General features: G+C 45.4%; 47 protein-coding genes (2 of these 47 cut by a window edge). 32 read left to right on the top strand and 15 right to left on the bottom strand.

What is annotated here, in order from left to right; translation table 11 throughout:
- The 10 genes from AAEY83_RS01770 to AAEY83_RS01725 all read left to right on the top strand — a co-directional run.
- Nucleotides 1-293, top strand: the end of a protein-coding gene (locus AAEY83_RS01770; RefSeq protein ID WP_025644933.1) for a PilN domain-containing protein. Its footprint begins 379 nt before the window's first position; the window shows 293 of its 672 coding nt (coding positions 380-672); its start codon lies beyond the left edge, outside the window; its stop codon occupies nt 291-293.
- Nucleotides 290-1,006, top strand: coding sequence for a type IV pilus inner membrane component PilO (locus tag AAEY83_RS01765; RefSeq protein ID WP_037058819.1), 717 nt, complete (start codon nt 290-292; stop codon nt 1,004-1,006). Before AAEY83_RS01770 ends, AAEY83_RS01765 begins: the two co-directional genes overlap by 4 nt.
- Entirely contained in the window at nt 999-1,529 is a 531-nt protein-coding gene (locus AAEY83_RS01760; protein ID WP_025644931.1) for a pilus assembly protein PilP, read from the top strand. Before AAEY83_RS01765 ends, AAEY83_RS01760 begins: the two co-directional genes overlap by 8 nt.
- A gap of 26 nt (nt 1,530-1,555) precedes the next feature.
- Complete coding sequence (locus tag AAEY83_RS01755; protein ID WP_025644929.1) at nt 1,556-3,943, top strand: type IV pilus secretin PilQ; 2,388 nt, start codon at nt 1,556-1,558, stop codon at nt 3,941-3,943.
- Between the two features lie 214 nt (nt 3,944-4,157).
- On the top strand, nt 4,158-4,709 hold the full coding sequence (gene aroK / locus AAEY83_RS01750; protein WP_025644927.1) for a shikimate kinase AroK: 552 nt from the start codon (nt 4,158-4,160) through the stop codon (nt 4,707-4,709).
- A 349-nt stretch (nt 4,710-5,058) separates the two neighbouring features.
- Complete coding sequence (aroB, locus tag AAEY83_RS01745; RefSeq protein ID WP_025644925.1) at nt 5,059-6,195, top strand: 3-dehydroquinate synthase; 1,137 nt, start codon at nt 5,059-5,061, stop codon at nt 6,193-6,195.
- A gap of 132 nt (nt 6,196-6,327) precedes the next feature.
- Nucleotides 6,328-7,449 (top strand): hypothetical protein, encoded by a 1,122-nt coding sequence (locus AAEY83_RS01740; RefSeq protein ID WP_025644918.1) that lies wholly within the window; start codon nt 6,328-6,330, stop codon nt 7,447-7,449.
- 588 nt (nt 7,450-8,037) lie between these two features.
- Entirely contained in the window at nt 8,038-12,501 is a 4,464-nt protein-coding gene (gene gltB / locus AAEY83_RS01735) for a glutamate synthase large subunit (protein WP_025644916.1), read from the top strand.
- 168 nt (nt 12,502-12,669) lie between these two features.
- Nucleotides 12,670-14,091: a glutamate synthase small subunit GltD family protein gene (locus tag AAEY83_RS01730; RefSeq protein WP_025644914.1), complete on the top strand. Its 1,422-nt coding sequence runs from the start codon at nt 12,670-12,672 to the stop codon at nt 14,089-14,091.
- 223 nt (nt 14,092-14,314) lie between these two features.
- The gene (locus AAEY83_RS01725; RefSeq protein WP_025644908.1) at nt 14,315-15,526 is read left to right on the top strand and encodes an FUSC family protein; all 1,212 of its coding nucleotides are present in this window, start codon (nt 14,315-14,317) and stop codon (nt 15,524-15,526) included.
- A 92-nt stretch (nt 15,527-15,618) separates the two neighbouring features.
- Here the strand turns inward: AAEY83_RS01725 and AAEY83_RS01720 are convergent, their stop codons facing one another.
- A complete protein-coding gene (locus AAEY83_RS01720) occupies nt 15,619-16,764 on the bottom strand; it encodes an ABC transporter substrate-binding protein (protein ID WP_025644906.1) in 1,146 nt (381 codons plus the stop codon).
- Between the two features lie 241 nt (nt 16,765-17,005).
- On the opposite strand from AAEY83_RS01720, the gene AAEY83_RS01715 reads away from it, so the two are divergent.
- From AAEY83_RS01715 to AAEY83_RS01705, 3 genes are all read left to right on the top strand, one after another.
- Nucleotides 17,006-17,797, top strand: a complete 792-nt coding sequence (locus AAEY83_RS01715; protein ID WP_025644904.1) for a 3-oxoacyl-ACP reductase — start codon at nt 17,006-17,008, stop codon at nt 17,795-17,797.
- Between the two features lie 52 nt (nt 17,798-17,849).
- Nucleotides 17,850-18,113, top strand: a complete 264-nt coding sequence (locus tag AAEY83_RS01710) for a hypothetical protein (RefSeq protein WP_025644901.1) — start codon at nt 17,850-17,852, stop codon at nt 18,111-18,113.
- A gap of 291 nt (nt 18,114-18,404) precedes the next feature.
- On the top strand, nt 18,405-20,024 hold the full coding sequence (locus tag AAEY83_RS01705; RefSeq protein ID WP_025644899.1) for an AbgT family transporter: 1,620 nt from the start codon (nt 18,405-18,407) through the stop codon (nt 20,022-20,024).
- Nucleotides 20,025-20,134: 110 nt separating this feature from the next.
- Here the strand turns inward: AAEY83_RS01705 and AAEY83_RS01700 are convergent, their stop codons facing one another.
- Nucleotides 20,135-20,971, bottom strand: coding sequence for a Cof-type HAD-IIB family hydrolase (locus AAEY83_RS01700; RefSeq protein WP_025644897.1), 837 nt, complete (start codon nt 20,969-20,971; stop codon nt 20,135-20,137).
- A 173-nt stretch (nt 20,972-21,144) separates the two neighbouring features.
- Nucleotides 21,145-22,668, bottom strand: coding sequence for a cryptochrome/photolyase family protein (locus AAEY83_RS01695; protein WP_025644896.1), 1,524 nt, complete (start codon nt 22,666-22,668; stop codon nt 21,145-21,147).
- A gap of 214 nt (nt 22,669-22,882) precedes the next feature.
- Between AAEY83_RS01695 and AAEY83_RS01690 the strand changes: the two genes are divergently transcribed.
- Nucleotides 22,883-23,482: a hemerythrin domain-containing protein gene (locus AAEY83_RS01690; RefSeq protein WP_025644894.1), complete on the top strand. Its 600-nt coding sequence runs from the start codon at nt 22,883-22,885 to the stop codon at nt 23,480-23,482.
- Nucleotides 23,483-23,800: 318 nt separating this feature from the next.
- Here AAEY83_RS01690 and AAEY83_RS01685 read toward each other — a convergent pair whose 3' ends face one another.
- Together AAEY83_RS01685 and parC are read right to left on the bottom strand one after the other, a co-directional pair.
- On the bottom strand, nt 23,801-24,160 hold the full coding sequence (locus tag AAEY83_RS01685) for a hypothetical protein (protein WP_025644892.1): 360 nt from the start codon (nt 24,158-24,160) through the stop codon (nt 23,801-23,803).
- Nucleotides 24,161-24,231: 71 nt separating this feature from the next.
- Nucleotides 24,232-26,520, bottom strand: a complete 2,289-nt coding sequence (parC, locus tag AAEY83_RS01680) for a DNA topoisomerase IV subunit A (RefSeq protein ID WP_025644890.1) — start codon at nt 26,518-26,520, stop codon at nt 24,232-24,234.
- A 336-nt stretch (nt 26,521-26,856) separates the two neighbouring features.
- Between parC and AAEY83_RS01675 the strand changes: the two genes are divergently transcribed.
- The 6 genes from AAEY83_RS01675 (at nt 26,857) to AAEY83_RS01650 (ending at nt 35,089) form a co-directional block, all read left to right on the top strand.
- The gene (locus AAEY83_RS01675) at nt 26,857-28,650 is read left to right on the top strand and encodes a vWA domain-containing protein (RefSeq protein ID WP_025644888.1); all 1,794 of its coding nucleotides are present in this window, start codon (nt 26,857-26,859) and stop codon (nt 28,648-28,650) included.
- A 302-nt stretch (nt 28,651-28,952) separates the two neighbouring features.
- Nucleotides 28,953-30,680 (top strand): AMP-binding protein, encoded by a 1,728-nt coding sequence (locus tag AAEY83_RS01670; RefSeq protein ID WP_025644886.1) that lies wholly within the window; start codon nt 28,953-28,955, stop codon nt 30,678-30,680.
- A 284-nt stretch (nt 30,681-30,964) separates the two neighbouring features.
- A complete protein-coding gene (locus AAEY83_RS01665; RefSeq protein WP_025644885.1) occupies nt 30,965-32,716 on the top strand; it encodes an AMP-binding protein in 1,752 nt (583 codons plus the stop codon).
- 160 nt (nt 32,717-32,876) lie between these two features.
- Nucleotides 32,877-33,593 (top strand): ribonuclease PH, encoded by a 717-nt coding sequence (rph, locus tag AAEY83_RS01660; RefSeq protein WP_025644883.1) that lies wholly within the window; start codon nt 32,877-32,879, stop codon nt 33,591-33,593.
- 103 nt (nt 33,594-33,696) lie between these two features.
- The gene (locus AAEY83_RS01655) at nt 33,697-34,194 is read left to right on the top strand and encodes a hypothetical protein (protein ID WP_025644881.1); all 498 of its coding nucleotides are present in this window, start codon (nt 33,697-33,699) and stop codon (nt 34,192-34,194) included.
- Nucleotides 34,195-34,351: 157 nt separating this feature from the next.
- Entirely contained in the window at nt 34,352-35,089 is a 738-nt protein-coding gene (locus AAEY83_RS01650) for a hypothetical protein (RefSeq protein WP_025644879.1), read from the top strand.
- A gap of 100 nt (nt 35,090-35,189) precedes the next feature.
- Here AAEY83_RS01650 and hemJ read toward each other — a convergent pair whose 3' ends face one another.
- The 4 genes from hemJ to aciT all read right to left on the bottom strand — a co-directional run bounded on the left by hemJ (nt 35,190) and on the right by aciT (nt 38,180).
- Nucleotides 35,190-35,624 (bottom strand): protoporphyrinogen oxidase HemJ, encoded by a 435-nt coding sequence (gene hemJ, locus AAEY83_RS01645; RefSeq protein ID WP_025644877.1) that lies wholly within the window; start codon nt 35,622-35,624, stop codon nt 35,190-35,192.
- A gap of 77 nt (nt 35,625-35,701) precedes the next feature.
- Nucleotides 35,702-36,883 (bottom strand): biotin synthase BioB, encoded by a 1,182-nt coding sequence (gene bioB, locus AAEY83_RS01640; RefSeq protein WP_025644875.1) that lies wholly within the window; start codon nt 36,881-36,883, stop codon nt 35,702-35,704.
- Between the two features lie 138 nt (nt 36,884-37,021).
- Nucleotides 37,022-37,528, bottom strand: a complete 507-nt coding sequence (locus tag AAEY83_RS01635; protein WP_025644873.1) for an SCP2 sterol-binding domain-containing protein — start codon at nt 37,526-37,528, stop codon at nt 37,022-37,024.
- A 250-nt stretch (nt 37,529-37,778) separates the two neighbouring features.
- Nucleotides 37,779-38,180: an AciT family ciprofloxacin tolerance protein gene (gene aciT / locus AAEY83_RS01630; protein ID WP_227501898.1), complete on the bottom strand. Its 402-nt coding sequence runs from the start codon at nt 38,178-38,180 to the stop codon at nt 37,779-37,781.
- A gap of 29 nt (nt 38,181-38,209) precedes the next feature.
- Between aciT and AAEY83_RS01625 the strand changes: the two genes are divergently transcribed.
- Nucleotides 38,210-38,350: a hypothetical protein gene (locus AAEY83_RS01625; RefSeq protein WP_156923944.1), complete on the top strand. Its 141-nt coding sequence runs from the start codon at nt 38,210-38,212 to the stop codon at nt 38,348-38,350.
- A 253-nt stretch (nt 38,351-38,603) separates the two neighbouring features.
- Here the strand turns inward: AAEY83_RS01625 and AAEY83_RS01620 are convergent, their stop codons facing one another.
- Both AAEY83_RS01620 and serB read right to left on the bottom strand, forming a co-directional pair.
- Entirely contained in the window at nt 38,604-39,602 is a 999-nt protein-coding gene (locus AAEY83_RS01620; RefSeq protein WP_084212610.1) for a DUF368 domain-containing protein, read from the bottom strand.
- A 199-nt stretch (nt 39,603-39,801) separates the two neighbouring features.
- Entirely contained in the window at nt 39,802-41,055 is a 1,254-nt protein-coding gene (serB, locus tag AAEY83_RS01615; RefSeq protein ID WP_025644867.1) for a phosphoserine phosphatase SerB, read from the bottom strand.
- A gap of 415 nt (nt 41,056-41,470) precedes the next feature.
- Between serB and AAEY83_RS01610 the strand changes: the two genes are divergently transcribed.
- The 6 genes from AAEY83_RS01610 to AAEY83_RS01585 all read left to right on the top strand — a co-directional run bounded on the left by AAEY83_RS01610 (nt 41,471) and on the right by AAEY83_RS01585 (nt 46,221).
- Nucleotides 41,471-42,985: a hypothetical protein gene (locus tag AAEY83_RS01610; RefSeq protein ID WP_025644865.1), complete on the top strand. Its 1,515-nt coding sequence runs from the start codon at nt 41,471-41,473 to the stop codon at nt 42,983-42,985.
- Between the two features lie 151 nt (nt 42,986-43,136).
- Entirely contained in the window at nt 43,137-43,379 is a 243-nt protein-coding gene (locus tag AAEY83_RS01605) for a PA3496 family putative envelope integrity protein (RefSeq protein WP_025644863.1), read from the top strand.
- Between the two features lie 144 nt (nt 43,380-43,523).
- Nucleotides 43,524-44,084 (top strand): YecA/YgfB family protein, encoded by a 561-nt coding sequence (locus AAEY83_RS01600; protein ID WP_084212609.1) that lies wholly within the window; start codon nt 43,524-43,526, stop codon nt 44,082-44,084.
- Nucleotides 44,085-44,096: 12 nt separating this feature from the next.
- Nucleotides 44,097-44,555 carry a YbjQ family protein gene (locus AAEY83_RS01595; protein ID WP_025644859.1) on the top strand — a complete coding sequence of 153 codons (459 nt, stop codon included), beginning with the start codon at nt 44,097-44,099 and terminating at the stop codon, nt 44,553-44,555.
- 63 nt (nt 44,556-44,618) lie between these two features.
- A complete protein-coding gene (locus tag AAEY83_RS01590; protein ID WP_037058815.1) occupies nt 44,619-45,092 on the top strand; it encodes a YbjQ family protein in 474 nt (157 codons plus the stop codon).
- Nucleotides 45,093-45,327: 235 nt separating this feature from the next.
- On the top strand, nt 45,328-46,221 hold the full coding sequence (locus AAEY83_RS01585; protein ID WP_025644856.1) for a bile acid:sodium symporter family protein: 894 nt from the start codon (nt 45,328-45,330) through the stop codon (nt 46,219-46,221).
- Nucleotides 46,222-46,341: 120 nt separating this feature from the next.
- On the opposite strand, the gene AAEY83_RS01580 is transcribed toward AAEY83_RS01585, so the two are convergent.
- Complete coding sequence (locus tag AAEY83_RS01580) at nt 46,342-47,514, bottom strand: formate/nitrite transporter family protein (protein ID WP_025644855.1); 1,173 nt, start codon at nt 47,512-47,514, stop codon at nt 46,342-46,344.
- Between the two features lie 642 nt (nt 47,515-48,156).
- Here AAEY83_RS01580 and AAEY83_RS01575 point away from each other — a divergent pair.
- From AAEY83_RS01575 to AAEY83_RS01560, 4 genes are all read left to right on the top strand, one after another.
- On the top strand, nt 48,157-51,117 hold the full coding sequence (locus AAEY83_RS01575) for a valine--tRNA ligase (protein WP_025644854.1): 2,961 nt from the start codon (nt 48,157-48,159) through the stop codon (nt 51,115-51,117).
- Between the two features lie 514 nt (nt 51,118-51,631).
- The gene (locus AAEY83_RS01570) at nt 51,632-52,633 is read left to right on the top strand and encodes a hypothetical protein (RefSeq protein ID WP_025644853.1); all 1,002 of its coding nucleotides are present in this window, start codon (nt 51,632-51,634) and stop codon (nt 52,631-52,633) included.
- 24 nt (nt 52,634-52,657) lie between these two features.
- Complete coding sequence (locus AAEY83_RS01565) at nt 52,658-53,641, top strand: PDDEXK family nuclease (RefSeq protein WP_025644852.1); 984 nt, start codon at nt 52,658-52,660, stop codon at nt 53,639-53,641.
- A gap of 33 nt (nt 53,642-53,674) precedes the next feature.
- A complete protein-coding gene (locus tag AAEY83_RS01560; protein ID WP_025644851.1) occupies nt 53,675-54,970 on the top strand; it encodes a VWA domain-containing protein in 1,296 nt (431 codons plus the stop codon).
- A gap of 59 nt (nt 54,971-55,029) precedes the next feature.
- Here the strand turns inward: AAEY83_RS01560 and AAEY83_RS01555 are convergent, their stop codons facing one another.
- The 3 genes from AAEY83_RS01555 to AAEY83_RS01545 form a co-directional block, all read right to left on the bottom strand.
- The gene (locus AAEY83_RS01555; protein ID WP_025644849.1) at nt 55,030-55,554 is read right to left on the bottom strand and encodes a hypothetical protein; all 525 of its coding nucleotides are present in this window, start codon (nt 55,552-55,554) and stop codon (nt 55,030-55,032) included.
- A 130-nt stretch (nt 55,555-55,684) separates the two neighbouring features.
- Nucleotides 55,685-56,581, bottom strand: a complete 897-nt coding sequence (locus AAEY83_RS01550; RefSeq protein WP_051397399.1) for an ABC transporter substrate-binding protein — start codon at nt 56,579-56,581, stop codon at nt 55,685-55,687.
- A gap of 280 nt (nt 56,582-56,861) precedes the next feature.
- A complete protein-coding gene (locus AAEY83_RS01545) occupies nt 56,862-56,993 on the bottom strand; it encodes a hypothetical protein (protein ID WP_351058324.1) in 132 nt (43 codons plus the stop codon).
- 424 nt (nt 56,994-57,417) lie between these two features.
- On the opposite strand from AAEY83_RS01545, the gene AAEY83_RS01540 reads away from it, so the two are divergent.
- On the top strand, nt 57,418-57,671 hold the 5' portion of the coding sequence (locus AAEY83_RS01540; protein WP_025644845.1) for a hypothetical protein. Its footprint extends 235 nt past the window's final position; the window shows 254 of its 489 coding nt (coding positions 1-254); it begins with the start codon at nt 57,418-57,420; its stop codon lies beyond the right edge, outside the window.

Here is a 57,671-nt window from a genome sequence, read left to right as displayed (position 1 = left end):
TTACCGGCCTAGCGGACAACCCAAACGTAGTCTCAAGCTTAATTCGTAATTTGGACGACAGCCTGTGGATGGAAAACTCCGCCGTACGTAATATTCAGCAAAATATTAGTGCCTACGAGGCAGAAGCGACCTTAAATCGAGCACCTACTAACGGTGAGCGGCCTCGACCTATATACCCTGAGGACAGTTACGTGCAGTTTGTAGTAACCACTCAAGTGCAGTCCTCATTAACTGAGCCTACCCAGTCAGCAGAGATCGCCGCTAGTGCTAATGGCTCTGGAGGTACTTTATGAGTCCTATCCGCAAAAAAAGCCTCATAAAAACCAAAAAAAGCGCAATCAAAGCGCAAGGCCCATTGACCCCGCCAAAAAAATCATTCGACTTCAATGATTTTCGTCGTAGCTTTGAATCGCTAGATACCCAAAACTCTGGCAGTTGGCCGCTACCAGTTAAAGTGACCGTGTTATTGTTAATTGTCGTCTTCATTGCTGCTATGGCTTGGGCGTTACCGATTAGTAGTAAAATCGATGAGATTAAGGCCAGCGAAAGTGAGCAGCAAACCTTACTTGAGACCTATCGCCAAAAAGAGTCACGAGCACGGCATTTAAACACTTATAAAGCGCAAGTGGCGCAAATGGATATAGAATTTAATACTTTGCTCGATCAGCTCCCTAAAGAGACTCGGGTTTCTGAATTGGTAGAAGGTATCAATATGACGGGAGTGGGCAGTAATATCCGCTTCCAAGATATCTCTGTTGAGCCTGAGATTGAGAATGAGTTTTTTATCGAGCAGCCTATTCGTATTGCTGCTTTGGGCGAGTATCATCAGTTTGGCAGTTTTATCAGTGGTCTTGCTGCCCTGCCGCGTATCATTACTATGCATGACTTTGAGGTGAGTAATCCACAGCCCACTTTAGAAGCCATTCCGGAGCTGAATTTGATCTTACAGACCAAGACCTATCGCTCAAAAGAAGTGACGCCTGATGAGGAGGCTGCTGATGATTAAGCCGCTACCCAGCCTTATGCTTTTAACGATGACGACGCTTTTGCTCAGTGGCTGTGCCGATAGAATCGGTCTAGCTGAGCAAGCCATGCAAGACATACGAGCGTCACAGGCACAAGAGGTTGAACCGACGCCTAAAGTGTCACTAGTAGAAGACTTTGTCTATAGCGCAAGCAGTCTACGCAGTCCTTTTTTACCACCAAGTTTGGTAAATATGCAAGGACCGACCACGGCTATCGACGGCATACGCCCTGATATTAACCGTATCAAACAACCTTTAGAGCAATATGAAATCGCTCAGCTGACTTTTCGCGGTGTTGTGGTTTCTCCTGAAGGACAAGAGTACGCTTTAGTTCAGCGTCCAGATGGGTCAGTCGCTAGTGTAAAGGTAGGTGATTATCTTGGACTCAATGATGGCCGTATTGTTGAGATTACGCCCACGCAGATTAATCTAATTGAAATTGTACCAGACAGCCGCGCCGGGTTTATTGAAAGACCACAGTCGCTGGTCTCTCCTATAAATTAAGATGGTAGATTTTTGAGGAATAAGTAATGACCGTACGTAACAATAAGGCAAGGACGATAAGTAGTCGTGTTTCCTCTACTTTCGCCGCTCCTGTGTTCGCTTTGGGCATGACCGCTATTATGAGCAACGCTTATGCGGTGCAACGCATCAATGAGGTGTCTGTTGTGCAGACGGCGCCAGCAGTAACGCAGCTGCGTTTGGGGTTCAATGAGACGCCAAACGTACCGGCAGCTTATCAGCTCGATAACCCTAGCCGTTTAGTCTTAGACTTTGAACAAGTCCAAAACGGTTTGGCGAGCCGCTTCAACGATTATAATGTGGGTATAGTCAACGATATTACGACTTTGAGTAATGACAGTACGACGCGCCTTATTGTTGGGCTGAAAAAAAGCGGTGATTATACTACCGCAATAGAAGGTAACGATCTGCTATTGACGATCAATGATCCTGCACGCCAAGTCATTACCAATGATCCGGTCGCTGATGTGCTCAATAACCAATCAGCAATCATCACCACCACGCCTATCGACAGCCCAGTAGTAGCGACCAATGTCGTAGCGACTGATAACGTCGTAGCCGCGCCAGTGGTAGTGCGGCAAGCACCGACAAAACCGCAAGTACCGGCTGATACTATGGTGGTCAGAGTCAATCCTTTATTAGACCCCAATCTTGCTGCCTCGCAAGTGAGTCGTCAATACAGCTATGATGGTTTGACGGCCTTGAACTTTGCAGCCGGCAGCGGTGGCGGCGGTAATGTCAGTATCACTTTAGCCAATGAAGCTATTCCGGTTGATGTACAGCGCCAAGGCAATAAGCTTGTCGTACGCTTGACGGGCAGTACCGTACCTAGAAACCTGCTGCGCCGTCTCAATATCAATAGCGGCTTAGTCGCGAGTGTCGATACCAAAAACCAAGGTCAGACCGGTATTATCACTATCAATATGAATGGTGACTACGAATATCAAGCGTATCAATCAGGCGCGCAGTTAAATATCAGCATCTCTGAGCCTGAGCTACTACGTGAGCCGACGCTAGAAGAAAAAGTCTATACTGGTGAAGCGCTGTCTATGGAGTTCCAAGACGTTGAGATTCGTAGTGTGCTTGATATCTTAGCGCAGTTCACTAATATGAACATTGTTGCTAGTGATTCAGTCGCTGGTAATATCACCTTGCGCCTTATCAATGTGCCTTGGGATCAAGCGCTCGATATTATTCTAAAAAGCAAAAACCTAGGTAAGCGCGAAAACGGTAATGTCATCTTAGTAGCACCGGCGACGGAGCTGGCTCAGCAAGAGGCAGATGAGCTACAAGCGCAGCTCGCGGTTGACTCTTTTTCACCGCTACGCACGGAGTATATTCGTCTAAGCTATGCTAGAGCGGAAGATGTATTAAATCTTATCTCTGAGGGCAGTGGGCCGGCCAATAACAATAGTGGTCTTCTTGGTACTGGTAATGCGGCTAACATCGAAGATAACAATACTCTATTGTCTAATCGCGGCACCGTCACTATCGATGAGCGTACCAATACTTTGATTGTCAAAGACGTCGCTGATAGCATTGAGAATATTCGCGAGCTGATTACCAAAATCGATATTCCGGTACGCCAAGTGATGATCGAGGCGCGTATCGTTAGTGCAACTGATACTTTTAGTAAAGAGATTGGCGTGCGTTGGGGTATCTTATCTAGCGGCGCGGCAACCAATCGCAGTTTACTGGTGGGCGGTAGCAATCAGACGTTAGCGGACTTAAAAGATTTTGACATCGAGACCACGACGGTCAATGGTCAGACTGTGTCTTATCCGAGCTATGATATTAGTAGCCCTGATAATTTGAGTGTCGACTTGGGAGTGACTAATCCGGCGGCTGGCAGTATCGCTTTTGGTCTGCTTAGCTTATCCGATGTGATGCTAGATCTTGAGCTCTCTGCCTTGCAAGCCGACAATCGCGGGGAGGTCATCTCTACGCCGAAGATTTTGACTGCAGATAAGCAAACTGCCAAAGTCTCCTCAGGTACGCAGATCCCTTATCAAGAAGCGGCGGCAAGTGGCGCAACGTCTACTAGCTTTAGAGAAGCGGCGCTTAGCCTTGAGGCCACGCCGAACATTACCCCTGATGGTAAAATTGGCTTGCAGCTTCTTATTACTAACGGGACGCCAACCATTATCAATGGCGATGTCGCTATCAATGAAGATTCGATTTCAACCAATGTCATCGTCGAAGATGGACAGACCATTGTCTTAGGCGGCGTGTTTAGAAACCGTACTAACAACGGTGTGGATAAAGTACCGTTCTTAGGCGATCTACCTTATATCGGCCGTGCTTTCCGCCGCGATGTGCGGAGTAATAATAAAGAAGAGCTGCTGATATTTGTGACACCAAAACTTATCAACGATGGCATCAGTCGTTTGGACTAACCCGGTTAATCCTGTAACCATGAAAGTTAAGCGGTTTTTATTTTACACATCGTCCAATTTTAAAGCGAAGAAAAGCAAGCCTAAGTGCTTGCTTTTTTGTGTCTTAATGATGCTCAAAAAGGCTTAATAAAATTTTTGCTGTTAATATCAAGGTTGATTACTAGCCAGATTATCGATGACGTTGTATGATAGTTAATTTAGCTGAGTAAGTGTTATGTTGGAGGAATTACCGTCGGTATTTATAGTCGGGCCGATGGGTGCAGGAAAGACCACAATTGGCCGTCTGCTTGCCAAACAGCTAGGGCGTGAGTTTGTTGATAGCGACTGGTATATTGAGTCCCAAACCGGCGCGGATATTGCTTGGATATTTGCCAAAGAGGGCGAAGCCGGCTTTCGTGAGCGTGAAACTCGCGCTATTAATGAGCTGACCCAAAAGCCCCAAATCGTATTAGCCACTGGTGGCGGTGCGGTCATGAGTCATGATAACCGAGAGTTTTTGCATCAGCGCGGTATCGTGGTTTATCTGAATGCCCCAGTTGAGGTGCAAATGGCGCGCACGGCCAAAGATAAGTCGCGCCCGCTATTACAACAGCCGAATCCCAAACAAATCCTACAAAGTTTATATCAAGTCCGTGATCCATTATATCGACAAGTGGCTCATATTATTTTGCCGACTGGGCACACTTATCCGCGGCATATGGTCAATCAGCTATTGCAGCAGCTAGAACGGTTTATTGCTACAACGCAGGGCGACAACACGCCTTAATACTCGCGATATTGCGTTTATAAGCCGTAACTACCGTTGTATAGTCGATACACTCTAAAAATGTCATAGCGCTACTGGGATGAATTTTGCGCAGCCTCTGGGAACGCAGCACGCAAGTAAAATTTATACCAGTAGCGCGTTTAAATCCATAACAGTTTTACATTCAGCTAACTATAACTCACACCAAGTGTGCCGAAGGTGTGTTGAAAGGGTGTTGCAAAGAGTGGTACAGAAAATGTGTTGCAAAAGCTGTGTTGCAAAAAATAAGCCTCAGTCTAGATATGCCGCCACTTAACAACGTCGATATTCAATAAAAAACAGCGTCTAGATTTTTACATAGGAAGCCGGTATGGCAAAGCCCCTGTTCGATGATAGTTTGACAGTACAAACCCAAAGCCATGATTATCCTATTATTATTACCGCAAGTTGTAGCGATAGCGAAGATGCCGCGAGTGACAGTAACAAGGTAAGCACTATGGCGCAGCGCGTCGCACCGTATATTACGGGCAAGCAAGTGTTAATCGTCACCAATGAGACTGTCGCGCCTTTGTACTTGCAGCCTTTACAGCAGCAATTATCTACTGATTTTCAGGTAGCCGTCTGCGTCTTACCCGATGGTGAGCAGTATAAAAATCAAGATCATATCAATAAAATATACGATGCACTCATGGCGCAGCATTTTAACCGTGACGTGACTTTACTTGCGCTTGGCGGCGGCGTGATTGGCGATATGACAGGTTTTGCTGCAGCAAGCTTTATGCGCGGCGTCAATTTTATTCAGATCCCGACGACTTTGTTGGCACAAGTGGATTCGAGCGTGGGCGGTAAGACCGGTATCAATCATCCGCAAGGCAAGAACATGATTGGCGCGTTTTGGCAGCCGCAGATGGTACTGGCTGATATGAATACTTTGCAGACTTTGCCCGCGCGCGAGCTGTCAGCAGGTATCGCCGAGGTGATTAAGTACGCGCTGATTATGGATGAAGCGTTTTTGACTTGGCTTGAGCATAATCTGCCGGCCATGATGGCGCTTGATCTAGAAGTGCTTGCTGTAGCGGTTAAGCGCTGCTGTGCCTATAAAGCGCAAGTGGTCGCGCAAGATGAGAGAGAGTCAGGCGTCAGAGCATTATTGAACTTTGGTCATACCTTTGGTCATGTGATCGAGACGCATGAGGGCTATGGCGAATGGTTGCACGGAGAGGCAGTGGCTGCTGGTATGGTACAAGCGGCAATGATGTCACAAAAGCTTGGCTGGCTGACTCAGAATGATACCGATCGGATAAAACATATCTTAACGCTTGCCAACCTCCCTATTACTCCGCCTGCTATCTCAGCGGCAACCGCTCTTGACCTAATGGGTCATGATAAAAAAGTCAAAGGCGGCAAGATTCGACTGATTTTACTCAAATCACTAGGCGAGGGGATATTGACCGATGATTTCGATGAGAAGCTATTGATAGAGGTTTTATCCCAATCTAATCCATAAAGCGGTATACTGTTATTATAGATGACTGATATTTATGACTTTTTAGAGAGTTCTAGTCTATTGTCTTTTGTATTTATTCATTGTTAGTGTCGATACTTATATTGGCAACCTACATTACCAAGGAAATTTTTCATGGCACAATCGCGCGCATCGACATCTCCTGCGAGCCGATCCTATCGTCGCCAAGCGCTTTTATGGCTGATGATGGCGTTGTTACTCGGAGTAGTGACTGCATTGGTTTGGATGTTTAGTCAGACATCTGCCATCGGTGCTCAAATTGAGAATGCGCCGCTGTCAACGCCGCAAGTCACCGTCGATGAGCTCAAACAGCCATTATCCATCGAGTCCTTACATGAGCTTGATACCGATGTACAGCCTATCGACTTTGAGGCAACGGTCCGTGATTTGCGTAATTATCCTGATGAGTTTAAGGATAAGCGTTACTTATCAGCGAACAAAGGTAAGTGGACGGTACAAGTGATGAATGTGGCCGAAAACGACGTCATCGTCAGCTATTTAGAAAGCCGTAAAGATCGTGACAAGTTTGCCTATTTTCGTTATCGTGATGAAAACAATAAATTACGCTATATGTTGACTTATGGCATTATGAGCAGTCCGCAAGAAGCCGTAGGCGCTGCTAAGCTTATAGACTTTGGGCTACCAGCTGGTGTACGAGTATTGCCAGAGGAGATCAGCCGCTACGTCAGTATTATTGATAACTACGAGCGTCCAGAACCAATAAAAGATCTGAGCAGCAGACGCGCTCGTTCCGTTAAGCTAAAACGTACCCAGCGTGAAGTGCCAGTACGTCAACAGCCAACAACTAATGATAATGATAACGCTGCTACAGAGGATAGTATTTCTGCTGATACTATCAAGCAAAGAGCAGAGCGTAATATGGCAAATGCCCAAAACGATGCAGCTGCAAATAGTCAAAAAGAGAGTATTCGTCAGTCCGAGGATACTTCAGCGACTTTATCTGTCAATGAACAGCGCTCAATTGACTCTGATAATGAAAACATCGCTCAAATACCAAGTAATACCCGTAACACGGACGCTGAAGTCAAAAAACCACCGGTAGTCACCGCGCCGAAACCGCCTACTGATAAGGATACGAGCGCTCCGCCGAAAACGAACAATAACAATAACAATAATGCCACGCCTAAACCGGCTAACACCGCAAATGATGCCGCGAGTAATACAGCAAATAGTAACGACAGTATGAAAGAGCTCATTCAGGAAAGAACGAATTAAGCGGAGCAGCTCACTTTTTTAACGACAAAAACTCATGATAGAGGTAAGCGGAATAGGTCACATAAATAACTAGATTTTTGCTTAAATATTATCTATGATGAGTACCTGCGCTGATTTGTACAATTATCGTAAACTTGCTACTCTTTGTACAAATCAACGCCAGGTATAAACGTTATCTTACTCATGAAAGATAAGATAACGACTCTAGGTATATCGTCAGCTTTATAATAAGTCAGTTATTGTAAGGGCTATATCAGCCTTAGTAGCTGTCACCTCAAATGGTTGTTATAACTCAATCATAGCTCTAACCGTCTGGTTATTTGCTATGGCAAAAAATAATTAATTTACTACTTAAGGATAAGTCGTCGATAAGACGAGCGTTGAATTGACGCTCTTATAAAGTCTTGCTTAAATAATTTTAGGCATCTGGTGCAGTTTTAGCCGTTCATCGCGGGCTCTATTAATCCGCTTAAATAAATATATTAGCATAAAGTTTAGTAAATTTTATTTTAATTGCATTTTACTTGCAATGCTGCGTTTAATGTTCGCATTGGATACCAAGCGCCCGTTCACCCAAAAGGATAAACCATGTCAATGATCTCCTCGCATAGCCATCTAGCGACTCCAGATGATTTCTCTGATAACTGTGGTTTTGGTTTGATTGCTCACATTGAGGGACAAGCCAGTCACGACTTAGTCAAGACCGCTATTCATAGTCTCAGCTGTATGACCCATCGCGGCGGTGTAGCAGCAGATGGCAAGACTGGCGATGGCTGCGGCTTATTGCTAGCGACGCCAAAAGCGTTTTTTCAAACTATCGCTTCTGAGCAGGAGCTGTCTATCACTGACAACTTTGCTGTCGGCATGGTGTTTACTCATTTAGATAGTGAAAAGGCCGCTCATAGCCAGCAGGTGTTAAACGAAGAGATTACTGCACAAGGGTTAGAAGTAGCTGGCTGGCGCGAAGTACCGTTAGATCTGAGTATCGTCGGTGATATTGGCCGTGAGACGCTGCCTGATTTTAAGCAAGTATTTGTCAATGCTGATGATGATCTAGCTGCAGATGACTTTAACCGTAAGCTGTTTGTCGCGCGCAAAAAAGCCGAGCAGCGTCTGATCGATGATGAATTGTTTTACGTGTGCTCGTTGAGCTGCCAGACGATTATTTATAAAGGTCTGGTCATGCCTTCAGATTTACCAGCCTTTTTCTTAGATTTACAAGATGAGCGCTTGGCGTCACATATCGTGGTTTTCCATCAGCGTTTTTCGACCAATACGTTACCGCGCTGGCCGCTTGCGCAGCCGTTTCGCTATCTGGCTCATAATGGTGAGTTAAATACCATTACAGGTAACCGCAATTGGTCTAAAGCTCGCACACCAAAGCTCAAATCAGACAAACTGCCGAACCTAAATAAATTGACGCCGCTTGTAAATACCACAGGCTCTGACTCATCAAGCTTAGATAATATGCTTGAAGTACTGATGTCTGGTGGTATGAACTTATTTCATGCGATGTCAATTTTGGTGCCACCAGCATGGCAGAACGTCGATAGCATGGACATGGATTTGCGAGCGTTTTATGAGTTTTACTCGCAGCACATGGAAGCATGGGATGGTCCTGCAGGCCTTGTCATTCAAGATGGCCGTTATGCCGTCTGTATGCTCGATAGAAACGGTCTGCGTCCATCGCGCTGGGTAACGACTAAGAATGGCTATATCACTGTGGCATCGGAAGTAGGGGTTTGGGACTACTCACCACAAGATGTGTTGGCAAAAGGTCGAGTTGGCCCAGGTCAAATGCTCGTTATCGATACAGTGACAGGTCAGGTTCTAGATACGACTGCCATTGCAACGTTGTTGAAAAATGCACATCCGTACCGCAAATGGCTACGTGAAGAGGCCACCCGTATTCGTGATGACGAGCGCTTAGAAGAAACATTGGCAATGCAAGCTTGCCGCGGTGACAAGCTAAAAGCATTACAAAAAATGTATCACATCACCAATGAAGAGCGTACCGAAATCATTCGACCCAATGCAGAGAATGGCCAAGAGCCAGTAGGCTCGATGGGTGACGATACGCCAATGGCAGTACTGTCACAGCAGATACGTCATGTGGGTGATTTTTTCCGTCAGCAGTTCGCGCAGGTGACCAACCCACCGATTGACCCATTACGTGAATCCATTGTGATGTCACTACAAACTTGCCTAGGCGCTGAAACCAATGTGTTTGCGCCATCAGCAAGAGATGCTCATCGTATTATTTTGTCATCACCAGTCTTGTCAGCCAGCAAGATGCATCAGCTTGAAACGTTGGATGATCCAGCATTCAAGATGGCTCGTATCGATCTGAACTATGACCGTACTCTAGAGCTATCTGATGCTATCGTTGCTATTTGCAAAGAAGTGGCAGATAACATCCGCTCGGGCAATACCTTGATCGTACTGTCTGATAAAGAGATCGATACAGAAAAAGTACCCGCCAATGCCATCATGGTCACAGGAGCCGTGCATCATTATCTGATTGCAGAAGGCATCCGTACTGATGCCAACCTAGTCGTTGAGACAGGTCTTGCTCGTGACTCGCATCAAGTGGCTGTATTGATCGGGTTTGGTGCAACTTGTGTGTATCCATATCTGGCATATGATGTTATCGATGACTTGGTTGCGACTGGTGAGTTGCTTGGTGACCCAATTCAAGCCCGCGTCAATTTCCGTAAAGGCTTGGATAAAGGCTTATTAAAGATTTTGTCAAAAATGGGCATCTCGACCATTGTCTCTTATCGCGGCGCGCAGTTGTTTGAAGCGGTCGGCCTGTCTGAAGAGGTGGTCAATCTTTGCTTTAAAGGCGTACAAAGCCGCATCAAAGGCGCGACTTTTGCTGACTTAGCTGCCGATCAAGCCGTACTTGCTGCCAATGCCTTTAAACGCCGTGCACCGCTCGATCAAGGCGGTTTGCTCAAGTTCGTCTTTAATAAAGAGTACCATGCCTTCAATCCTGACGTGATTAACAGCTTACATACGGCGGTACGTACGGGTGATTACGAAAATTACCAGAATTATGCCAACCTCGTAAATAGCCGCCCAGTTGCGACGTTGCGTGACTTGTTACAACTAAAAACTGACAACAGCATCGATGTTAATGAGGTCGAAGACATCTCTGAGATTTTGACGCGCTTTGACTCTGCGGGTATGTCATTAGGCGCTTTATCGCCTGAGGCGCACGAGTCCATAGCGATGGCAATGAACACGATTGGCGGGCGCTCAAACTCAGGTGAGGGCGGCGAAGATCCGGTGCGTTATGGTACCTTGCGTAACTCGAAGATTAAACAAGTTGCCTCTGGTCGTTTTGGCGTAACTCCTGCGTATTTGCGCTCAGCTGAAGTCATGCAGATTAAAGTTGCGCAGGGTGCTAAGCCGGGTGAGGGTGGTCAGCTGCCAGGCGGCAAGGTCAATGCTTTGATTGCGCGTCTGCGTTACTCAGTACCGGGGGTGACGCTAATTTCACCGCCGCCGCACCATGATATTTATTCTATTGAAGATTTAGCTCAGCTTATCTTTGATCTTAAGCAAGTCAATCCAGATGCTTTGGTCTCGGTAAAGCTCGTTTCTCGTCCAGGCGTTGGTACGATTGCGACGGGCGTTGCCAAAGCTTATGCTGATCTGATTACCATATCAGGCTATGATGGTGGTACCGCGGCATCACCCTTAACGTCTATCCATCATGCCGGCTCGCCGTGGGAGCTGGGCCTGGCTGAGACGCATCAATCTCTACGCGTCAATGGCCTACGTGACAAAGTCCGCATCCAAACCGACGGCGGTCTCAAGACGGGTCTAGATGTGGTCAAAGCCGCTATCTTAGGCGCAGAGAGCTTTGGCTTTGGTACCACGCCGATGATTGCGGTTGGTTGTAAGTACCTACGTATCTGTCATTTAAACAACTGTCCAACAGGCGTTGCTACCCAAAAATCCAAGTTGCGTGATGAGCACTTCATCGGTGAGGCGGAGATGTTAATCAACTTCTTTAAGTTTGTGGCGACTGAAACGCGTGAATGGTTAGCTGTACTGGGTGTTCGCAGTATGGAAGAGCTAGTTGGGCGTACCGATCTGCTTGATATTTTAGAAGGTCATACTGATAAGCAGCGTCATCTTGACTTATCACCGCTCTTATTTAGTCATCCTGCCAGTAGCGGTATGCCGCAGACTTGTCAGGTCGAGCGTAATGAGCCATTCGATAAAGGCTTGCTCGCTGAGCAGATGATAAGTGATATGATGCTTACCATTCGTCAAGGCACAGGCGGTGACTATAGCTATTATGTCGGTAACTGCGATCGCTCTATCGGTGCGCGTATCTCCGGTGAGATTGCCGAGCATTGGGGCAATCTTGGCATGAGTGATATGCCAATCAAGCTTCGTTTGACGGGGACCGCAGGGCAGAGCTTGGGGGTATGGAATGCAGGCGGTCTGCATATCGAGCTTGAGGGCGATGCGAACGACTATGTCGGAAAAGGTATGGCAGGCGGCGAGATTGTCATCTACCCACCAAAAGAATCTAACTTTGCTGCAAAGGACACTGCTATCATTGGTAATACCTGTCTATATGGAGCAACGGGCGGTAAGTTATATGCTGCTGGGACCGCAGGTGAGCGTTTTGGTGTTCGTAACTCTGGCGCGCATGCGGTTATCGAAGGCACAGGCGACCATTGCTGTGAATATATGACGGGCGGTATCGTCACGATTCTTGGACGTACTGGTCTTAACTTTGGGGCTGGTATGACGGGTGGTTTTGCTTATGTACTCGACATGGAAGGCGACTTTTTTGATCGTTGCAACCATGAGCTGATCGATCTGAACCGCATCTCTAGCGAGCAGACCGAAGTACATCGTATCTATTTGCAGCAAGTGATTGAAAACCACGTGGCTAAGACCGGCAGCGCTTGGGGACAGACACTCTTGGCAGATTTCGATTATTACGTGCGCAAGTTTTATTTGGTTAAGCCAAAGGCGGCAAGTATTGCCAACTTACTCAATACTACGATGGCAGATCCGCAGTAGCATGAGTAACTTGAGTAGCATGTCAGTAGCGTATCAGAAACGCTGCGCTGTATAAACGCAGCGGCTTTCAGCAGGTCCGTGATGCTGCGATATTCTAAAGACTTGATTCTGTATTGAGAAACTGGTCTTTATCGCTCATCACTACCCACTATCAAAGAGATTATGATTATGGCAAAACGTTTAGAAAATAGTTTTCAGTTTTTGGATATTCCTAGACTTGAACCACTGAAAAAAGATATCGTCACTCGCGCCACAGAGTTTGTAGAGATTTACACGCCTCAAGATACCGAGCTGGTGGCCAATCAAGCGCATCGCTGTCTGGAATGCGGTAACCCTTATTGTGAGTGGAAGTGCCCAGTACATAACTACATTCCTAATTGGCTAAAGCTTGCGACTGAAGGGCAGATCTTTCAAGCGGCTGAATTATGTCATCGTACCAACACTTTACCTGAGGTCTGCGGCCGCGTCTGCCCACAAGATCGCCTATGTGAAGGCGCTTGTACCTTAAATGACGGTTTTGGCGCAGTCACTATCGGTAACGTCGAAAAATATATTAACGATACCGCTTTTGCCTTAGGCTGGCGTCCTGATATGTCCGATGTGGTTTGGACGGACAAAAAAGTTGCGATCATCGGTGCAGGGCCAGCAGGTCTTGGCTGCGCTGACATCTTAGTTAGAAATGGCGTCAAGCCTATCGTCTTTGACAAACGTCCTGAGATTGGCGGGCTACTGACCTTTGGTATTCCTGAGTTCAAAATGGAAAAAGACGTCATGCGCAATCGCCGTACTATCTTTGAAGATATGGGCATTGAATTTCGCCTAAATACCGAAGTCGGCACTGATATCACCATCGATGAGCTAGTGAGTGATTATGATGCGGTATTTATGGGCATGGGTACCTATACTTATATGCGCGGTGGTTTCGCTGGCGAAGAGTTAGACGGCGTCTACGATGCGTTAGATTACTTAATTGCCAATGTCAATCGCTGTAACGACTGGGAAAAAGACCCATCTGAATACATTGATCTAAAAGGTAAAAAGGTAGTGGTACTTGGTGGCGGCGATACGGCGATGGACTGTAACCGTACGAGCATTCGCCAAGGTGCCGAGCGCGTCGTCTGCGCTTATCGCCGTGACGAAGAGAACATGCCAGGCTCGCGCCGTGAAGTGGTGAATGCGCGTGAGGAAGGCGTTGAATTCTTGTTTAATCGACAGCCCACAGAGATCATTGGATTGAACGGTAAGGTCAATGGTGTCAAAGTGGTAACCACGCAATTAGGTGCTCCGGATAATCGTGGCCGCCGCCGTCCTGAGCCAGTAGAAAACTCAGAAGAGATCATCGAGTGCGATGCAGTGATTATGGCCTTTGGCTTTCGTCCAAGCCCTGCCGATTGGTTTGAAGGTTATGAGGTTGAGATGGATCTGAACGGTCTGGTGTTGGCACTTGAAGATCAGCCTTATAAATTCCAAACCAGTAACCCCAAAATCTTTGCTGGCGGCGATATGGTACGCGGCTCTGATTTAGTCGTCACCGCGATATGGGAAGGCCGAGAAGCGGCGGAAGGTATCTTAGACTTTTTAGAAGTATAATTACCTCGATTTAGATTCCACGATTTATTAGTGGTTTGTGATGTAAACGTCTTTTGTCTTTTATCAGACAAAAGACATTTTTTTTGAGTGATGCTTGGTAAATAAAGGCTCGACTGCTAGCATGTTTGTGCGTACCCTATATGCTTTATCGTTTACCTCATTTATCCACTAAAACTCGTTTATTCACTAAAACTCGTTTATTCACTAAAAAGAGTAGCCTTGCGTGAAATCAACCTTTTACCAGCGTGTTACTGCGCCATTTATTGAGCCTTACATTCGTTATCAACGTGCAGATGTGTTACATGCTTGTCGTCTGGGAGTGGCTGTCATACTGGCGCTATTAGTCAATAAAGTCACAAACCTGCCGCATGGTGAGTGGACCACCATTACGGTTTTTATTATTTTAGGATTGTTACAGTATCAAGGCGCTATCTATACCAAAGCCAAAGAGCGTGTGCTGGGCACGCTACTAGGTATTGGCACAGCATTAGGGGTGTTGTGGTTCAATCAAAATGCAGGGGCATGGCTATGGATCGATTATGCACTTATCGGTATATTAAGCGGCATTATTGGCTATCTGGCCGTTCGTAAGCTTGGCTACACAGGGCTGCTGACGGGTATTACGATGTTAATGATTGTCTCCGATCTAGGCAATAGTAGTATTGGTCAAGACGGCATTTACCGTGCGCTCAATATCTTGCTAGGGACAGGCGTGGCGGTCGCAGTCACACTCATTTTGCCGCTCAAATCAACGCTGATGTGGCGATTTCTATTGAGTAGCAATCTTGATGCTTGTAGCAGCTTGTATGCAAGCGTTGGCCATCATATTGATACAGCGGACGGAGCGGCGGGCAATACGACCCATAAATCAAATCCAGTGGCTTTTTCAGCTGGAGAAGTACCTGTTGATAGAGCGTTGGTCACCACATTACAACAGATCAATAAGCGCCTACTGGCCGTGCGTCCACATATCGCTGCGACCGCAAGTGAGTCGGGGGTCGAAAAAGAGACACTGGAGACCATTCAACGTACCCATCGCAATATCATTGGCACCATTGATTTGTTATTAAGTGCTGCGCCGCGCTTGGCAAATATTGAAATCGATGAGGAAAACCATGTTTTATTGGTTCATTATCAGCATGAGTTGACGCAAGCGATGCAGCATATGGCTGCGGTGCTACGTAGTCCCAGTGATGAAGTGTTTCGCCCCATTACGCGTATTGCCGTCTCAGAGTATCCAAGCGTGCAGCGTTTAGCGTTTGAGTGGCAGGGATATTTTTGGTTGACCCAAACCTTGCAAACCCAGTTGCAACAGTTGAGCGACTTGTTACAAACGACTAAACCGCAGTGGTTTGCGGCGTCTGGTCTTCGCTATCAGCGCCGTGAGCAAAAGCGTATTGAAGTACAAGGTCATGAGACGGACTTGCATTTATAGATACAGTTGTAAGCGCTGTTTGCTGCACACACATAGCCCATAAAAAAACGCTAACTCTCAAAGCTAGCGTTTTTTTTAGACCTATTTGTTTATTAACGACCGGTTTTTAGCATATCCCAATACTGCTGGTATACTTGCAGCGCCTCGTCACCGACATCCTCTTGGAATTCTGCTTTTGCCAGTACTTCTTTTGATGGGTAAATCGTTGGGTTGTTGCGAATGCTTTCATCCATCAGCTCACGCGCGGCTATGTTAGGTGACGCATAGCCAATCTCTTCGCTGACGATTTTGGCGTTTTCAGGCTGCAAGAGATAATCGATAAACTGATGCGCGGCATCGACGTTTTTGGCGTTCTTTGGAATCACAAAATTATCCATCCACAAGATTGCGCCCTCAGTGGGGTACTTATACACCAAACTGGTGAGACCCTCATCATTGGCCATCACCGCCTCACCATTCCATGTCATTCCTAAGTTAGTTTCGCCCTCGATATAAGGGATACGAGTGGCGTCTGAGTTAAAGGTTTTGACATTTGGCATGATAGTCGTGAGCTTGTCATAAGCGGCCTTAATCTCCTCAGGATTACTGCTATTGCCAGAGTAGCCAAGGGTCAATAGCGCCATACCGAAGACTTCACGCATATCATTCATCAGCATCACCTGATTTTTGTACTCAGGACGCCATAAATCATCCCAGCTATTCACCGTCGCTGGATCAATCACGTCGCCGTTGATCGCAAGACCGGTGCTGCCCCACATATAAGGGATAGAGTATTTATTCTCAGGATCGACTTTAGTATTGGTAAAGGAGGTATCTAGATTATCAAAGTTGCTCAATTTTGATTGATCAATCTCTTGTAGTAACCCCTCATTAGCCATTTTTTCGACATAATAAGTAGAAGGCACGGCAAGATCATACTGACTTGAATCATCAAGCAGCTTGAGCTTGGCGTACATAGCCTCATTCGAGTCAAACGTGGTGTAATTAACCGAAATACCAGTCTCATCCTCAAAGCCGTCTAAGATCTCTTGCGGCATATATTCTGACCAGTTATAGAGGTTCAACGTCACATCGCTATCGGCTGCATCTTCGACTGCTGCATTATCAGCGTTGCTACAGCTAGCGAGCACCAAAGCGATTGCCGCGCTCAGTAGTACTTTTGGTGCGGCTGTCATAAAAGTGCGCTTAACTGGATGAGTAGCAGGTTTGGCAAAAAGTCCATATAATGATTGGCTCAAAGTATATCTCCTAAAGTGAATATAAATCAGCGATGTCTATTGCTATCTTTATAGTTGTTATTTAGCCTGATTTAAAGGCCATTGTCAAAATCCGCTCGCTCTAATAAAGGATGATAACCCAAAAGCCGCTAATCTAATGCGCAGTGTAGAGAATGCTAGGTATGCTATCATTGCTAAAATTTATACCAGCAGCAATAAAACGAGCAGTATTAATCTTTATAATATAACAAAGGATAAAATCATGACTCAGACGACTATACCCAAACTTCTTACCGATAAAGTCGTGATCATTACGGGGAGTAGTCGCGGCCTAGGTGCCGAGATTGCTCAGCAAATGGCAGCGGCTGGCGCGAAAGTTTGTGTCAACTATCGACAAAGCAAAGACGCCGCTGAACAAGTCGTTGCCAAGATTAAGGACGCGGGCGGACAAGCCTTCGCGTATCAAGCCGATGTCACTGATTTGACCCAAGTGCAAGCAATGGCGCAAGCAGTAATTGAACGTTTTAGCCGTATTGATGTGCTCGTCAACAATGCTCTGCCGCAGTATCAGTTTGACCCTAGCGCTGACAATACTAGCATCGAAACCGTGCAGTGGGCGCATTTTTCTCAGCAAATCGACGGTATCGTCAAAGGCGCAGTCAATACCGTACAAGCGGTGTTGCCGCAGATGAAAGCGCAGCAAATGGGCAAAATTATCAACATCTCCACCAATCTGATCTATAACCCTGTAGTGACTTATTACGACTATACGACCGCCAAATCGGCGCTGGTGGGGCTCACGCGCAATCTAGCTAGCGAGCTTGGTCCGCACGGCATTCGCGTGAACCTATTAGCAGGCGGCCTGTTAAAGACCACCGATGCTAGTAGCCTCACGACTGAGGAAGTCTTTGACTATATCGCCACCACCACGCCGCTGCGTCAGGCCACCTCAGTTGCTAACTTTGCTAACTCTGTACTGCTGATGGCGTCTGATTTGAGCGCCGCTATCACCGGTCAGTCCATCGCCGTCGATGGCGGCTTGACCATGCCTTAGCGCTTGAGGTGGATAAATATAATAATAAAAGCATTAAGATAAGAGAGATAATATGAACAACCAAAAACGCGCAGGAATCATAACGGCTTTAATTGGCCTAGTCGCTTTAATAGTCTTACTTAACGCGAGTACTTCTGCGCCTATTATTAATTGGCCAATGGAAGCTTACTTAGGGACGGTCTTTACGATTGGATGGATGACGGGCGTACCGGACTTTTTGGCTTACATTTTAGCAATTGTGGTTTTCGTGGTTGTCATTGGCGTTTGTTATAAATTGGGCAGTTGGCTTTATGATTTGGTTGTTGGACGAAGTTAAATCTTCTGAGTAATTTAATATTACTATCATTAATGTAAAGTCACTATTCACTAGATAAAATTCTGTGATGCGCTTATTTTTAAAGGCCTATAGTTATATAGGCCTTTACTTTTGTACCTTAACTCTTTAGCTACTAGTCATTTCAATATTGTTTATTACTAATTGTTTCTATATCCCATGAAAATAGTTTGTTTTCATTTCAAAATTATGATTGAATTCAAAACTTTGTTCAGAACTTAGAGTCTTACTAAGTTCTGATACTGGTCAAACATAGGATAGAAATAGTGTTTTATGCAAGAAAATGGCTCACCAAATGGCAATCCGCCAGATAATAATTTTGAGGCAAGCGCGCACAGTTCGCGTATGCAGCGTTTTTTAAAAGGGGTCGAGTGGCTCGGTAATCTATTACCGCATCCTGTTATTTTATTCGTTTGGATGTCAGTGCTGTTATTGCTGCTCTCAGCCGTCATGTCGTACTTTGGCGTATCAGTCATTGACCCAAGACCAGAGGGCACCAGTGGCCGCAGCGCTGACGGCATGATCGAAGTCGTCAACTTATTAAACGGTGAAGGCTTGGCTCGTATCGTCGAAAATCTGGTGACTAATTTTACAGGTTTTGTGCCGCTAGGTACGGTTCTAGTCGCCTTACTCGGTGTCGGCATCGCTGAACACTCGGGTATGATATCGGCTGCACTGCGAGGTCTGGTCATGAATGCCCCAAAAAAGATGGTGACCTTTACCGTCGTATTCGCCGGTATTATGTCGAACACGGCAGCTGAGCTGGGTTATGTAGTACTGATACCACTAGCAGCAGTGATTTTCCACTCATTAGGCAGGCACCCATCAGCTGGTCTAGCCGCAGCATTTGCTGGGGTGTCAGGTGGTTATAGTGCTAACCTATTATTAGGAACAGTGGATCCTTTATTATCAGGGATTACCCAAGAAGCGGCGCGTATCATTGACCCAGCTTATATCGTTGGGGCAGAAGCCAACTGGTACTTTATGATCGCCAGTACCTTTTTGATCAGTGGTTTAGGTTATTTTGTCACCGAAAAAATCGTTGAGCCAAGCTTAGGAGAATACAACCCTAAAGATGCTGATGATGCCTCAGTACTCGAGACGCAAATCGAAAAAGTCTCCGCACTTGAGAAAAAGGGTCTACTATGGGCCGGTATCAGCATGCTCATATTCTGCTTATTGCTAGCATGGACCATCATCCCTGCAGACGGTATCTTACGTAACCCAGAGACGGGTCTAGTATCAGGATCACCATTTCTAAAAGGCATTGTGGTCTTTATTTTCGTGTTTTTTGCGATACCAGGTTATATCTACGGTAAGATTACCGGCAGTATCAAAAATAACCAAGACGTCGTCGACGCCATGAGTAACTCGATGAGCTCACTGAGCATCTATATCGTTTTGGTGTTCTTTGCTGCACAGTTTACCGCGTTTTTTAAATGGTCAAACTTAGGCTCGGTAATGGCGGTATCTGGCGCGACTTTCTTAAGTGATGTTGGCCTAACTGGACCGCTGCTATTGGTTGGTTTTATCCTGATCTGTGGTCTGGTCAACCTTATGCTCGGCTCAGCGTCAGCACAGTGGGCAGTGACAGCACCTATCTTTGTACCTATGCTGATGCTCACAGGCTACGCGCCAGAGATGATACAGGCGGCGTACCGTATTGGCGACTCAACCACTAATATTATTACGCCGATGATGAGCTACTTTGGTCTTATTTTGGCAGTGGCTATTCGCTATAAAAAGGACACTGGGGTCGGAACCTTAATGGCAATGATGCTACCATACTCGATGGCATTTTTGATGGGTTGGACTATTTTGTTCTCGATTTGGGTATTTGTACTGGGTCTACCTGTTGGGCCTGGTGCAGAGACATTCTATCCTGCTAGATAAGCTGGTTTTATCGCTACGGTAGCAGGATTGGCAATAGCTATCTGTGTAACACTAAAAACCCTTGTCAGGTTATGGCAAGGGTTTTTTTTAGTACTCACTATCTATGGTACTTATGAAGTAACCTTTAGCGCCAAGCGCTCAAGCACCGACTGAATCCCGCGCTCCTCAATAGTGCCTGTGACAAAATCGGCGCGCTCAATTAAGGCAGGTTGTGCATCTCCCATAGCGACGGCAAAGCCCACCAAATCGAACATCTCTAAATCATTAAAACCATCACCAAACGCCATGCAGTCTTGAGCGTCCACACCATAATACGCGCAAACATCGAGGATACCGCGCGCTTTTGATGCATCTATCGGCAAGATATCCGCGCCCGTATTGTGCCAATGCACCAGCTTGAGATCATCCTTAGCAAAGTCCACCTCTTGCATTTTTTCCAGTTGGTTATTAAAGAACACTGAGCATTGATAGACTTCATTGGTTTGATAATAATTAGGGTCGACGATAGAGTTCGGCGTGCGCGCATTAAATTCGCGCAGGCGCTCGTTTTCATCCGACCATGAAATATGCGTCGCCGAATCAAACTTGTGGATGAGATTGCTCGCTTGGCACAGATGAACGATTTTTGCGGTTTGCTGATCGGTCAGCGGATAGTGACTGATTCTGCCACTTTTATCGAAGCTGTATTGACCATTCATACAGATAATCGCGTCTAGTACATCCGCTTCTAGCAGCGCTAAAATGTCAGGCGGCAATATGGCTTTGGAGCGGCCGGTTGAGATGACAAGTTTGATATCGCTATCCGCTAGCGCCTCTAGTGTCGCTTGATTGGTTTTATCGATAATGCCCGCGCGGCTCAAAGTATCATCAATATCGAAGAAGATGATTTTTGGCGTTGGGATTTTACTGGTTGCCTGTGCGCCGCTGGCCTTAAATTCGGTAAACATAGTTATCCTGGTCCCTATTGTTGTAGTAAGGGCTGATGCTAAAATCGCCCTAGTCGTTGCGACTGTTTAAATAAAATCAGCTAGCCAATGCAATAAGCATTATCTGCAATTTTCACTTAGACTAGAACTATTTTAGCGATCAGCAGTGCGCATTTGTGAATGTTCAACACGCCCTAATTACCTTTGTCTAATAGCGCTAAAAACTCATTGGCATTTTTTAAGTGCTGTTTTTGCTGGTCGTTATCCATCTTATCCCACATCGATAGTAGCATGCCGATACGCGGATTTTTCTCAAAAAAGTCGCGATGCACATACATAAAGCGCCAAAACAGGCCGTCCCATATCGCCGCCCACTCAATCAGCTCGCCTTTGCACTTGGTCTGATAATTGCTCATTTTATTAATATAGTTACTACCGCTAATATAAGGTTTCGTCGCCATCAGGCCACCATCAGCAAACTGACTCATGCCATAGATGTTGGGCACCATCACCCAATCATAGCTATCGATAAATAGCTCCATAAACCACTGATAGACTTCATCAGGGTCAAACTCACAGAGCAGCATAAAATTGCCAAACACCATCAAGCGCTCAATATGATGCGCGTATCCCGTCTTCAGCACTTTTTTAATCGTGGTATCAATCGGTACAATTCCGGTATCGCCCGTATAAAAACTCGGCGGTATCTTACGGGTAAAACCCCAAAAGTTACTCGTGCGCTGCTTGCGACCGATAGACTCATAGAGTCCATACATAAACTCGCGCCAACCAATAATCTGACGGATAAAACCCTCTAAAGAGTTCAGCGGAATCTCGTATTCTTCGCTGACCTCCAGCGTGCGCGTTACCACTTGCTCAGGGGTGAGCAGTCCGGTGTTGAGCATCGGCGTCAAGATACTGTGATGCAAAATGTGCTCATCGGCGACAATAGCGTCCTCATACTTGCCAAACTCCTTAAAGCGTATCGCTAAAAAGTCCTCAAGCCATTCTTCTGCCTCATCATGCGTAGTCGGATAACGAAAATCGACATTGGCCTCGCCATAATGCTCGCTAAAGTTATCTTTGACATACCCTAGCGCTTCCTCGTAACGCTCAGTTAACTTAGGAAACTTGATTGCAGGCGGCGTCTGTTTGCGCGGGTATTTTTTGCGATTATCCCTATCGAATGACCACTGTCCACCAATCGGCTCTTCTTCGTCATCAATCAGAATCTTTTCACGTTTGCGCTGCTCCATATAGAAGTCGTGATGAAACAGACGAGTATCGCGAAAAAACTCACAATACACAGGCAAAGGGTTTAAGAACATCGGCGTCGGCGACACATCAAACTCGATATCAGCGTCCAATATCGCCTGTTGCACGTGCATGCGTAACCAGTCATCGACTAAGTCAATACAGTAAATTTTTTTGATGGATTGATCATTATCTGGTTCATCCTTGTGACTTATAAAGCTCGCAATCAGCTTGCGGCAATCGCTATGCTCATGTACTGAATCTACATAGTGCACCGTCTTACCCGCATTTTTTAATGTCTGCTCGTAGGCCTTCATACTCGCGCGGTGCAGCACTAGCTTTTGCTTATGAAACGGATACTGAGTAAAGTATAAATCCTCCTCAATGAGGTAGCACACGTCCTGCCAAAGCGAGGTATCAGCAAACAGTTGATGCGGAAAGATAAGGCTAATACATTTACTCATAAGTTAAGCCTACTTTGATAAATTCCGTTTATTATAAAGGAGCGATTGCAGCTTTGTCAGGGTGGATTATGTTATTTATCAGGCGTCTATACAGCGCTTATCGCTTTATTGTTATCGATATTAGAAAGGTGTTTTGCTCAGCTAACCCTATCAATCAAAGAGTAAAATTACCATATAACTCAGTATCGACCCCATAATAAATTAGGATAACTCAATGACCTTATCTGCCAATAATAAGACAAGTCAGCAGGCTTTAGACGATAATCTATTTAGTCTGGCTCCAAGGCATCCTGATAGCCGCTTGGAGACGGATTGGTTGTTTTTATATAATAAGCTGCCGCCCGATCAGTGGTTTGGCGCGGACTACGCTTATAAGACCTCAGGTTGGCTTAAGGTACATACCAATATACGCAAACGCCAACGTATTCTTGTGCAAATCAGCGAAGCTTATATCAGCGGCGAGTTTGACTGGAGCGAGTACCGCTCACAAATATTGAAACGCATCAATATGCATGTGCTCAAACTGCATCAGCACCACGGGGTGGAGGACGAAGGGTTTTTCCCAGAGTTTGTCAGCATGTACCCCAAGCTCGCACCTGCCTTTGAGATATTAGGCCATGATCATGAGTATCTTAATGAGCTGCTCGATAAGTTACAAATTCAAAATGATCAGCTGGCGAGAAGTGAGATAGAGGATAAAGCGCTGGCTGAAGAGCTACATAAAACGCTAGTCAAAGTGACCGCTTTACTGCAGCAACATCTCACGGATGAAGAGGATTTGGTGATTCCGATTTTGGGGTTACGGCAGGGGTAGGGGTTGATTTTCGGCGGTGAAAATTATCCTTAGTAGCTTCTCCCGCCTTACGCTTGTATCTGCTTACCCGCGCGAGACGAGGGCTACGGTTTGGGGTGTCTCCTGCTCTGCGAGCCACCCCAAAACCTAGCCCTCACAACTCGCCCAGCTCAGCAGGATACCGCTACAGTCGGGGCTAGCGGTGAGCTTATGTTCTTTTTGATATTCGTCGTGGTTGGGGTTTTACTTGTAGGAAAATCATAAGATGAGTTAGTAGTAGGGTGCGCCACGCGCACCATTTTCGAGTGTTATCGGTACGCGTGGCGCACCCTACGCAAACTAATCTCGATGCTCCCAAACAACCGCAATCTTAGTAGCCAATATATCCTCTAATTCTTTTAATATTTCTGAACGAATGGAAATGGTTTCATTAATGTCGCTTTCAAACTCTTCATCTTCATTGTCATCTAATTGCCAAAATTTATTAGTCGCTACAAAGTCCCCAGCGGTCATCATGAACGGGCTAGTAATAATAATGTCTGAATGCGTCAGTTGTAGATTTTCAACTGTATCAAAATAGGGTTCATGTTCACATTCGATAATATTTTCGTCAAAAAGTGAAAATGCTTCTTCTTTTTGTTCGTCAGTTAAAATATGTTCTTGGTCTTTGATATAAATAAAAACATGTTGTTCACTCATAATATTCTCCCAGTAAGCGTAGGCTGGACTTTTAGCCTAGCTTTATAAAACTTAAATAAATAAACCCCAGACTACCCAACCTCAACCGAACTCACATTCTGAAAGCCTCTTGGCAACTGACCACCACGATTACCACGCGTGCCCGTATAATTCGCCAAATCCATCGGCTTTAAAGTCACATGACGCTTACCCGCAGTAATGATTAAGCTGTCTTGCAAGCTTAGCGGCGTGATAGCTAATACCTCTTCATCGCCCTTAAGCGTGATCATTTTATTACCCTTGCCGCGCGCTTGTTCCGGCAAGTCATCGAGTGCAAAGATTAATAAATAGCCAGCATTCGTCACCACCGCGACGTGATCAGGAGTGACTTTTTCTGCGTTATCTTCACTACTCGTTGTATTAGCGTCGATACGAGCTACTGGCAACAGCTGACTGTCGGCGGCCAGATTGATGATCTTTTTACCCGCTTTTTGATTGCTATCAAGATTAGCTAACGTATTGATAAAGCCATAGCCGTTAGAGCTGGCGAGGATGATACGCTGATCGTCGCTACCCGTGAGTAGCTGCTCAAAGCTTGCGCCTGCGGGTGGTTTGAGTACGCTGGTCAGTGGATCACCTTGACCACGCGCCGAGGCGAGGTTGTGCGCGTCAATACTATAGCTACGTCCTGTGCTATCGAGCACGTAGATTTTCTCATTTGATTTACCGCGCACATACGCTTGATAGGCGTCACCTGAGCGATAGCTCATGCCTTGAGGGTCGACCTCGTGACCTTTAGCCGCGCGTATCCAGCCCGCTTTGGAGAGTATCGCGGTAATCGGCTCGCTTGGTATCAGATCCGACTCTTTAAGCGCTTGGGCTTCATCGCGCTCCATCAGTGGCGACATACGCTCGTTACCGTGCTCTTTCATATCCGCTGTCAACTCATCAATCATTAGACGAGTTAAGCTCTCAGGATTATCAAGATACTCTTGTAGTTTGGCGCGTTCTGCTTTGAGTTCGTCTTGTTCACTACGTAGCTCAATCTCCTCTAATTTTGCCAACTGACGCAAGCGAATGTCCAAGATAGCATTGGCTTGGATCTCGCTGAGATTATAATCTTGCATCAAAGTTGCTTTAGGATCGTCCTCTTCACGGATAATGCGAATGACTTCATCAATGTGCAGATATGCGATGAGTAAGCCTGCCAAGATATGCAAGCGCTTATCGATTTTATCTAAGCGAAACTGCACGCGGCGGGTGACTACTGAGCGGCGACTCACTAACCATTCTTCTAGGATTTCTTTTAAGTTTTTGACCTGCGGCTTACCGTTTAGGCCAATCATATTCATATTGACGCGGTAATTACTCTCAAGATCGGTACTAGCGAATAGATGACTCATCACCCGCTCGACATCGACGCGGGTTGATTTGAGCTCAAGCACAATGCGGCAAGGGTTTTCGTGATCGGACTCATCGTGGATATCGACGACCCAAGGCAGTTTTTTATCCGTCATTAAGCGGGCGATTTGCTCTTGTATTTTATTGCCTGAGACTTGATAGGGCAGCGCATCGATAATGACGAGGTTTTTTTCTTTGGGATCGATATGGAAGGTCGCACGCATCTTATAGCTACCGCGCCCGCTTTCATACATCGCCTGCAAGTCTTTTTTACTAGTGATGATTTCAGCATTCGTCGGTAGATCAGGCGCGGGTATGGATTGCGTCAATTGCTTAACCGAGAGACCTGGATTTTTGAGCAAGCGAATAGCCGCGCGCACCACTTCGTTTAAGTTGTGCGGCGGAATATCGGTGGCCATACCGACGGCGATACCTGTCGTGCCATTTAACAAGATATTAGGCAGACGCGCAGGCAAGGTCACAGGCTCTTGCAAGGAGCCATCGAAGTTATCCTGCCAGTCAACCGTACCTTGGCCTAGCTCAGCAAGGAGCGTATTGGCATAAGCGGACATTTTGGCTTCGGTATAGCGCATGGCGGCAAAGGATTTGGGGTCATCAGGGCTACCCCAGTTGCCTTGGCCGGTGATCAGCGGATAGCGATAACTAAATGGCTGCGCCATCAGCACCATCGCTTCATAACAAGCGCTATCACCGTGCGGATGGTATTTACCGAGCACGTCACCGACGGTACGCGCCGACTTTTTGGGTTTTGCGCTCGCTTTGAGTCCCAGCTCGCTCATCGCATAGACGATACGGCGCTGCACAGGTTTGAGACCGTCAGCGATATTGGGCAGGGCGCGATCCATGATGACGTACATGGCGTAGTTGAGATAGGCTTGTTCAGTGAATTCAGCGACAGAGCGGCTGTCCATCGGCTCACTCGCTAATAGGGTAGGATCATTATCTATAATATCAGGCATAAATTAAGGTTCGCTTGTTAACAATACTTTTAATAGGTTTAAAAATAATCGGTTCAAAAAGGGGTGGTATCAATCAATGTTAAAGCTAATACAGGCATAATATAGCTGTCGACTGCGTTTAAAGAATGTCTCAAACAAAGGGTTAGTGTGATAATACTGCTATCGTAAAGCAAATACTGAGAATTAAAAAGGTCTATAAGCAACAAGGCGACAGGCCATGACGCCTTTGTTTTATAGATCGTTAATTCGTAAACCGATTCATTTTATACGTGGATTTTATACTAGCAGTTCAGTAGTATAAATAAAGGCTTATCCCTAATCACAAGGATGTTATTTATGTCACCTTTTTATCACCATCGCTTGCGCTCACACACCGTGACCACGAAGACTTTAGTCGTCAGTATTTTAGCAGCTTTAAGCCTAAGCGCTTGTAGCTCACAGCAAAGCGTCATGACGGCTAGCGACAATAGTAGCCGTGTCATAGAAAGCGAAGCTGGATTAATTGAAGCACCAGTTGTCGTATCAGCGCCAGTGGCCCAAAACAGTAAAAGGTCGCAAGTGCCAAGTCCATCTATAAGCCGCGCCAATACACTTTATGATATCTCCTCAGGGCCAGCGGTTATTAGGCCTGCGCCTATCGTCGTGGTAGAGCCAGCTGGTGATAACTATCAAAAAAACATCGCCAATCCCATCAACCGTACTTTAGACAATCCGGTAGCGACTTTATCCATCGATACGGACACCGGTAGCTATAGTAATGTGCGCCGCTATCTCAACGAAGGTCAGCTGCCGCCTGCCGACGCGGTCAGAGTCGAGGAGATGATCAATTATTTTCCTTATGATTTCTCTAACAGTCAGCGTTTAGGGCAAGCGCCGTTTGTAGTGGAGACTGAGATTGTCGACTCGCCTTGGGATAGGGTCGATCAGGCCAATCAAATCCTCAAAGTCGGTATCAAGGCCATCGATCCGGCCCAGTACACTCGTAGCGCCAGAGCACAGCTACCAGCAGCCAACCTAGTGTTTTTGGTCGATGTCTCAGGCTCTATGAGATCCTCTGATAAATTAACGTTGGCCAAAGCCACGTTAAACTTACTCGCCAAGCAGCTGCGGGCGCAGGATACTATTAGTATTGTCACTTATTCAGGCAGCACCCGAGTGGCACTTGCGCCGACTAGTGGTAGCGAGACGGCGACGATTCAAGCAGCGGTGAATAGCCTAAAGGCGGCAGGCTCGACCAATGGTGAGGACGCGCTAAAACTGGCTTATGAGCAGGCGAGCAAAACTTTAAAAGAGGGTAGTATCAATCGCATCCTTATGCTGACTGATGGCGATTTTAATGTGGGCATCAGCGACGTCGATGAGATGATGGATTTGGTCAAAGCCAATCGCGATCGCGGTATCTCCTTATCGACTTTAGGCTTTGGTCGCGGTAATCTCAATGACTATATGATGGAACAAATCGCTGATAATGGTAATGGCAATTATAGCTATATCGATAGCTTAAGCGAGGCCAAAAAGGTCTTGGATAATGAGCTAAATGCGACTTTTAATACGGTTGCAAGTGATGTCAAAATTCAGCTAGAGTTCAACCCAGCGCACGTCGATGAATGGCGCTTGATTGGCTACGAGAATCGTCTGCTAGCTGAGCAAGACTTCAATAACGATAAGGTTGATGCTGGCGAGTTAGGCGCGGGCAAGGCTGTAGTCGCGCTATTTGAAATCACACCTAGAGGTGAGAAGGGCGCAATTGCTCCGCGCCGTTATGCTAATAATACCCAAGCTTTAGCGAATAACAGTAATAATAAGGATCTGGGCTTCCTCAAGATTCGCTACAAGGCCACCCCGCAAGCCTCCTCAAAGTTGCTTGAGCTGCCAATTACTACAGTCAATAAAAGAGTCTCCTTAATGAGCGCGCACCCTGATACTCAGTTTGCGGTAGCAGTAGCAAGCTTTGGACAGCGTTTGCAACAAAGCCCATATATCAATGATTGGCAATATAGTGATAGTACTCAGCTTGCCAACCAAAGTCTCAGCTATCAGACCGTTGACGATGCTAATGGTTTACGCCGCGGCTTTGTCGAATTAACACAGCTTGCTGAAGCGCTACAACCGGCAATTAATAAACAATAGTGGTTAAAGTAGAGACAATAACTGCTAAAAAATAGCGTCATTGATAGATGAGAGATTTTAAGAACAGTGATTTGAGAAACTTTAGTTGGCTAGATAGTGACGCTTAAACCATTAATGTATCAGACAGGCTTTTGTCGCTCATGAATACTTTTGCTTTAAAATAGTAACCGTCAAGTCATTTTGCACACGCAAGTAACATTCTTTTGTATTGAGTAGTCTATACAAAGTGTGTATGTTAAGGGTTACGCGGGTGCCCGATCAATTATTTTACCCTTTACTATATTATTAGGAGCAAGAAGATTATGGAAAATCAAGTAAACCCAACCCGTAATGACAACCCAGTTTGGCTAAAAACGTATGAAGAGCTTGGGCTCACTTATGATATCAATATGCCGCCCGAAAACAGCTCACTTATCGATATCTTTGAAAACAGTTTTAGCAAATTTAGTAATAGAACCGCTTTTATTTGCATGGGCGCGTCGATTAGCTTCCAAGAAGTAGACGAATATAGCAAGCAAGTCGCTGTTTATCTGCAGTCGTTAGGACTAACAAAAGGCGATAAAGTAGCGGTTATGATGCCGAACATCTTACAGCTACCCGTGACGGTCATTGGCGTGCTGCGCGCAGGTCTCACCTTAGTCAACGTCAACCCTCTATATACCACCTCAGAGCTTGAGCATCAGCTGACAGATTCAGATGCCAAAGCACTGATTATGGTCGAAAACTTTGCCAAAACGTACCAAGATATCGGCCGTGATGTCGTCGACAATGTCGTCATTACTGGTATGGGCGATATGATGGGTACGCTCAAAGGCTTTATGGTCAATACTGTCGTACGTCACGTCAAAAAAATGGTCCCTGACTACAATATCAGTAATAGCGTTAGCTTCAAAAACATGCTGAAAAAGAGTCCAGCCCGTAAGTATAAGCGTCCAGACGATATTACCCTTAACGATATTGCTGTTCTACAATATACCGGCGGTACCACTGGGGTCGCTAAAGGCGCTATGCTCACGCACAAAAACTTAGTCGCAAACTTAGTACAAAGTAATACTTTCTTAGGCAGTGCCTTTGATGAATTCGATAAGCGCGGCGAGCAGCCTGTCATTATGACTGCCCTGCCGCTGTATCATATTTTCTCCTTTACCGTCTGCGGTATGTTCGGGATTTATCGTGGTTGTATTGGTCTATTAGTACCAAACCCGCGCGACTTAGACAGCCTGATGAAAGCTTATGAAGCCAATCCGCCTTCGTTCTTCCCAGCGGTCAATACTTTGTTTAACGCGCTTGCCATCAATGAGAAGTTCAAAGCGATGGATCATAGCAAGCTGCTTGTCTCTATGGGCGGCGGTATGGCAGTACTCAGCTCAACCGCTGAAAAATGGCGTCAAGTGACCGGCAATATTATCTTGCAAGGTTATGGTCTGTCTGAAACTTCTCCGGTATCAACCGCCAATCCGATCAACAGTACCACTTTTACTGGAACTATCGGCGTGCCTATGCCAGGGACTGAGATTGCTATCATTGATGATGAGGGCAATGAGGTCGCGCTAGGCGAGCGCGGTGAGATCGGCGTTCGCGGTCCGCAGGTGATGAAAGGCTACTGGCAGCGTAAAGAAGCTACCGCTGAGGTCATGACTGATGATGGTTATTTCTTAACGGGTGATATCGGTATCATGGATGAGGATGGTTATGTGACTATCGTGGATCGTAAAAAGAACATGATCTTAGTCTCAGGCTTTAACGTTTATCCGACCGAAGTCGAAGAGGTGATGTCCGGTCATCCCAAAATCGTTGAGTGCGGCGTCATCGGTATCAACAATGGCGAGAGCGGTGAGGTGCCGAAGATCTTTGTGGTGCGTCAAGATGAGAGCCTAACCAAAGAAGAGGTACTAAAATACAGTCAAGATAACCTGACGGGCTACAAGCGTCCACGTTATGTTGAGTTCATCGATGAGCTACCAAAATCAAACGTCGGTAAAATCTTGCATAAAGATCTGCGCGATATGGAAGCCAAAAACAACGCTTAAGCTAAGGGTAGCTGGCGAGTGATAAGCGGCTAATGATGGCAGCTTAAAAACCACAGATATTGAATATCTGATACCGAAAAACACAGATAAGGTAGCCATAAGCTGCCTTATCTTTTTTTGTGGCATTTTTCTTTGTGTCACAGGGTCTTGCTTAGCAATAGAGAATTTTTAGCAAAAATGCTATAGTCGCTAGCACTAGAATCCAGTAATTTTACTAAATAAAGAGTGCTTTTTGACAATGACATTCTAAATATCCCCTTAAATTGAATCATTTAGGACCACTTATGACTGAGAATAACAAGACTTCATCGCCTGCCATCCAAAATGAGTTTCCAACGATACCGGACATCCCAAGCGATAGACCTTGGCTCAATGCTTATGAGCGTTATGGCATTGACGCTACTATCGATATGCCAAAAGACGATACGTCGCTGCTTGATGTTTTTGAGCGCAACTTTCGCCGCTATGGCAAAAAAACCGCTTATATCTGTATGGGTGCGTCGATCAGCTACAAGCAGCTTGATCTCTATAGTCGTCAGATTGCCAGTTATTTGCAGTCGCTTGGTCTCCAAAAAGGCGATAAAGTCGGCGTGATGATGCCTAATATTTTGCAGTATCCTATAGTCGCGCTTGGTATCATTCGCGCAGGCATGACCTTAGTCAACGTCAATCCTCTTTATACTAGCCGCGAGCTGTCGCATCAGTTGCATGACAGCGGCACTAAAGCGTTATTTATCGTTGAAAACTTCGCGAAAACTTATCAAGAAGCGGAGGATAAAGGTCAGGTTGAGCACGTTATCGTCTGTAAATTGGGTGATATGTTAGGCACGCTAAAGGGTACAGTGGTCAATCTAGTTGCCCGCCATATCAAAAAAATGATCCCTTCTTACAATCTGCCCAACAGCACCTCATTTAAGCAAGCGCTGAATTCGGTATCAGCCAGCAAATATCAGCGTCCTAAGCTCAATCTCAGCGATGTGGCGCTGCTGCAATATACCGGCGGCACAACAGGCGTGGCCAAAGGCGCAATGCTATCGCACGGCAACTTAGTCGCTAACATGCTACAGATCAGCGTCCTTATGAATAGCGCTTTTGAGGATGATGCCAATAGCGATGATGTGATTTTGACCGCGCTGCCGCTGTATCATGTGTTCTCCTTTATGGTCTGTGGTATGTACGGTATGTATCAAGGTTACACAGGCTTACTGATTCCTAATCCGCGTGATCTCGATGGCTTGATCAAAGAGATGGATAAATATAAGCCTTCGTTTATTCCTGCCGTCAACACTTTATTCAACGGTCTTGTGCATCACGATGATTTTGCAAAATTGGATTTCTCTAATCTAAAAGCGGCTATCGGTGGCGGCATGTCGGTACTACCAAGCGTCGCTAAAGAGTGGCACAAGGTCACAGGTTTACCTATTGTAGAAGGCTATGGTCTGTCCGAAACCTCGCCAGTAGTGGCTTTTAACCCCATGACTATTGCCAAATTCACTGGCAAAATCGGTATTCCGGCTTCAAACACTGATGTCGTGCTTATCGATGAGGATGATAATGAAGTGGCAATCGGTGAGCGCGGGGAGATCTGCGTAAAGGGCCCGCAAGTGATGATAGGCTACCAAAACCGTCCTGATGAAACCGCAGAGACCTTTACTAAAAACGGTTATTTAAAAACTGGCGACATCGGTATTATGGATGAAAAAGGCTTTATCAAAATTGTCGATCGCAAAAAAGATATGATATTGGTCTCAGGATTTAACGTCTATCCGAACGAGATTGAAGAGGCGATGAGCGAGCATGCAGCGGTAAAAGAAGTCGGCGCTATCGGTGTGCCAAATGACGAGCGCGGCGAAGACCCAAAAATCTTTGTAGTCAAAAAAGGCGATGTCACCGAACAAGAGCTTATCGATTTTGGTAAAAAACAACTGACCGGCTACAAGCGTCCTCGTCATGTACAGTTCGTTGATGAGCTACCAAAATCTAACGTCGGTAAAATCTTACGTAAAGAACTGCGTAAAATGGAAGGTTTAGAATAAACAATAGGGGTTAGTGCTGAGTATTTATAACACCCAAAATGCTTATACCAGCGTATGGCGCTGCGTCAATCTTGCTATTGGCGCGCTGCCACGTTAGGATATCTTCTATATTTTACAAGGGCTTTTATAACCTTGTTCCAACTCTACCTTAGGATACTATATGCGTAATGACAACCGCGAGCTTGATCAACTTCGTCCAATCAGCTTTGAGCGTCACTATACCAAACATGCTGAAGGCTCGGTGTTGGTTAGCTTTGGCGATACCAAAGTGCTTTGTACTGCCAGTGTCGAATCCGGCGTACCGCGTTGGCTAAAAGGTAAAGGCAAAGGCTGGGTCACTGCCGAATATGGCATGCTGCCACGCGCGACCAATACCCGTAACCAGCGCGAAGCGGCTCGCGGCAAGCAGTCTGGTCGCACCCAAGAGATTCAGCGTCTAATTGGCCGTAGCCTGCGCGCGATGATCGATCTGAGCAAATTAGGTGAGAATACCATCTATCTTGATTGTGATGTGCTGCAGGCAGATGGCGGCACGCGTACTGCTAGTGTCACAGGCGCTGCAGTTGCGCTGATTGATGCGTTAGAGAGCTTGCAGAAAACCAAAAAGCTCAAAGCCGATCCGCTGATTGGTTTGGTCGCTGCAGTGTCAGTCGGCATGAAGGACGGTCAAGCTTATCTAGATCTTAATTATGAAGAGGACTCTAATTGCGATACCGACTTGAACGTGGTGATGACGCAAAAAGGTGAGTTTATTGAGCTACAAGGCACTGCTGAGGATAAGCCATTTACCCGCGCGCAGGCTGATGATATGTTGGCACTAGCTGAAAAAGGCATCAGCGAGCTAGTCGACTTACAAAAAACAGCGTTAGGCTGGTAAGGTATTTAATTAGCTAGAGGGTTATGCTAGGGCGTGTCCCTAATGATCTTCTAGCTACGGGCCAAATACGAGTTGTTTTATTATTCTGTGACAGGTTGTCTCTATGCTTAAGTTGACTGATGACGGTGCGAAGATTAGCTTGCAAGGACAGCCGCCTAGCGGTGATAATGGGCTATTTTGGTTTGGCTCAGCACTGTTGGTTGGCGCAGTTGGCGTGGCGATGGCGATGAGCCTACTGCCTGAGCGCCTCTCTATCGGCGCGTTGGCTTTGCTTATTATCGGTAGTTTTTTCTTTAACAGGCAACGTCAGCAGCGCAAAAAACAGCTCAGCGGCGTCATCAGCAGTGGCGTGTTATGGGTGCGCGCAGGCGAGTTGGTCCATGATAGCAACGGCAAGCGCGACTCTATTCAGCTCAGCGAAGGGGACAAAGTCACGCTATTTGGTGAGCAAATCCAGATCTTAGATGCTGATGATAACCGCAAATACCATATCAGCGGCTTTGACAGTGTGCAAGAAGCGAAGGCGGCGCAAGCAATATTGCAAGGTCAAGCGCTGAGCAAACGCCATGTCAATATTAAGATGCAGGACAGCGCTGATTAAAGCACTACTCTTCGCTATATATGAGCTACTATCTAATTTTTAATACCTTTTGTCATCTAATTGGTGCTGATAATGCTTGCAGCTTCCTAGCTAAATGGTTTATAACTTATAACTGATATCAAAGTTTGATAGTTACTATTTTGCTAGGGAGTCGGTCATGTCGGGTTTGTCTATGAGCGCAAAGCTGCGTTTGGGTAATCAGTCGCTTTTAACAGCGGGGATGCTTGTCTTTATGGCGCAAGCTCACGCGGACAGTATGAGCGCTCTTATCGCCCAAAAATCAGCACAGGCTAATGTCCGCTATACGCCCTCGTATTCAGCAGCACCCGCTGCTACAGTGAGCACTCGCTCTACTATAAAACGTGCGCGTCCTCACACAGCTACTCGCTCTACTAGTTATTCTTATCCGCAGCCCTTCTATCAGCCGCCACAAGTCTTGCCAGCGTTTTTATCCGGCAGTTATGATAATGTCGATAGCCAATATTTACCGATACTTAGCCAAGCCGAGAGCCAAAGCAGCACGGCCGCGCGCGAGGTCATCAGTACCGCACGCACTATGGCGCTCAATGAGCGCGCTATTATTCAAGGTGGCTGCTGGGACTACTTAGATGCGGTGTTTAAGCGGGCAGGGGTGACTCGCGATACCGTCCATAAAGGCGTCTATCGACAAGGCCCGTATGCTGCGAGTCACGAGATACAAGCAGGAGATTGGCTGTATTACATTAATCATGGCTATAACGGCGTCGAGCACAGCGGCCTGTTTGTCGGCTGGGTCGATGAGTCCGCTAAGCAAGCGCTGATGCTCAGCTATGCCGGTGAAAACCGCCGCGAGCCTGCGCGTTATAAGGTTTATGACCTCAGTAACGTTTATCAAATTATGCGTCCAACCATATAGCTTAGTTAGACTATAATCACATCTAATGATCAGACATAAAAAAGCGTCTGCAGCTTATAAGTTGCGGACGCTTTTTAAATAATAGCCGTGAGCTAGCGTGCTAAAAGGGCTTGACCACTACTAAGATAACAATAATCACTAAGCCAAGGACAGGCACTTCATTGAATCCGCGCCAAAACTTATGGCTTTTGTATTGCGGCTCATCAACAAGTTTTTTACGATAAAAACCGCAAGCGCCGTGATAGGCTGAGAGTAGAATCACTAGTAGTATTTTGACATGCAGCCAGCCTTGGGTTTTGTAGACCTCCCAGCCTAGTCCCACCATCCATAGGCCAAATATCCAAGTGGCGATCATCGAGGGGGTCATAATACCGCGATATAGCTTGCGCTCCATTATCACAAAGCGATCTTGGCTGATTTTGTCCTCACTCATCGCATGATAAACAAACAAGCGCGGTAAGTAGAATATCGCAGCAAACCAGCACACCATAGAGATGATATGCGCCGCTTTAATCCAGTTAAAATAATCTGCCATAACTTACTCTCTAAACCTTTTTGTTAATGCTCTGATGTCTGATGCTTTATGCTGATGTTTACTAATGTCAAAGCGGCTTACTCAGTGAGTAACACCTCGGAGCGCTGACCGCTTGCCGCATCTAAGACTGTAACGACTTTTGGCGCTCTAGGCGCTGCTATCTGCGCAGTTAAACCCAGCTCTTGCATCAATCGGTTGTCATTGGCTTGACTGGCGTTACCTGTGGTTAATAGCTTATCACCATAAAAAAACGAATTGGCGCCCGCCATAAACGCCAATGCTTGCTCGCTATCTGATAAGCTCTCACGTCCCGCTGATAGCCGCACGTAGCTCTTCGGGCAGCAGATACGCGTCACCGCAATCGTACGAATCCACTCCAGTACGGGCAGCTCGCCCTCGCTTAATACCTTGTCACCGAGCGGTGTGCCTTTGATAGGCACTAATAAATTGACCGGGATAGATTCCGGCGCTTTTGGCATCTTGAGCAGCTCATGTACCCAGTCGATCCTATCGTCACGGCTCTCACCCATACCGACGATGTTACCACTACAGACATGAATGCCTGAATTACGCACATGATCGATAGTCTCTAATCTGTCATCATAGCTGCGGGTAGTGACGACTTGATCGTAGTAACTTCTAGAAGTATCGAGGTTATGATTGTAGTAATCAAGCCCCGCATCAGCTAATTGGCTCGCCTGATCTGAATCGAGCATACCCAGAGTCATACAAGTCTCAAGCCCTAACGCTTTGACCTCTTTTATAAGCTCTATCACGTAGGGCATATCTTTATGACTAGGGTGCTTCCAAGCCGCTCCCATACAGAACCTTGATGATCCGCTAGCTTTGGCGCGTTTGGCAGCGGCAAGCACTTTATCTACTGCTAAGCGTTTTTCGGCTTGCAGTTGGGTCTTGTCACGGTGATGACCTGACTGCGAGCAATAGCCACAGTCCTCAGGACAATTGCCGGTCTTAATAGACAGTAGCGTGCTAATTTGCACCTCATTGGCAGTGAAGTTCTCTCTATGGATACTCTGCGCTTGAAGCAGTAAATCTATAAATGGCAAGTCAAATAGCGCTGCTATCTCGGCACGGCTGCGCTTTTGAACAGAAAAACGAGCCTGATTTTGGGTCGCGTCGGTTGCCAGATCAGCAGCGGTTTTAGCCGAGTGTACAGAAGTAGCCGGGACAAAACCGTTGATGTCATCTGCTTTATCATTAACCGCAGTAGGTTCTGAGATACTAAGTAATCCTGCCATCATTAATCCTTTAATTTACATGGAACGTTAGCCTCTAAAATTAGGCCATAAAAAAAGTTACGGCATCTAGTATACCGTAACCTTAATTAAAATACTTAGCGCGAGAAAACAAAGCTGTTTAGGCGCTATTTATTAGAGTTATTTGCCAAGCTTATGCTTCGCGACGCCTACCCAATGCTGTGCAAACTGCTGGGCTTTATAAGCGTAAGGCTTGGCTTTAGTGATATAAGGCTCACATTCTTCTGGGATAGTAGGTACGATATGCTTAGCAAGCTTATTGAACCACATCATCAAGCTATAATCGCCCTCAATGCTAAGCTTACCTTCTTGCACTGCAGTCATAAAGGCCGGCAGGCTACCTTTAGTTAATAGCTTAACACCGGTCATAGAGTCTTTGAATTTGATGGTCAGGTCCGCTTTTTCAGCTGCGCCGCTTTTTTGCTCAAATTGACCATTATCGAAACTAAAATGACGAGCGATGTCTGCTTCTTCGCTAGCAATTTCGATGACTACTTGGCGATCCGCCAGTAGCTGCTGAAACTCTTCGTTATCACTATCAGCAAGCATGGACAAGCGGTAGCCGACAACTGCAAGCAATACATCTAATGGATCGGACTTGATATCTAAAACAGGAACAGTAAACATAATAACACTCCTAAGGGTCAGTAAAATAAAGCGTACTCTATAGTAATTATCACTATAAGCATATATTTAAATGATAACTTATGCGTCCAATGCAATTCATTAGTAGTTGCGTAGAGGCCGTTAAGTATCGTGTAACAATAGCTCGTTGTTATACTGTTAAAAGCAGAGTTTTGAAGCTAAGGGCTACTTTTAAGACCATAAAAAATGCGCCGGAGAGTGGCGCATTTTTAACGAAAAAAACAAAGAGGTATCACTCAAATCGTGGCTGATAGTCATCATAGATAGGCGAGTGCTCGACGTAACGGGCTGCTGCGAGTGCGCGCTCTTGCTCCATCGCTTGACTGACGTCTTCATAGCGCAGAGCGCGGTATAGTACCCATGTAAATAAGGGCAGCCAGCTGATTCCCATCGCCGCTACATAGCCATGCCACTCTGAGAGCGAGGTCCAGAGCATTAGTCCACTATGTATCACCTCAACAGCTAACCAATAGGCGACGCCGCCCAATACATACCATAGTAGCCAGCGCTGCGAAGACAAGCTAATGGCGACAATGAGACTGGCTAATATACCATAACCCAACAAAGCGCTCGTATTGCCAGCCGCACTTAAAGTCTCAATACTCGCCATAGAAAATACAGTCGATAACATCATTCATCTCGCTATTCATAAGGTGAATTCCAATGACTTATTATGAAAGCAAAAAGGCAAAAGCTAAAGCGAGAAAAGTGCGGTTGCGACAACAGTTGACGTCTGTTTTTTTAGGTTTTGTATCCTTATTAGGGCGTGTTGAACATTCACAAATGCGCACTGCTGATAGCTAAAATAGTTCTAGTTTAAGTGAAAATTGCAGGTAATGCTTATTGCATTGGCTAGATTTTCGCAACGACTAGGGCGATTTTAGCATCAGCCTGCAGGGACAGGACTATTTTTTGCCGCTTTATTGATAAAAATAGACGCTTAGAACAACTAAACTTACCATTTTTATCTGCAAATCGCCTAAAAAATAGTCTCTGTCAGTGACAAGGTCGAATGTTCAATACGCCCTATTTATCGCTTATCACTTATTACTAAACATTAAAAGTTGGCGCGGGTTTGTTTGCTTTGATGTCCCCACCAAGACAGCAGTGATACTAGAACTGCGCCTAGAATCATTAGTCCTACAGTCGTTAGCCACTGCGCGCCAGTCGGGTAGTGCCAAGGCATGACATTATGAGTCGTCTCGCTATTGAGCGTACCGAGTGCATCCACTTTCCATGGCCAAACTTTGACTAAAGAGCCGGCGATAAAGCCTGTTAATAAAGCTAGAGTCGCTTGATAATACTTTGATAACAGCCACTTGAGCAGTCGGGTAAAGAGTAGCAATCCCGTCAGCATGCCTGCCATTAAGGTAAAAATAACGGTCAAATTAAAGGTATCTACCGCTTCTAGCACCGCATCATAAGCGCCCATGAGCAGTAAGATAAATGAGCCTGAAATACCAGGCAGAATCATCGCACAAATCGCAATCGCTCCGGCAAAAAACAAGTACGGCAAGCTTGGCGTAGCAGAAGATATCGGTAACTGGCTAATAAAGACTGCAATGAGTAATCCTGCGATAAATAAGCTTGCGCGCGCCGCCGTCCAGCGCTTAATCTCGCTCAATAAGATCACGACAGTAGCGACAACTAAGCCGAAGAAAAACGACCAAATAAGTAAAGGTTGATTGTCTAGTAAGTACTTAATCATGCCGGCTAAAGTGGCAAAGCTAGTCACGATACCTAATAGCAAAACCAATAAAAAAGTCGCATCAACTTGTCGCCAGACGGCAAGCAAGCCTTTGATGCCGCCATCAGCACGAAACACTTGCCAAAGACTCGGCCCAATACTACCCAAAGCGTTGATTAGGCGCTGATAAATACCCGCGATTAAAGCGATAGTACCGCCCGAGACGCCAGGAACGATGTCAGCGGCGCCCATGGCCATGCCCTTTATGTAGACACCAAAGAGCGACTTAGGTTGAGCTGATTTATCAAAGGAAGAGGCGTTAGGCCGATGGGTGGGCGGCGTATTTGGCTGCGGTGAGGGTGATGTCATTATTGACATTCCTTATAACAATGAAACAGCTAAAGAGGATTGATACACTTACGGAGGCGGCATTTAGCGTCCGAGGTACTGCGACTGCGATCTACAAACTACAAAAATGCTCATACGCTAAGCCAAGTGCTGATGTTGGCCGAGCGTGACGAGCTAAATGGACGATAAAGGAACTTGCCCCATTTTATACTTAGTAGACTTAGGACACCGGCGATAGTTCAGGATAGCCAAGCGCGTAGAGTACGCCTTCTAGTCCGGTGACATTGACTGCAGCATCGGCGCGGGCTTGGACGATAGGCTTAGCGTTATAGGCGACGCCTAAATCGGCAAGCGCCATCATCGGTAAATCATTAGCGCCATCACCCACACAGACCACTTGCGTCATCTCAATACCTAAGCGCTCAGCGGTCTGCTGAACGATGGCCGCTTTTTTATCACCATTGACGATAGGCAATTGAATATGACCGGTGACTTCGCCTTCTTCTATATCCAAAAAGTTGGCATGCACCTCATCGATACCGAGGCGCTCAGCGACATAATCAGCGAAGTAGGTAAAGCCGCCTGAGACGAGTATCGTATGATAGCCAAGAGCCTTTAGCGCAGTGATTGTAGTATGAGCGCCGGTAGAGATCTTCAGACGCGCACAAATCTCATCGAGCACTGTCGTTGGAATGCCTTCAAGCAGTGCGACTCGTCTGGCAAAAGACTCATCAAAATCGATCTCACCGCGCATAGCCGCCTCAGTGATGGCCTCAACTTCTGCTCCAATACCTGCAGTTTTGGCCAGCTCAACGATGACTTCTTGCTCAATGAGCGTGGAGTCCATGTCAAAACAAGCCAACTTGTGCGTGCGTAGCATGTGACCGATAGATAAGATATGACAGTCGACTAAATTCTCGCTATCTAAGCTTGGCGTGACTTCGTTGTCCGTACTTTCATTTTCTGAACTTTGATTATCAGTGCTTTGATTATCAGTATAGTGCTGAGCCAAGTCACGACGCAGACGGGTCGTTAACTGATCGTCGATGATATGCGCTGCGGCCACCTTTTTGGCCGGATGCATTAAGGTATCTGTCGCCGGTACTAGCAGATAGCGGAACACTTGTGCAGGGACAAACGCCGATTGAGTGGTGTCTTGTGTTTGAGCATTAGCAGCGGCGTCGCTTGTGGCGACATTGACATCAACCTCAATAAAGTTCGCCTCAGCATCTTCGGCTACCGTGACCAAATGCCAGCTTGGCTGCTCATCCACCCAAGATTGTACATAGTTATGGATATCTAGCGCCGGCACATGGGCGGGTAGCACCACAATCAAAGCAAACACCGGTAGCGACTGCAAGGCATCAAAGTCGCTCAAGCTTGTGCCACTAGGTAGCAGCGCGGCGACAGAATCGACGGCTTGTTGCCATGCTTTGCTGTCTTTTGGTAACGAGTAAGGCGTATTTTTTGGCATGGCTAAATTGTCCCTTGTATGCACAGATAAGATTAGGAATAATAACAGCTTTAGTACGCTAAGCCTATATGTGAGGCACAAACTATCTAGCATGCAAAAAAGCCTCATGGCAGACGCAAAGGTGGCCAATAGCGCTAAATAGCTCGCTAATTTAACGACAGCAAAATGGATGAAAGTTTAGGCTTAAACCTTAGAGCATTAAATTTATTATTGCCATAAACTATGATAGCCGTGATGATGATATAGTAGCTATAAGCGCGTTAGCGTTCGGCGATAAAACTGAGCTTGCCAAGCACCAGTTAGCTTATCTATAGAGCCGTTAGCCGCTACTTGACCTTATGCTTTTCCTAAAACGATCACAAAACGATAGACAGTGTCGTTTTTCATTCTTTCTTATAAAAAAGTTTACTCTACCATGACTTATTTAGCGCCGCGGCAAGGATTGTTTGCCATCATAATCTTGATTAGTTTTTGTTTGCAAACCTTACTGTTAGTCATTAGTACTGATCAGCAGTTGAGCAACAGTCGTCAGCTAAAAGGCGAGCAGATGGTCGCTCAGCTTATCGATGAGGCGCGCTTGTCTTTAGAGAATCAAGACCGGGTCAGCCTGAGCGTTATCGCCAATCGCTATACTAGTGAGCAAGATGTCACGCGATTGGTCATTAAAGATAACAACGATGAGGTGTTAGTGCCCGTAGGTAATGCGCCTATGCAACAAGGCAATACGATTAGCCAAATAGCGACTAATGGCGATGCGGTGATCGGTAGCGTCGCGCTCACCTTAAAGGACATCAGCAAAGGTGAGATTATCACCATGCAGTGGCCGTTTGTGATTGGCTCGATGATTTTGCATTTATTGCTATTATTGGTTTATAGCTATGTTGCGCGGCCGACAAAAGAGCAGATCAGCGCGCTAAGTCAAGATATAGAAGATGTGCATCGTGAGCAGTATGCGCGCCGAGCGCAGGCTCATAGCCGTTATCCTGATGAGATCAGTCAGCAAAGCGAGACTGAGGCTTATGCGCAAGCCGCGCTTGATGACAGCGCTAGTGCGTTAGCAAATACTAAAGCCGCCGCAGTCAATACGGCAACTATACATAGTGAGCTGAATGCTTATCTCAAGTCTCAGCAATCAGCGGACACTCACTCAACCGATACTCACTCAGCCAGCAGCAGTGCCGCTCAAAGTAATGAGAGCGCGGCGCGCGCTTCTAGTCCGGACCAAGCGCAGCATGACGCGGATACCACTCAAAGTCATACAACCGATATGGCAAGCGCCAAAGGGTATGATGCGGCTAAACCTAGCGCGCAGGGCTCTAGTTTATCTTCTTCTCGCACCCTTGAGACGGTAAGTGTACATATTAGCTTTCATGACGAGTACAACATGCTCGAGCTTTTAGCGCCAGAGACGCGTGTGCCTTATCTAGCCTTATGTACTCAGCTCCTGCAGCAAGCTTTGACTGAACTGTTAAAGCAGCCTTTATTATTAGGAATTAGCGCGGTCAATGAGCCGCACTTTGATGAAAATGGCGCTATAGCGGTGCTCAAAGCAGATAATAGCCACGCAAAAGTAGCACTGGCCGGAGTCATGCTAGGCAAGCTGTATTTGATGCTTAATAAAATCATTCATGATAAGCATATTGAGCTGTCTCGCTTTGCGCTACCGGCAAAAGTAGGCGTCAGTGATGAAGCGCGAGCAGAAGCGATGACTCAGCTGCTCGCGAGCGTCGGCAAAAAAGAGCAGATGCTTATATTACTGCCTCAAGTAGGTCTAAAACAGATCGCAAGCTACGTGCAGGTACAAAGCGTCAAGCGCCCAACTACAGTCTATGAGCGTGAATGTGCGATATTTGATGGAGGTAATGATGCTATGATGCAGCGCTTAGCCGATGTGCGCAACTCAGTGCTGATGACAGAAAGTGAAGCTTAAATCGCCTAGAGAATAAAAATCAGTACCGAATCAGTACCGAGATAAAATGCGCTTAATGACGAAAAGCATTGACAAGACACTTTAGAGACTTTATAAGGCATATATAAAGTGAATGATTTTGAATTTTTGGTACAAATAATAGGAGTTTGTCATGAGTGATCCTGATATTGATGATTTTGATGATGAATTTGCCGATGACGACGATGCAAAGATGGTAGAAGAGGCTGAGACCAGTGTCCGTACGCGTCTGAGCAGTTTAGAGAAGCGTCGTCTCATTGATAATTTATTAGAAGAAAAGCGTCTAGCAAAAGCGCTAAAAGACGACTTAGAAGATGATGGCGATGATGATCTCGACGACGACTGGGACGACGACTGGGATAATGACGAGGTCTAGCTCTCGCGCCCTTTGCTAAAAGGGCAACACACTGAGCTAACATAAGACAACGCTAGTCGTGCTAAGCGGATACCGCTTAATATAGAACCTCCTAATCGAGTAATAGCGTTAAAATTCGGCAGCCAAACGACAAGGAAGCGCGCCATGAGTAGCAACCCATTGAGCTTTGATCAATTACTAGATTTTTTGGATAACCAAGAGAGCCTCTACGTGCTCGATAGTATCGCCACCCATGGGTTTTTGACCGCTACGGTGATCGGTCGTCCACTGCCTAACTGGTTGGATGCGCTATTTGATGGTCAAGCGGACAAACTACCAGAGAACGTAGTAGATGGCGTAAAACGCTGGCGTCAAGCTATCCTCGCTGAGCTCAAAAATGAGCAGCCCATTGAGCTGCCATTTAACGAAGATGCGCAGGATGAAGACACGGCGATGGACTTCTCTGAGGAGTCAGATATCGTCGCTTGGTCGATAGGGTTTGTCGATGCGATGTATGCTGATGAAGCTGAGGACTGGTTTGAGAACGAAGAGACAGCTGAAGATGTCGCTGTTTTAACCTTGCCTATGGTCGTATTCAGCGGCATCGACGATGAAGATGAAGAGCTGACACAAATGCGCAGCGATGATAAGAAAATGGCGCAAATGGCCAATAGTATCGAAGGTAATTTGACTGAGCTGTTTTTATTATTTCATACCAATGATTAACAGGGCTATTCCATGACCGTGCAACTCTCCAACCTTGAGCATTTACCAGGCTATCGTATTACTGAGCGCTTAGATGTCGTCTATGGTAGTACCGTGCGCTCAAAGCATGTCGGTAAAGACTTATTTTCTGGTCTAAAAAACATCGTTGGCGGCGAGCTGACCGCTTATACTGAGCTACTAGAAGAGTCGCGCCAAGAAGCGATAGATCGTATGGTGGTCAAAGCTGAAGCGTTGGGCGCTGATGCTATAGTCGGACTACGGTTTTCGACGTCTAGTATCGCCCAAGGCGCTTCTGAGCTATTTGTCTACGGCACTGCCATCAAAGCAGTACCCGAGGAGCAGCCATCATCCAATCCGTATCCTAGCGATACGGGTTATCAGTCTTATCAAGCGCCTAATAACCAAGGCCAGCCAACAGCAACCAACCCTCCTGCAGATGACTTACCACGCTTTAATCCTTTTGGTGAGTAGTGCCTTTTCATACAATTAAGTCATACCGCTAAGCTGTCAGACTTTTATCACTAGAGATGGGTTATGAATAACTCTTTAACGCAAATGCTGATCAACTATGCGCCGCTACTGATTTTGTTTGTCGTCGGCTGGTTCTTTGGTACACGCCATGAGCGCCAGCATTTAGGACGTTTATCAGTAGCAGAAAAAGAGCTGAGTCATATTATCGTCTCAAGTGAGCGTTTTTATCGCCCCAAGTTACAAGCGAATAGTGAAGGCGAGCTTGTGCTTGGCAGCGTGGTCATCGCGCAAGACTACTTCAAAATGGTCATCGCCAAAGTGCTGAGCTTATTTGGCAAAAACTTAACCACTTACGAGACACTACTCGACCGAGCTCGCCGAGAAGCGCTCGTGCGTATGCGTACCCAAGCGCATAGCAAAGGCTATAATCACGTCTATGGTTTGCGCTTAGAGGTCACGAATGTCAATCAGCTCGGCAGTATGGTCGAAGCGATTGCTTACGGTACGGCGGTCATCAGCAGCGACAGTCTCAAATAATCCTCTGCTAGTATCAGTTGTTTCGTCGCTTCATTCATAAATCACGGTTGAACCAAACCTCTTATCTGCGACAACTACTGTCTAATCATATCCTCGTTTTTATTATTAAAAAACAAAAGCCTATTATTGACTGGCAAGTAGTCGAAACTGAGCCATGAGTTTATGCTTGTACCGTTATACTCATTTATAACGTTATTTTTCGGCCTAAATAGGTCTTCACTACATGGAAGTAGTTATGGAAAGTGTTCAGCTAGTCACCTTTGTCAATTCAGTCGTCATTCCTATTTGTCTATTTTTGATTATGATGGGCATGGGTCTGACCTTAGTCGTAAATGACTTCAAACGCGTAGTAAAATTCCCTAAAGCGGTGAGTATAGGTTTAGCCAATCAGCTTATCATGCTACCGCTTATCGGCTTTGCTCTTGCCAATATTATGCCGCTACGTCCTGAATATGCGGTAGGCGTCATGTTACTAGTGCTATGTCCGGGCGGCACCACCTCCAATCTGTTCACTTTTTTGGCCAAAGGCGATGTGGCGTTATCAGTGACTATGACCGCCATTGCTAGCGTTATTACTGTCTTTACCATTCCTATCGTACTGAGCTTTTCGCTGGTTTACTTTATGGGTGCAGGTACTGAATTTCAGCTACCTATTGTCAAAACTATGATTTCACTCTTTGTGATTACTATTCTGCCTATTAGTATTGGTATGATAATTAAACGCTATAAGCCAAAACTCGCCGACAGCTCGCAAGTGCTGGTTTCTAGATTTGGGGTAACATTTTTGGCGATGCTCGTGGTGTTTTTGAGCTATGTGCAACGCGATATCATCGTTGACGCTTTTGTGAATACAGGGCCTGTTTCGTTAATTCTTAATCTAGTTACTATGGCGCTCGGCTACTTCTCCAGTAAGCTATTAGGCTTAAACTTAGCGCAAAGAACCTCTATTACCATGGAAGTGGGACTACAAAACAGTACGCTGTCGATCTTTATGGCGCTAACGCTATTGTCTAACTATGATATGTCGATGACGCCAGCGATCTATACGCTGATTATGTTCTTCACCGCCGGCATCTTGGTCAAGGTATTTAGTGGTAAAGCCAAAAAGCAGCAAGCAGCTTATGCCTAAGCAATAAATGATCGAGACAAGGTAAAATAAAAATCTCATGACCAAGCGATAGTACTGGTCATGAGATTTTTTATAAGTAACGGTTAGCATCAGTCCCTTTAAGCAAGCCTTAGGAGACTTTTAGCGCTTGCGACCGTTAAGCCTTGCTAACTTGTTAGACTTATCCTCAGCGCTTTCTTCGCGAACTTTAGCCACATCAAACAAGAAGGTACGGTTTTTAAGCACCGCCACAAACACCACACCGCCAACAGTATTACCAGCTAATACGACTGCCAAAAATAGTAAATAATCTAATATACCCACAGTAGTGCCGTACATTAAGGCGGCGAATACTTCGATATTGCCAACGATGCTGTGATGCAGACCCAAAAAGCCAATGCTCCCTGTGATCAGTGTCACAAGGACGATGCGACTAATGGTATCGCGCGCGGAGGTCACAAGCCAGGCGGCAATGCCCATCATCCAGCCGGCGAGTACTGCGCTGCCAAAGATGACCCACCACTCAAAGCCTAAAACATGCTCGGCATAAGCATTGATAGCGCTTACGGTAAATAGATCCATATTAAGGCCTAGGCCAATCATCAAAGCGGCAAACAGACAACCGCCGACGACATTACCCGCGATAACGATGCCCCAAAGTCGCAGCAATTTATGCAAAGGCTCGATTTTATTGAGCACAGGCAAGCTCAGTAGGGAGGTTTGCTCAGTAAATAATAACGACTGTCCAATAACGACAATAATAAAGCCAATCGGATACAGTAAGGAGGACAGTACCATAGCGTAGTCATCCGGTACGACACCCTTGAGCAGGGCGAAGGCAGACAAAATCACAAAAAAGCTAATGCCAATCTCTAACCCCGCAGTAAAGGCGCTGGTAAATAACGAGCCTAACGAGCGTCCAAAAGTTTCTTTGGCATCGATGAACTGCTCGACTAAGATACTCGCTGAGCTTTTGGCTTTACTTAAGTTGTCGTCGCTAGCGACTTTTTTGATAGTTTCTTTTTCTTCCTGAGTGAACTCTTCTGGGAAGTCTTCATCGCTGAGATTTTCGGTGATATCATTGCTAGGCGCGCTATCGTCGACATCCTGTGACGAATTTTCTTTGTCAGTATTAGCATCATCTTTGACGCTGCCATCGACGTCATCATTAACTTTATCTTCGCTAGCTTCTAGAGGCTCTTTATCGGTCGCTACCGTATCAGAATCTGTACTGTTTCTCTCTATATCGTGCTGACTTTGAGAATCTAAAGTGTCGTTTGCTAAGTCTTGGGATTTATCATTATTTTGGGGCACGGCAGGCTCGCTATTTTGTATGGCTAGTAACAGTATTGTGAATATACTTAATGTTCAATGTGCTTCATTCTTAATATCTCAGTGTTAATCTTTTAGTGTCATTATTTTAGTATTAAGCCGTTGCGGTAAAAGTGATATGCTCCATTATATTTAGGTTTAGACGGATTGCTGTTGTTGATTGTTTAGGGCGTGTTGAACATTCGACCATGGCACTGACAGAGACTATTTTTTAGGCGATTTGCAGATAAAAATGGTAAGTTTAGTTGTTCTAAGCGTCTATTTTTATCAATAAAGTGGCAAAAAATAGTCCTGTCCCTGTTGTTGTCGTGAGGGCTGATGCTAAAATCGCCCTAGTCGTTGCGACTGTTTAAATAAAATCAGCTAACCAATGCAATAAGCATTACCTGCAATTTTAACGACGACTAGAACACAGCTTTGATAAACTAGTAGCGATCAGCAGTGCGCATTTGTGAATGTTCAACACGCCCTAATAAGAATTAATAATAGCGCTGAAATCTGCGCCGATAAATCACCTTAACGCTAACAAAATAAACCTATCTGCGTTAAAATCACTCTATTCGTTATTAACCCTATATTTATACCTATTTTTTACCTTCATTATTAATAAAAGACCAGGCCACTATGAGCAATTCTAATACTAACACCAACCTAACCCAGTCTATCCAAGCCGCGCTAAGCCAATTAGAGAACGCTTATAACCCAAGCGCAGTAGAAGCGGGCATGTATCAAGGCTGGGAAGAGAGCGGTTATTTTCAGCCAACCTTTGATAAAGATGAGTCGTTCTCTATCGCGCTGCCACCGCCAAATGTCACGGGCTCGCTGCATATGGGACATGGGTTTAACAACGCAATCATGGATGCGCTGACGCGTTATCACCGCATGGATGGCGACAATACGCTGTGGCAGCCGGGTACGGATCACGCCGGTATCGCCACCCAAATGGTGGTTGAGCGTCGTCTCAACGCTGAGGGTATCCGTCGCCATGATTTAGGCCGCGATGCTTTTATTGATAAAATTTGGGAGTGGAAGGAAGAGTCGGGCGATAATATTACGACTCAGATTCGTAGGCTTGGCAGCTCAGTCGACTGGTCGCGTGAGCGTTTTACCATGGATGACGGTCTGTCCAATGCGGTCAAAGAAGTGTTCGTACGTCTGTTTGACGAAGGTCTTATCTATCGTGGTAAGCGTTTGGTTAATTGGGACCCTAAGTTCCAAACCGCGCTGTCAGATCTTGAAGTCGAAAACCATGATGAAAAAGGTAACCTTTGGCATTTTCGCTATCATTTCACGGATAAAGACCTAACGACCCAAGATGGCAAAAACTATCTAGTCGTTGCCACCACCCGTCCTGAAACGCTCCTTGGCGATACTGCTGTCGCGGTCAATCCGAGCGATGAACGTTACGCACATTTAGTGGGCAAGACCATTACTTTGCCAATCACAGGGCGCATCGTTCCTATCGTCGCCGACGATTATGTCGATATTGAGTTTGGTACCGGCTGCGTAAAAATCACGCCTGCCCACGATTTTAATGACTACGAATTAGGCCGTCGTCATGAGCTGCCGCTGATTAATGTATTGGATGCCCATGCCAATATCTTGCCACAGATGGAAATCTACCCTGATTTGCAAACGCGTGAGCCTAACTTGGAGACAACGCCAAGCGACCACGCAGGCGATAGCTACGCAGGTCTCGAGCGCTTTACCGCCCGTGTCAAGATGGTAGCACAAGCGCAAGAAGAGGGCTGGCTAGATAGTATTGAAGATTACGAGCTTAAAGCGCCGCGCGGCGATCGTAGCGGCGTCATCGTCGAGCCGTGGTTGACCGATCAATGGTATGTGGCAGTCAATAAACTGGCTGGTCCTGCGATCGATGCGGTCGAGAATGGCGATATTGAGTTCGTCCCCGCGCAGTACAAAAACATGTATATGGCGTGGATGACCGACCTGCAAGACTGGTGCATCAGTCGTCAACTATGGTGGGGTCATCGTATCCCAGCGTGGTATGACGATGCGACGGGTGAGATCTATGTCGCCCGAGATGAGGCGGAAGTTCGCACTAAATATAACTTAAGTGACGATATCAAACTGCGCCAAGACGATGACGTGCTCGATACTTGGTTTAGCTCAGGACTATGGACCTTTAGTACACTAGGCTGGGCTGATCCGGCTGCCGATAAAAAGGTGCTTGAGACTTTCCACCCAACTAGCGTGCTGGTGACAGGCTTTGACATTATTTTCTTCTGGGTCGCGCGCATGATTATGCTGACCATGCACTTCGTGAAAAACGACGATGGCACGCCGCAAGTACCGTTTAAGACCGTTTATGTCCATGGTCTCGTCCGTGATGGCCAAGGACAAAAAATGTCCAAATCCAAGGGTAACGTGCTCGACCCAATCGATATCATCGATGGTATTGATTTGGAAACGCTAGTAGAAAAACGCACCAGCAATATGATGAACCCAAAAGACGCGGCGAAGATTGAGAAGCAAACGCGTAAAGAGTTCCCAGAGGGTATCCCAGCCTACGGTACCGATGCGCTGCGCTTTACCTTCACCTCCCTTGCCAGTACGGGTCGCGATATCAACTTTGATCTGAAACGCGTTGAGGGCTATCGTAACTTCTGTAATAAAATCTGGAACGCCAGCCGTTTTGTCCTCATGAACTGTGTCGATAAAGAGGGGAGCGCGCTGCCTATTGACCAAACGGCTAACCCTGACGTATGGGAATTACCAGAAAAATGGATCATGAGCCGTCTGAACTCTAGCATCAAAGACATTCATCAGCATTTCGCCCAGTATCGTCTCGATATGGTCAGCCATGATATCTATGAGTTTATCTGGAACGAGTACTGTGACTGGTACGTTGAGCTTGCCAAAGCCAGTCTCAATGATGACTCGGTGTCTGACGAGCGTAAAGCGCAAATCCGCTATGTACTACTGCACGTGCTAGAGACGGCACTACGTTTTACCCATCCAATCATGCCGTATCTGACCGAAGAGATCTGGCAAACCATTGCGCCACTGCTAAATCGCAAAAACACCGACAGCATCGTCATCGCTGACTACCCGCAAACCGATAGCGCGCTGATTAGCGAGCAAATCGAGTCTGATATGGACTGGCTACAAGAGCTGATCGCTAGCGTCCGTAATATCAGAGGCGAGATGAAACTCGGTAACGCGGTGCGCTTGCCTGTGCTACTACAAAATATCTCTAGTGAAGAAGAGCAGCGCCTATCGCGCATTGCCAATCAATTTAAGGCATTAGCGAAAGTGGAGAGCTTAACCCTTCTAAAAGACGGTGATGAGGCGCCACTATCGTCATCGAGCATGGTTGGCCAGCTACGCGTCCTTGTACCCATGAAAGGGCTGATTGACCCAACTGCTGAGCTAAAACGTCTGGGTAAATCTTTTGATAAGCTACAAAAGCAAGCCGAAGGTATCGCGCGTAAGCTAGGTAATGAAGGCTTTGTCAGTAAAGCACCTGCGGAAGTGGTCGATGCTGAGAAAGCGAAACTGGCTGAGTTAGAAGGTCAGATTAAGACTATGGCGGGGCAGATGGAGGAGTTGAAAGCGCTGTAATTAAATTATAAATATCTATAGTAATAAAAAACGCTGTCACAATAGTGATGGCGTTTTTTATTGTCTGTATGGCAATATGTCTATCGCGCATGATTCTTTGCTGCCATTCGGGGGTGCTACTGCAGGTCTAAATGCTGATGGACAGTACGACCATATTAAGGACAGTGTGATTCCAACCTTTTCTATGCCAATATTGGTATATGGCTGTTCATGTGGGTGGCGGTAGAGTGATTGTTAGGGTATGTCGTTGTTTAAGATGACTTCTTACTATCCATTCATCGAATAGTAGTCGTATTTATATGATAAAACTGAAAATTTGTGTATTATTACTTGAAAGGCAGTAAGTTAAGCTGAGTAAGGAAGGTTTCGTGAGTAAAACACCAGTGGAAGTGTCCGAGGTTTAGAAAGCCAAGCTAGCTGTAATGAAAGCGTAACAATTGAATGCGTTATAGAATAGGATGATCATACGCTTCCTATGTAATACTATTAGTACTTTATAACTAGGGAAATAAATGTGAATAGTTCTAAGAGACAATATGTATCAGAGTTTGCCCTACATTTTTACTCTAATAGATGGGTGCTCACGCCATCAAATCAACTAATGTCTGATAGCAAGATATCAGATAATGATTCCAAAGATGTTTTTAATAGTTCACATATATATTTGATTACAAAATTGCCTAAACTGTCCTTTTCTAAAGCTGAATATAGTAATGAAAATCAAAAAATTTATGGAGAAGTTCTATATAGAAAAAAAGGTAGCGTTTGTGAAAGTAATTTTGAAATGCCTTTTCAGTTTGCTGATGATGCAACATCTATAAGAATTTCAGACTACCCTCATAGAGAGCTTCAAATGATCAATGATGAGGGTAATGAAGTTCGTTATATTCCTGCTAATATACTTACTCCATATATTGGGTGGTGTACAAATAATCCCGATTTAAGAGACTTAGAGGTTCTATACATTGGTAAGTCATATTCAGAAAAAAAGAATAGAAATATTACAGACCGCCTCAAAAACCATTCTACGTTACAGAAGATATTAGCAGAAGTTGCTTATAATGACCCTGATGACGAGGTATATATAATAGCTATGGAGTTCAATCCCTCTGCTTTTATCTCTCAAATTGATGGTAGAAATAAGGACGTATTAATCGATGATGAAAAAGTTGATCTTAATAGATTTAAAAAAATTTCTGAAAGCAATATATCTAAAGAAGCAGAAGTTAGTTTGATTGAAGCAGGACTAATCCGCTATTTCCAACCTTCGTATAATAAGACCTATAAATATAACTTTCCGAGTCAGGACTATAAAATTTTAGAAGAGTGTCTAAATCTTGACTTCACAGGCTTAGTAGTTGAAATAAATACAGAAGAGTTAAGCTGTCGTTTATTTTCTAATACAGCTAAGCCATCAGGCATTCATTTTTGTCAATTTAACTTATCTGATCCAGAGGTAAGGCAAGGGTTTTTCGAAGCTATTTTTGATTCAAATTCACCTAATGTCGTTAATTAAGTTTGTTGTTGATGAGTACAAATTATGAGGTTTAAACCAAGAAACTTGAAAGCTATTGCTAATCTAGTAACTGGAGATGAAGGTCATTTTCCTTATCGTTCTAGTAGCTATATAACAGAGTTTTTTGAAGAATGTGACCTAGATTTTGTACATGATGGTTCTACTCGTAAGTATTGGGTAGCTGAAAGATTAGAAGAGCTTCTATGTGAGCCATCTGATGCAGCTAACACTTTACCAAATCGGTTTTTAAATTTTTTACAGGTCTTAATGCATAAGTCTGATGCACATTTAGATGATCCAGATCGTTCGAAAGCGCTTGATGAGTTGAATAAACCACTTTCTCGTGAAGGTTTCGAAGCTTTTTATGGAGAAGATGATTTACTCTACGTTCGTCATAATGCTACGAAGAAAATCTCTACCTATGCTTCTACACCTCATAGACCCTTCACTTCTAAAGAACAGGAAAAATATTTGCAACTTACTGAGTACTTGAGTAGTTGTTCTGAAGATCAGCTGATAGAAGAAGTCTTACTACCTTTATTTCGACAATTAGGCTATCAGCGCATCACCGCAGCAGGTCATAAAGATAAATCTCTTGAGTATGGCAAGGATATTTGGATGCGTTATGTTTTGCCTACGCAACATGTATTGTATTTCGGTATACAAGTCAAAAAAGGAAAGCTTGATTCAGCAGGAGTTACTAAAACATCTAATGCAAACGTCGCTGAAATTTATAATCAATTGTTAATGATGCTCGGTCATGAGATTTTTGACCCTGAAACTAGTAAAAGGGTATTAGTCGACCATGCTTTTATTATAGCTGGTGGAGAAATTACTAAACAAGCTAGAAATTGGCTGGGTAATAAACTGGATGCATCAAAAAGAAGCCAAATTCTTTTCATGGACAGAGACGATATACTAAATCTTTATGTAGTAAGCAGCCTTAATGTACCAATTAAAGATAATGGTACAGAAGCTATAATAATCTCAGATGAACTACCGTTCTGATATTGTTTTATAACCTCCCATCTTAGGAACACCATGAACCATCTCACCGTCGGACAACGCGCACCTCTAAGCAACCTTGCTATTGACGATACCGCACCAATCACGCTTAAGTTTACTCGCCAAAGTCCAATAGAGATGGACATCAGCTGCTTTGCCTTAGACGCAGCGGGCAAACTGATCAATGATGATTACATGGTGTTTTACAATCAGCCAACCTCACCGTGCGGGCAAATCAAGCTCACCCATTATGAGTCGCAACCAACGGCGAGTAAGGGCATCCAAGCCGAGTTTGAAGTGAACTTATCCAAACTGTCGGATAATATAGACAGCTTGTTTTTTGTGTTATCAGCCGACACCCCGCTCAATCAAATTCAATCGTTAGAGATTGGTATTTGGCAGCAATCGCAAAAAGCACAGGCAGAATATCAAGCAGCAGACTTTGCCCAGCAGCAAGCCAGTATGCTGATGCAGCTTTACCGCAAGAGTGGCGTGTGGCGAGTGTCTAACGTCGCGCAAGGCTTCAATGGTGGACTTGCCGCCATCGTGCAGCATTTCGGTGGCGATGTAGAAGAGGGTAGCCCGACAGCAGCAGACGTAACGGCAACGCCAGTGCAAGCAAAACCATCGTTAGAGAAGGTCATGTTAGACAAAGCGCCAAAACTGGTCAACCTCGCCAAAAAAGCCACGATATCGCTTGAGAAACGCCAATTGCAGCAACTAACGGCAAAAGTGGCACTGGTGTTAGACGCCTCAGGCTCAATGAATAGACAATACAAAAAAGGTCGCGTGCAGGAGGTGGTCAATCGCCTATTGCCATTGGCAGTGAACTTCGATGACGACCAAGCGTTAGACTGTTGGGCGTTTGCCCGAGATCCGCAGTATTTAGGCGAGATTGGACTGAGCAACTATGACGGTTTCATTGACAACGCTCATGGCGGCTGGCGCAAATGGGCACTTGGCCCGCGCATCAATAACGAAGCAGAGGTCATGAAGGCCGTGACTGAGTTTTATCAAAAGGACGGCTTAGACGTGCCTATCTACGTGCTATTTATCAGTGATGGCGGGGTGAATGACAATCGCGGTATCACGAGAGTCATGACGGAAGCGGCGAAACTCCCGATATTTTGGCAGTTTGTGGGCTTGGGTGGTCGTGGTTATGGTATTCTCAAAAAACTAGACGACATGACAGGGCGCGTGATTGATAATTGCGACTTTTTTGAACTCGATGATTTGGACGATATCAGCGAAGAAGCCTTGTATGAAAACATGCTAGAAGAGTTCCCAAGTTGGCTCAAAGAAGCCAAGCAACTTGGTATCGTGCAGCAATAATCTTATTATTCTATTATCATCAAATAAAAAAACCTCCACAGCAAAACGATAGCGGTTTTTTATGGTTCAAAAAATTCTACTAGCTTTTGCTGCCAATCTGCTTTACTAAATTGTCTTAAATTTATTGCCTTTTCTACTTTAAACAAGCTTTTCATCCACTGTTTAAGCCAGTAACTTATTATGAGTTTTTCGTTGCTAATAGCTTCAAGGTAAAGGCCATATATTGTATTTTTTAGCGAATGCACGCCAAATAGTGTACCTAAGTAATGCATATACGTATTAACACATTCTATATCACCATCATGGAAACGCTCAAAAAAGTACGAATAGTCATTAAACTTTCTAGGTGTAAAATGAAAATTTTTGTCATTGATCTCTTGCGCCCATAGATTGACGTTTTTATAGTTTTGGACATCACAGTAGATAGGGTGAACCATTGCTGCATCTAGATTGTCTAGAACGACACGAAAGTATCCATACTCTATTCCAATGACTTCATAGCTTTGTCCAGGGTTTAAAAACGCGACATTATAGTCGTCGTTATCTAATTTTTCATGTACATTATTTCTAGCAATAATTAGCATCCTGACCCCTATTGAGCATACTTTTGCTTTACTATAGTTTGATAGTTGACTTAGTGCACATTATAAAAAACCGCCACAGTAAAACGATAGCGGTTTTTTATTATTCAAGATATCTTAACTTCTAAAATGCCTACAGCACCCACAGCGATTGATATTGCTCATCATTCAACGTCACGATATCGATGTCGGCTAGCATCTCGCGCAGTTCTTGCCATTTATTTCCATCAGGCATGATCGGCGTGATCAATCTGCCTAACGTATTATCAATAATCGCATCCATCAGCGCGTCCGCCTCAGTTTTACTATAGTCATAATACATGCGGCGCGCAGACTCAGGCTCACTTTTACAGTGTTCTGTCATCTGATTGGTGACTTGGATAAAGGTATCTATCGCGTCCTTTTTTGCGCTATAGATCTCATCAGTCGTTAGAATCTCTAACGCTGAGAAGTTCGGATAAGGGGACAGGTTCTGATCGATAAACGTAAAGTCTAACCCTTCATGCGTCGCTTCAACCCCTTCAAAGTTATAAAAGCACAACCATGCACCATCGAGGTTTGGGTCTTCTTGCAGGTTTTTTATATGATAAAAGTCCTTTTGTACAAAGCTCACATTGTCACGACTGATACTAAAGCCGTTTTTCTTGGCATAGCGCGCTAATATCTCAAAGCCAATACGATTGGTTTTTTCTTCAGCGGCAGGGGTGCAAATGCGAATCGGTTGATTGTTTTTTAATTTATCCATGCTGGATTGCTGCATCAATATGCCGCCATCGGTCTCAAAAAAGCAGCCCAGCGCACGCAGATTAGGCGCATAATGCTCAAACAGATGGATCGGCTCATTTACATGCAGATCGATACTTTGGTTTTGCAATTCAGCAAAGCCATCATAATGATCGTCAGGCTCAATGATGGTGATATCCAGCCCTGCTTGCTCATGTGCGCCCGTGGTCACACCCGCGATAAAGGGCAGGTGGTCAGGGTTCAAAAACCATTCGAGGGTGAGGGTCAGTTTGGTGGTCGACTGCATGGTTGTTTCCTTTTTAATGATAGAAAACAATCAGACTGATGCTGTTTAAATAAAACAAAAAAGGCAAAACAAGAAAGGCAAAATCTCAACATGTAAGGCGCTATCAGATCAGCGAATCAGGTAGAGGTTTCTCTTATTTATAGACTGCTTAGGGTCTGTCATGCTTGTTTCCTACGTCAGTGCTAACTGCTTCAGGTTCACGGGTGTGTCTCAGCGATGGTTTTAACAATCGTTACAAGGTTAAAAGCAAAGCACCCCGACAAGATTGAGTGGTGCTGCATTATTTTTGATCAGTACTGCTAATGAATCCGTACTGCGAATGGCTATTATCGATAGCTACTGCATCATCATAGACGACTTGTAAGCGGTGATGCAAGCGTATCAGGAATGACAATGAATGGCATTCATACATCTATTAGCTACTTTAACTGACAACTCACCCTTAGTATCCTTAGTATCTAAAATTAAGTTTTAGCTATAGTCGATTCTAAATAAAATAGAGACATAGTTTTTCAAGGCGGAACTGGTATAAATTTTACTGGCGTGCTGTGCCTACGCATACAGAGGCTGCATAAAATTCATCCCAGTCCCGCTGTATCGTTTTTATAATGAACTCACTATACCTAGGGCAAAGTACCGCTACCGCCTCAAGCCGTAGCGGTTTTTTTATGTCAGTAAGAAAGGGGGAACAAGTTCGACCACCTTAATACTCGCAAACTAACCATCATGTAGCGAGGCTTATAAACACTCCGTACACTTGTTAGTCTTATTAATACATAATATGATTGATATAAATGATATATTGAACGCATAATTATGTAAGTCTTGAGGTAGTTATGAGCTTGAACTTGTACGTCTTTTTGTGGATTGCCTTTACCTTTTTTACCTTCCTGATTACAGTCAGTAAGATAAACGCCTATCGAGCCGTCGGAAAAAGAGGGGCGACCGAAGTGGACCATGCTGATAGTCATTTCGGTATCGAAAATAGCTTTTATAGAACGGATGCTTCTTGGCACGATATTATCTTTTTTCATGCCTCGGCGTCGGGGCTGGCTGCCGTACTACTGATACTGGTTATCAAAGGTAAGAT

The sequence above is a fragment of the Psychrobacter sp. TB20-MNA-CIBAN-0197 genome (assembly GCF_040309765.1).
Lineage (GTDB): Bacteria > Pseudomonadota > Gammaproteobacteria > Pseudomonadales > Moraxellaceae > Psychrobacter > Psychrobacter submarinus.
The sequence above is the reverse complement of the archived record's forward strand: the minus strand, read 5'-3'. Positions and strand labels throughout refer to the sequence as shown.

Coding starts and splice junctions, on each gene's coding strand:
- AAEY83_RS01740 (WP_025644918.1), top strand. CDS start 6,328: ATGGCACAATCGCGCGCATCGACATCTCCTGCGAGCCGATCCTATCGT.
- AAEY83_RS01625 (WP_156923944.1), top strand. CDS start 38,210: ATGACTTATTATGAAAGCAAAAAGGCAAAAGCTAAAGCGAGAAAAGTG.
- AAEY83_RS01600 (WP_084212609.1), top strand. CDS start 43,524: ATGAGTAGCAACCCATTGAGCTTTGATCAATTACTAGATTTTTTGGAT.
- AAEY83_RS01595 (WP_025644859.1), top strand. CDS start 44,097: ATGACCGTGCAACTCTCCAACCTTGAGCATTTACCAGGCTATCGTATT.
- AAEY83_RS01555 (WP_025644849.1), bottom strand. CDS start 55,554: ATGCTAATTATTGCTAGAAATAATGTACATGAAAAATTAGATAACGAC.
- AAEY83_RS01610 (WP_025644865.1), top strand. CDS start 41,471: ATGACTTATTTAGCGCCGCGGCAAGGATTGTTTGCCATCATAATCTTG.
- AAEY83_RS01650 (WP_025644879.1), top strand. CDS start 34,352: ATGTCGGGTTTGTCTATGAGCGCAAAGCTGCGTTTGGGTAATCAGTCG.
- bioB (WP_025644875.1), bottom strand. CDS start 36,883: ATGGCAGGATTACTTAGTATCTCAGAACCTACTGCGGTTAATGATAAA.
- AAEY83_RS01715 (WP_025644904.1), top strand. CDS start 17,006: ATGACTCAGACGACTATACCCAAACTTCTTACCGATAAAGTCGTGATC.
- AAEY83_RS01565 (WP_025644852.1), top strand. CDS start 52,658: ATGAGGTTTAAACCAAGAAACTTGAAAGCTATTGCTAATCTAGTAACT.
- AAEY83_RS01760 (WP_025644931.1), top strand. CDS start 999: ATGATTAAGCCGCTACCCAGCCTTATGCTTTTAACGATGACGACGCTT.
- AAEY83_RS01635 (WP_025644873.1), bottom strand. CDS start 37,528: ATGTTTACTGTTCCTGTTTTAGATATCAAGTCCGATCCATTAGATGTA.
- AAEY83_RS01705 (WP_025644899.1), top strand. CDS start 18,405: ATGCAAGAAAATGGCTCACCAAATGGCAATCCGCCAGATAATAATTTT.
- aroK (WP_025644927.1), top strand. CDS start 4,158: ATGTTGGAGGAATTACCGTCGGTATTTATAGTCGGGCCGATGGGTGCA.
- aciT (WP_227501898.1), bottom strand. CDS start 38,180: ATGATGTTATCGACTGTATTTTCTATGGCGAGTATTGAGACTTTAAGT.
- AAEY83_RS01700 (WP_025644897.1), bottom strand. CDS start 20,971: ATGTTTACCGAATTTAAGGCCAGCGGCGCACAGGCAACCAGTAAAATC.
- AAEY83_RS01550 (WP_051397399.1), bottom strand. CDS start 56,581: ATGCAGTCGACCACCAAACTGACCCTCACCCTCGAATGGTTTTTGAAC.
- hemJ (WP_025644877.1), bottom strand. CDS start 35,624: ATGGCAGATTATTTTAACTGGATTAAAGCGGCGCATATCATCTCTATG.
- AAEY83_RS01585 (WP_025644856.1), top strand. CDS start 45,328: ATGGAAAGTGTTCAGCTAGTCACCTTTGTCAATTCAGTCGTCATTCCT.
- AAEY83_RS01655 (WP_025644881.1), top strand. CDS start 33,697: ATGCTTAAGTTGACTGATGACGGTGCGAAGATTAGCTTGCAAGGACAG.
- AAEY83_RS01755 (WP_025644929.1), top strand. CDS start 1,556: ATGACCGTACGTAACAATAAGGCAAGGACGATAAGTAGTCGTGTTTCC.
- rph (WP_025644883.1), top strand. CDS start 32,877: ATGCGTAATGACAACCGCGAGCTTGATCAACTTCGTCCAATCAGCTTT.
- parC (WP_025644890.1), bottom strand. CDS start 26,520: ATGCCTGATATTATAGATAATGATCCTACCCTATTAGCGAGTGAGCCG.
- AAEY83_RS01695 (WP_025644896.1), bottom strand. CDS start 22,668: ATGAGTAAATGTATTAGCCTTATCTTTCCGCATCAACTGTTTGCTGAT.
- AAEY83_RS01675 (WP_025644888.1), top strand. CDS start 26,857: ATGTCACCTTTTTATCACCATCGCTTGCGCTCACACACCGTGACCACG.
- AAEY83_RS01605 (WP_025644863.1), top strand. CDS start 43,137: ATGAGTGATCCTGATATTGATGATTTTGATGATGAATTTGCCGATGAC.
- AAEY83_RS01575 (WP_025644854.1), top strand. CDS start 48,157: ATGAGCAATTCTAATACTAACACCAACCTAACCCAGTCTATCCAAGCC.
- AAEY83_RS01665 (WP_025644885.1), top strand. CDS start 30,965: ATGACTGAGAATAACAAGACTTCATCGCCTGCCATCCAAAATGAGTTT.
- AAEY83_RS01710 (WP_025644901.1), top strand. CDS start 17,850: ATGAACAACCAAAAACGCGCAGGAATCATAACGGCTTTAATTGGCCTA.
- AAEY83_RS01620 (WP_084212610.1), bottom strand. CDS start 39,602: ATGACATCACCCTCACCGCAGCCAAATACGCCGCCCACCCATCGGCCT.
- AAEY83_RS01730 (WP_025644914.1), top strand. CDS start 12,670: ATGGCAAAACGTTTAGAAAATAGTTTTCAGTTTTTGGATATTCCTAGA.
- AAEY83_RS01560 (WP_025644851.1), top strand. CDS start 53,675: ATGAACCATCTCACCGTCGGACAACGCGCACCTCTAAGCAACCTTGCT.
- AAEY83_RS01670 (WP_025644886.1), top strand. CDS start 28,953: ATGGAAAATCAAGTAAACCCAACCCGTAATGACAACCCAGTTTGGCTA.
- serB (WP_025644867.1), bottom strand. CDS start 41,055: ATGCCAAAAAATACGCCTTACTCGTTACCAAAAGACAGCAAAGCATGG.
- gltB (WP_025644916.1), top strand. CDS start 8,038: ATGTCAATGATCTCCTCGCATAGCCATCTAGCGACTCCAGATGATTTC.
- AAEY83_RS01690 (WP_025644894.1), top strand. CDS start 22,883: ATGACCTTATCTGCCAATAATAAGACAAGTCAGCAGGCTTTAGACGAT.
- AAEY83_RS01685 (WP_025644892.1), bottom strand. CDS start 24,160: ATGAGTGAACAACATGTTTTTATTTATATCAAAGACCAAGAACATATT.
- AAEY83_RS01765 (WP_037058819.1), top strand. CDS start 290: ATGAGTCCTATCCGCAAAAAAAGCCTCATAAAAACCAAAAAAAGCGCA.
- aroB (WP_025644925.1), top strand. CDS start 5,059: ATGGCAAAGCCCCTGTTCGATGATAGTTTGACAGTACAAACCCAAAGC.
- AAEY83_RS01545 (WP_351058324.1), bottom strand. CDS start 56,993: ATGTATGAATGCCATTCATTGTCATTCCTGATACGCTTGCATCACCGC.
- AAEY83_RS01590 (WP_037058815.1), top strand. CDS start 44,619: ATGAATAACTCTTTAACGCAAATGCTGATCAACTATGCGCCGCTACTG.